This window comes from Beijerinckiaceae bacterium, from assembly GCA_004564215.1.
Taxonomy (GTDB): domain Bacteria; phylum Pseudomonadota; class Alphaproteobacteria; order Rhizobiales; family Beijerinckiaceae; genus Methylocapsa.
Window position 1 is genome coordinate 1,718,754 of record CP024846.1, and the last position, 56,223, is coordinate 1,774,976.

Here is a 56,223-nt window from a genome sequence, read left to right on the forward strand (position 1 = left end):
CAAAACCGGCGGAAAGCAATATAGCGTCACCGCCGAAGATACGATCACCGTCATGACGCTCGTCGGCGAGCCTGGCGATACCGTGACGTTCGACGACGTTCTCATGCTATCTCAGGATGGCGTGCCGGCTTTCGGCGCTCCCTTCATTGAAGGCGCAAGCGTGACAGGCCAGATCGTCGAGCACAAGCGCGGACCGAAGGCGATTGCCTTCAAGAAGCGGCGGCGGCAAAACTCCAAGCGCAAGCGCGGCCATCGCCAGGATTTGACCCTGGTGCGGATCACCGAGTTTGTAACGGGCGGCGCCAAGCCTACCGCTAAGAGCGCCAGCGCAGCCGGTGAATAACCCGTTTCACCCTGATGGCGTGAACGGGATTTGATTTTTAGAGGGCCGCAAGGCGAGTCGCGCGTCGCGCAGGAAAATTCGGAGCCAAATCGATGGCACATAAGAAGGCAGGCGGTTCATCCCGCAACGGCCGAGATTCCAAAGGTCGGCGTCTCGGGGTCAAGAAATTTGGCGGAGAATTCGTCATCGGTGGCAATATCATCGTGCGCCAGCGCGGAACCAAGTGGCATCCCGGCGCGAATGTCGGACTGGGTACGGATCACACGTTATATGCCTTGACCGAGGGTAAGATCGAGTTCCGTACCAAGGCCGATGGCCGGTCATATGTTTCCGTCGTACCTTTGCCGCAGGCAGAGGCGGCTCAATAAAGGTGGAGACCTTAGAAAAACCTCCACCTGCTCCCCTGGAACGGTGGACTTGGTTTTTCTGAACTGAAAAACGCTCCTGAAATAAGGAAGAAGAGTCCGGAAGGCCCGAGAGGGTTTGGGGGAGCCCACCACCCTTTTTGGTTCAAGACTCCGCAAGGGGTCTGCTGACCGGAGCTCACATGTTCCCGGATCTCACTTCGGACGACATTTTTCGCATCGAAACGAAGCGGCTATGGCTGCGCTGGCCGCGCGCGTCCGATGCGGCGTCGATTGCCGGTTTTGCGAGCTTGCCGCAGACCGCGCGGATGACGGCGGCCATTCCGCACCCCTATCCCCCGGGCGAAGCCGAACGCTTCATTCTCCAGGCGCGGGCGGACAACGCCAATAAATCCGCGCTTGTTCTGGCGATGACCCTCAAGAGCAATGTGCATCAGACGATCGGGCTCGTGAGCGCAACCTTTGCCGCGCTCAAGGATGTCGAATTGGGCTATGTGTTGGCGCCCGCCTTTTGGGGCAAGGGCCTGACCGGCGAAGCCGTGAAGGCGCTTGTCGCGACCGTGTTCAGCGTGACCCCGGCAGAGCGGATCGTCGCAAACTCCCGCACGAGCAACCCCGCGTCTCGCCGAGTTCTCGAGAAATCCGGTTTCGGCTTTGTCGATACCGGCCTCGATTTCCTGCCCGCGCGAGGCGGCATGCATCCGTGCGATCGGTTCGTTCTCGATCGCAAATCATGGGCTGGCCGGTTGCGGGAGGGCAACAGCAGCCAACCCATGCCGCCTATGGCACAGCAAGGCCGCGACATAAGCGACCCGGCAGCGCTTGCCGCCGCCCGCCGCGTTGAAGGCTGACGGCCGCGATTTCACTCGACCCACGGCGCTGAATTTGTTGTCGCGCGCAATTTTATTCGGGCGCATGATCGGTCCGCGTGGAATCGATCGGATCCCAAGCCAAGGCGAAGATTTGCAATGAAATTTCTTGATTCTGCCAGGGTATATATCCGGTCCGGCGACGGAGGGGCCGGATGTCTGTCGTTCCGGCGCGAGAAATTCATTGAGTTCGGCGGCCCGGACGGGGGCGATGGGGGCCGCGGCGGCGACGTCATCGCCGAATGCGTTTCCGGTCTCAACACATTGGTCGACTATCGCTACCAGCAGCATTTCAAGGCCGCCACCGGCATGCACGGCATGGGGAAGAATCGCGCCGGCGGCAAAGGCGCCGATGCGATTTTGAAAGTGCCGGCGGGAACGCAGATTTTCGACGAGGAAGGCGACGTCCTGCTTGCGGATTTGACCGAGGTCGGACAACGGGTCAGGCTTGCGCGCGGCGGCAATGGCGGCTTCGGCAACACCCATTTCAAAACCTCGACCAATCAGGCGCCGCGCCGCGCCAATCCGGGCCAAGAGGGCGAGGAGCGCGTCATTTTGCTCCGTTTGAAACTGATCGCCGACGCCGGTCTCATTGGCCTGCCCAATGCCGGCAAATCGACGTTTCTTGCGACCGTCAGCGCGGCAAGGCCGAAAATCGCCGATTATCCGTTTACGACCCTTCATCCGCAGCTCGGGGTTGCGTCCTGCGATGGCCGCGAATTTGTCATCGCCGATATTCCGGGTTTGATCGAAGGGGCGCATGAGGGGGTGGGGCTCGGCGATAGGTTTCTCGGCCATGTCGAACGTTGCGGCGTGCTGCTTCATCTCGTCGATGCCGGGACCGAACATGCGGGCAAGGCCTATAAGACCGTGCGCCGCGAACTTGAGGCCTATGAAGGCGGACTGGCGGAGAAGCCGGAAATCGTCGCGCTCTCCAAGATCGACACCGTCGATGCCGCAACCTTGCAGGCCCAAGCACTGCGCCTCAAACGCGCCGCCAAGCAAACGCCCTTGCGGCTTTCCTCCGCAACCGGCACCAATTTGCGCGAAACTCTGCGCCGGCTGTTAAGCGTCATCGACGAGGCGCGCGCTGCGCAAGAGGTTCAGCCCGGCCCAATCGCGGAGTGGCATCCGTGAGTACGGCCGGCCAAGTCGAGACGGCTCTCCCGGCGGCGCTGCCATGCCTGAAAAATTTTCGCCGCATTGTGATCAAGGTCGGCTCGTCCTTGCTGGTCAATCGGGCCGAGGGCGGCGCCAAGCGCAAATGGCTCGTGACGCTCGCGCAGGACATCGCGGATCTGCATCGGCAGGGCGCCGATGTTCTGGTGGTGTCTTCTGGCTCGATCGCACTTGGGCGAACCGTGCTGGCGCTGCCGGAACGCGATCTCAAGCTCGAAGACAGCCAGGCAGCGGCCGCCGTCGGCCAGATCGCCTTGGCGCGGCTCTGGGCCGAGGTCTTGGCCGATCAAAAATTGACCGCCGGGCAAATCCTGGTCACGCTCGGCGACACCGAGGAACGCCAGCGCTATCTCAATGCGCGGGCGACGATCGGACGCTTGCTCGATCTCCGCGCCGTGCCCGTCATCAATGAAAACGATACGGTCGCCACCAATGAGATCCGCTACGGCGACAATGACCGCCTGGCGGCGCGGGTCGCGACCATGGCGAGCGCCGATCTTTTGATCCTGCTCTCCGATGTTCAAGGGCTTTATACCGCGCCCCCGGCGGAAAATCCCGACGCCAAGCTGATCCCGGTGGTTTTCCGGGTCAGCGCCGAGATCGAGGCCATGGCCGGCGGCGCCGCTTCCTCGCTGTCGCGCGGCGGCATGCGCACCAAGATCGAGGCGGCAAAGATTGCAACGACCGGCGGCACCCATATGCTGATCACCGACGGCCGGGTCGAGCACCCGATTTCGCGCATAGATGACGGCGTGCCCTGTACCTGGTTCCTCACCGGCTCCAATCCCGTGACCGCACGAAAAAAATGGATTGCGGGGTCGCTCGAACCGCGCGGCGTTCTGCATGTCGATGCCGGAGCGGTGCGGGCGATCATGAATGGTAAAAGCCTCTTGCCTGCCGGAGTGACCCGGGTGGAGGGCAATTTTACGAGCGGAGATTGCGTCCTGATCCGCGATCCGCGGGCCGCCGAGATCGGACGGGGCCTCGTTGGCTATGATGCGATCGAGGCGGTCTTGATCGCCGGACGCAATTCGCAGGATATACTGAGCCTGCTTGGCGCACCGGGGCGCACGGTCATCATCCACCGCGACGATATGGTCGTCACCTCGGATCGCAACGGCACAACGGAGCCGATCGGCAATGGAACCTCTTAAGCGAATCGAGGGCGGCGCGGCCCACTCCGACACCGCCGGCCTGATGGCCGAAATCGGGCGGTCAGCCCGCGCCACCGCGCACCGGCTTTCGCTCGCCTCGACCGAAGCCAAGAACCGGGCGATTCGCACGGCGGCTTCCATGCTGCGCCAGCGGGCGCCCGAAATTCTTGCCGCCAATGCGCGTGATATGGCGGCGGCCAAGACGAACAATGTGGCGAGCGCATTCCTCGACCGGCTGGCGCTCGACGACGCCCGAATCGAGGCCGCGGCTCAAGGACTCGACGCAATTGCCGCCCTGCCCGATCCGGTCGGGCGCATCCTGGCGCGGCTCGATCGCCCCAATGGTCTTGTCATCGAGCGCGTCGCAACTCCGCTCGGCGTGATCGGCGTCATTTATGAAAGCCGCCCCGCCGTCACCGCCGACGCCGGAGCGCTCTGCCTGAAAGCCGGCAATGTAGCTATCTTGCGTGGCGGTTCGGAAAGCTTTTTCTCCAGCCATGCAATCCATGACTGCCTCGTCGCGGGCCTGATCGATGCCGGCCTGCCCGCGGATGCGATCATTCTGGTGCCGACAAAGGACCGTGCGGCGGTGGGCGAGATGCTTGCGGGCCTGCAGGGAAATATCGACGTGATCGTGCCGCGCGGCGGCAAGAGCCTCGTGGCCCGCGTCCAGGCGGAAGCAAGAGTTCCGGTGTTCGCGCATCTCGAAGGCATTGTGCATATTTTCATCGACCGCGACGCCGACCTTTGCAAAGCGGAAACCATCGTTCTCAATGCCAAACTGCGCCGGACCGGTATTTGCGGTGCCGCGGAAATCCTTCTCGTCGATCGTGCCTGCGCGCCAACCCATTTACGGCCGCTCGTCAAAATGCTGCTCGATGCCGGCTGCGCGGTGCGCGGCGATGAAGCGGTGCGCGCCGTGGACCCTCGGGTTACGCCCGCCAGCGAGGCCGATTGGAGCACCGAATATCTCGATGCGATCATGTCCATTCGTGTGGTCGAGGGAATCGATCAGGCGATCGGCCAGATCGAAACCTTCGGCTCGCATCATACCGATTGCATTGTCACCGAAAATCAAGCGACCGCGGAGCGCTTCCTGAAAGAGGTGGATTCCGCCATCGTCATGCATAATGCATCGACGCAATTTGCCGACGGCGGCGAGTTCGGTTTTGGCGCCGAGATCGGGATCGCAACGGGCCGGATGCATGCGCGCGGCCCGGTCGGTCTCGAACAACTGACCTCCTTTAAATATCGCGTCCGCGGCAACGGCCAGATTCGCCCTTGAGTGTCGTAAGCCCTTTCAAAATGCCGCCCCATGCGCCAGGCCTGCGCATCGGGCTTCTAGGCGGCAGTTTCAATCCGGCGCATGACGGTCATCGGGAAGTGAGCTTGATCGCGCTCCGGCGTTTGCGCCTCGATCAGGTCTGGTGGCTCGTCAGTCCCGGCAATCCGTTGAAAGACACCCGCCAATTGGCGCCGCTGGCTTTACGGATCGAAGTCGCGCGCACGGCAAGTCATCATCCGCGGATCGAAGTCACTGCGATCGAAGCCACGATCGGCACCGTCTATACCTACGAGACGCTGTCCTATTTGAAAGCGCGCTGCCGTGGCGTTCACTTCGTCTGGCTGATGGGAGCGGATAATTTTCTGCACTTCGACCGATGGAAACGCTGGCGCGATATCGCAAAACTTGTTCCCATCGCCGTCATCGATCGCCCCGGTTCGACCTTGACAGCATTGCATGGGCGGGCGGCGGAAGCCCTTGCACGCTATCGACTTGGCGAAAATGCCAGCGCTCGACTTGCCACGGCCGCGCCGCCTGCATTTGTTTTCCTGCACGGGCCGCGCTCACCGATGTCCTCGACGGCGGTGCGGCAAGAAGCGCATTCGCCCCGCGCGCTCGTGTCCAACTGAAGCGCCGGACTTACCAGACCCAGAAAAGCATCACCCAGCTTGCTGCGCCGATCGACGCTGCAAGACCGACGAAGAGCGCTGCTACGCATTGCCGGGCCAAGTGCCGTGTGCCCTGGCCCGCGATCTTCCAGCCAAGGACAATCGACCAGAGCGCCGCGCCGGCCAGCAGCACAGCCCGCAACGGTCCCGCTAAAGCAACCGACAGACCCTCATTACGGAGCGCCGTAACGGTGATCGCGCTCAAACCGAGAAACACGCCGCAGGCCGCGATGGGGATGAGGCTCTGCGCGAAATGATGAAACCTCGGGCTCGACCAGGCGCCAAGGCTGCGTGTGGCCAGCCACAAGCATGATGAGACCAAGGCGCCGATCGCGATCGCGGTCGCGAAGATATAGATCAAGAGCACGCCGCCATCGAGAACGGTCATTTGATCGTTGACGTCGGGATAATCCGTCAGGATCCACCAGGGCGGCTGCAGCCGAAGCGGCCACATGATCGCATGATCGACAAGCCAGCCGGCGAGCGCCTGCTTGAGCGCGACATACCAGGGGCTGACGCTCCAATGAAAGGCGCCGACCGCGATTCCCATCAGGCCGAAAATGATGAGCAGACTTTCCCAAGGTTTCGGTGCGGCTCCGGCGACATGCAGGATTTCATCATTGGGCGAGCGCGGCGCGAGTTCGATGGCATCGCGAAAGCCGCTGCACCGCCCGCACATGTGGCACTCGCCGCTGCCCTGCATGGTCCGGATGGCAACGAGCGGCGCGCAATTGACGGCCCGCACGCCGGCATTGCCGGTTTGGCGCGAATGAGTCCAAGCCTCCTGATCGACGCTGAAATGCACCGGGGCAAGCTTGGCCAACAATCCAAAGACGCCGTTCACCGGACAGAGATAGCGGCACCAAACCCTTTTGTTGCGGCCATAGAGATAGCCCACGAGGATTGCGCCACAGGTCGAGCCGCCAAGGATCAGCAAGGCCGGCTTTGGATATTGATAGACGCTCACCATTTGGCCGTAGATCGTGGTGAGGGCGAAAGCCACAAAGGGCCAGCCCCTCCAGGTGATCCAGCGCGGGATCGCATGGCCTCTGCTGAAATGGCTGGTCATCTCGGTGAGCGCGCCCTCCGGGCAGAACAGACCGCACCACGCCCGGCCGACCAAGATCATGCTGAGAAGGACGAAGGGCCACCAAATGCCCCAGAAAGCGAATTGCGCGAACAAGGTCAGATTGTCGAAGATATGCGCCAGCCGCCCCGGCAGTGGCAGAAATGCCGGCACCGCGACCAGCACGATATAAATGCCGACAATCACCCATTGCCCGCGCTGGATCAGGCGCTGGTGATGCCGCAGCCAATTGCCGAACGAAGATAGGCCGCGCGAAAGCAAATTCGGGCGCGGCGGTTCAAGGCGGGAAGGCGAGATGGGCCGCGCGGGCTGCGCCATAGGTTCGGCGGGCTCGGGCGAAACCAGAAATGCCGCCATAAAAACCAGTCTCCAACTCTTGCGGGCATGACCCCATCCGAAAAGTCTGCAACTTTGCGGGATCATGCTTTTATCTGTTGTGCCGCATGACCCCATCCGAAAAGTCTGCAACTTTGCGGGATCATGCTCTACTTCGCGATCAGCACTGCCTTCGGCGCGTCGGGGTGGAAATCGTCGAAGAAAACATATTCGCCCGGTTCAAGCGTCCTGAACACCAGTATCGATGTCGATTGCGGAGCAAGGACTTTTTCCTTGCGCAATTCATTGCTCTCGAACTCGGCCGGCGTATCGCCTTTGTTGCGCAATTGCAGCTGAAAGCGCCGATTGGCCGGAACTTCAAGCCGCTGCGGTTCGACCTTTCCGTTGTCGAACTCGATCGTAAAAACAGGCTCCTCTTCCACATGCGCGCTGGTCGAAACGACGACCCAGCAAAGCGCGAGCAAGGGCACCCATAAGACACGCAAGCCAACTCTCCGCCGCTGTTTCAATAGGCGCCCTTCTTTCCCGCTCCGGCGAAGATGAATTGATAATCGACCGAGAAGGGCGCGAACCAAGGGGCGACACCGGTCTCCTTATCGACATGGCGGCCGAAATGGACGTGCTTATTTTCGCTCGGCGGGGAAATTGTAAGCGTCAGTCTATATTTGCCCGGCCCCATCATTTTGACGTTGTCGCCATAATGCGGTCCGTCATTGGCGACCATCGGCATGAACTCGCCTTTTTGCGTTTGATTGTCATCGAGCTTCGTCAATTCATAAGCGACGGCGAGATAGGGAATCCAATCCCCTTGCGCAAAACCATTTTTGTTGTCCTTGGCCGCCTTAATGTCGGACTCGATATGGACGTCGGACTCTTTGGCGGGACGCATCGCATCGGGCGGATCCATCTCAATGGGCTGCAGATAAACTGCAGCAATTTCCATTCCATTCTTCTCCTGAGGTGCGCCAATGGGATATTCCTTGGCCGCGAGGGGGGATGCAATGACAAGGGCTCCCGCCATGCAAATGAAAGTAAAGCCGGTCCGTGTCATTTTGCTTCCCTGGAAAGCCCCGCGTATGATTTCGAATCCGGGAGTTTCTAAATAATTATACCGCATCAACAAGCGATTTCGATACTGAAATAGCGGGCGTGTACATTGAAAAAAGCCCTATCTATTTTAAAATCATTTTAAAATACCTAGTTTAGAATAGGTTTAAGCTAACTGGACTCAGCGATTTGCCTTGATTTGAATCTACCTGCAACTTTTCGGGTTCATGCTCTTGATCCGTTGGTTTCACCGCATGATCTTAATCCGAAAAAAGGCTTATCTCCTCACTCTGGCCCCTCTAAATCTTGTTGGTGGTGAGCGCGTTGCAGTGTTTCAGTAGGAAGTCCTAGAAGCCGGAATTTGAACCCAGGATCGTCTTTTGGATCGGAAGGCTGAATGTCGGCACGAAGTTCACGAACCAATGTATTCAAAAGGCGGTCATGAGCCTCTTCGGTTCGTTGAGGGTTTTTGCAGGAAATCTCGTCTTGAAAGTCACGGAGGGCACGCAGCACAGGCATTGGCGCGATCAACGACATCGTGTTCACGGTATCGGTGTATTGGCGCATGGCGTCTGGGTTCGCCCTACCCTCTACATTACTAGACAATGCAAACATAAAGTTCTGATATTGTTCAAGTTTTATTTTTCGCCAATCCGCTTCATGCTCCCTTCTACGTGTAAGGAAATAGGTAATTACTACTGCGATAAGCGCGGTCACCGCAGATACGCCAGCCGTTATTTTGGCAGTCAGCATCGTCATCTACCTATGTTGATACGGTGTCGGGAGTCGATACTCACACTACAAGAAGAATAGTTTTGAAAAGTATGTTGAATCAGTCAGAGAAATCTGGACTCTATATTCGCGGTCATTCTCCCTGTTATCGTGGGCGTACGATCCTTGTGAACGGGCGCGCTGCGATACCAGGACCCATCCCCACTTTCGGGATCATGCTCTAAGCGCTGCACTGAGGCGCGCCCTGTCGGCATCGTGGCGAGCTATGCCGAAGCGTAGCCAAGTCGGTCGTTCCTCGAAACGCCGAACCAAAATCCCCTTCGACGCCAGAAGTTCGAAACAACTCGGTGCATCATCGTGCCGCGCGAGCCGGAACAGAGGTGTGCCGCCAATCGAGGTAAAACCGGCGGCTGAAAGAATCACCTCAAGCGCCGCGGCATCCGCCTCCAGCTTGGCCCGGGTCGTTGCAAGCCAGGCCTTGTCCAGCAAAGCTCTTGTGCCGAACTCAATCGCAGCGCCCGAGACGGGCCAGGGACCGAGAGCGGCGCGCAATCGCTCCGCCAATGATTTTGGCGCGAGCGCGAAACCAAGCCGAAGTCCTGGCAGACCGTAAGTCTTGCCGAAAGAGCGCAATGCGATGGTGCCCTGCGCGGGCATCCGCGGAACGACGCTGGCGCCGGGTTCAAGAAAATCGATGAAGGCTTCATCAACCAGCAGCAAACCCTCATGCGCGGACATGGCCGCCGCGAGGGCGTGGAGATCGGCGGCGGTGACAAGGCGTCCATCTGGGTTATTGGGATTGACGACGATGGCGACATCCGCGTCAGCCAGACCGGCGAGATCGGCGGCGGTTGTGATTTCGGCGCCATTGACCGCCCAGCTCCGCGCGTACTCGGAGTAAGTGAACCCCAAAATCCCGACCCGCCGAACCGGCAAAAGATAGGGAAGCCAATTGATGACGGCCTGGGTGCCCGGCGCGGCAACCACCTCCATCCCCGCCGGAACCTGATAGGCGCGGGCCGCCGCTTGTTCCAATGCGCGCAACGCCTGGGGTTCCGGCAGCCGGGTCGCGCTCTCCAACGAGAGTTCCCCGCACGGATAAGAATAAGGGTTAATGCCCGTCGAAAGATCGAGCCAAGGCTCCGGCGCCTTGGGGTAGGCCGCCCGCGCGGCCGCCAGGTTGCCGCCATGACCCACAAGCGCTAAGCGCTGCAAGTCGGGGAGAGGACAATCAGCCATGGAACTTGCTGCGACCTTGCCGCTCGCGGCGCTTGCCGTCGCGATCGAAGCCTGCCTTGGCTATCCGCAAGGTGTGTTTCGCGTCATCGGTCATCCGGTCACCTGGATCGGCCGATTGATCGCGCTCACCGACCGCTCCTTGAACCATGCGGATCAATCCTTTGCGATGCGGCGCGCCCTGGGCTTCGTCGCGCTCATTCTGGTTTTAGCGGTCGCCGGAGGCAGCGCCACTCTCATCGGTCTTGGTTTGGCGCCCGTCTATCTTCCGGTCGGCTTCCTGCTGACAGCGCTTATCGCTTCGAGCCTCATCGCGCAACGCAGTCTGCATGCCCATGTCGCGGCGGTCGCCGCGGCGCTCCCCCTTGGATTGAACGCTGGCCGCGCGGCTGTCGGGAAAATCGTCGGCCGCGACGTCGAGACGCTCGACGAGGCCGGTATCGCCCGCGCGGCCATCGAGAGCCTTGCTGAGAATTTTTCCGATGGGGTCGTTGCGCCCGCCTTTTGGCTGGCGCTCGGCGGTCTCCCCGGCGGCTTTTGCTATAAGGCGATTAACACCGCCGACAGCATGATCGGACATCGCACCGCGCGCTTTGCGGCGTTCGGCTTCGCCGCGGCCAAGCTCGACGATGTCGTCAACTTCATTCCCGCTCGGCTTTCGTCCCTTTTCATCACGATCGCCGCTTGGTTCGTGCCGGGAGCTTCATCAGGAGACGCTTGGCACACGCTGCGAAAAGACTCGCGCGGACACGCCTCGCCCAATGCCGGATGGCCGGAAGCGGCCTTCGCCGGCGCCCTCGGCCTGCGGCTCGGCGGTCCGCGTCTTTACGGCGAAGCCAAAGTCGAGGACTCTTGGATTGGGGCCGGCACGAGCGAAGCATCCTCTGAGGACATTCGACGCGCACTCGCGCTTTATCGATCCGCGTGCGCCGTGCACTGGTCCGGTCTCGCGCTTACGGCGCTGCTTATCTGGCAAGTGCAAGTGTAAGAAGACGGTCGAGATCAACATGCGCTTCAAGATGCGCGGCGACGGCGTCGAGCGCCCGTTCAAGAGTCTCTTCATAAGAGATAGCTGAGCCCTTGCCGCCCAGGCGGGCCATAAGCGCAGTCCGTTGCGCCGCTTCCGCGAAAAGACCATGCACGTAGCAGCCGCTGACAAGGCCATTGGCCGAGGTCGCGCCATCGCCGCGCCCGTCGGAGAAGCGCACCAGGGGCCTTTCGCAATCCGGACCATAACTTCGGCCAAGATGCATTTCATAGCCGGCGAAAGCGGCCGCATCCCATCGCCCAACACCCCTTACCGGCGCCAGCGTCTTTTCGCTGGTGAAGATGGTTTCGATGTCGAGAAGGCCGAGGCCTTGCGCCTCGCCGGGCGGACCCTCGATGCCAGAGGGATCGCGCAGAGTTTTGCCAAGCATCTGATAGCCGCCACAAAGGCCAAGCACATGGCCCCCGCGCCGCAGATGCGCGAAAAGATCGATATCCCAGCCTTCGCACCGAAAGGCCGCAAGATCGGCAATCGTCGTTTTCGAGCCCGGCAGGATGATAAGCGCGGCCTCGACCGGCAGGGGTTCTCCGCTCCGAACCATCACCAGGCGGACGTCGCTTTCCAGCGCGAAAGGATCGAGATCATCGAAATTGGCGATCCCCGGCAAAATCGGCACGGCAATGGTAATGCGCCCGTCTCCCGGCGGCTTTCGCGCCGCCAGCCCGAGGGAATCCTCGTCGGGCAAGCGCGCGGCCGCCGCACAAAAGGGGATGAGCCCGAGCCCCGGCCAGCCGGTGCGCTCTTCGATCAAGCGCATGCCCTCCGCGAACAAGGCCGGGTCGCCGCGGAATTTGTTGACGAGAAATCCTTTGACCATGGCCGCGTCCATCGGCTCGATCACGGCCTTGGTGCCGACGATCTGGGCGATGACTCCGCCGCGATCGATATCGCCGAGCAGAATTACCGGAACATCGGCGGCGCGGGCAAAACCCATATTGGCAATATCGTGTTTGCGCAGATTGATCTCCGAGGCGCTTCCGGCCCCTTCGACGAGAACAAGATCGGCCTCTTCGCACAGCTTTGCGAAGCTTTCGAGCACAGCCGGCAGAAGTTTTGGCTTCCAGTCTTGATACTCACGGGCTTGCGCTTGGCCGATGAGGCGGCCGCGCAGGATGATCTGCGCGCCATTGCCGGTCTGCGGTTTCAACAGGACAGGATTCATGTCGACGCGTGGGGCGACGCCACAAGCTCTCGCCTGGAGCGCCTGGGCACGGCCGATCTCGCCGCCGTCTTGAGTCGCAGCGGCATTGTTCGACATGTTTTGCGGCTTGAACGGGAGAATTTTCAGCCCCCGAGTGCGATAGGCGCGGCAAAGTCCCGCGACAATCAGGGACTTGCCGACGTCGGAGCCGGTGCCTTGCAGCATCAGCGTCTTGGCCTGACGCGCTCCACTCAGAATTCGATTCCCTCTTGCGCCTTCACGCCCGCCGCGAAATGATGCTTGACGAGGCTCATCTCCGTCACGAGATCAGCCTGCTCCAGCAATTCCGGCTTCGCATTGCGCCCCGTGACGACGATATGCAGATCGGGCCGGCGGGCTTGCAGCGCCCCCACAACCTCGGCTATCGACAGATAATCGTAGCGCAAGGCGATATTCAATTCATCGAATACGAGAAGCTTGTATTTGGGGTCGGCCATCATTTCGCGCGCCTTCGCCCAAGCCGCCGCCGCCGCCGACATGTCCCGCGCACGATCCTGCGTCTCCCAGGTAAAACCTTCCCCCATCGTGTGCCATGCCAGCAGATCCGAAAAGCGGTTCAGCGCCTGGCGTTCGCCGGTTTGCCAGGCGCCTTTGATGAATTGCACGACGCCGCAGGGCCACTCATGGCCGAGCGCGCGCAGCAAAAGCCCGAAAGCCGCCGTCGACTTGCCCTTGCCTTTGCCGGTGTGAACGATGAGGAGGCCTTTTTGGATAATCTGCTTGGAAGCTACCTCGGCATCCTGAGCAGCCTTGCGCTTTTCCATCTTTTGCCGGTGGCGAAGCGCGTCCAAATCATCTGCTTGCTGGGTCATCTTTGCCTCGGCAAAGGGGCGCCGCTTGACTGTCTTGCAAGGGTCGATGTCTGCTGACACCGGTCGACGACGAGGCTACCCTGGCCGCCCCATAAACGCCGCCATGCAACAGTTACGGCCCGGGCTTCTCGGCGGTCGGCTGCGGTTTGCGCGCGATCGTTATCGTGTCAAAGGCGCCCTGGAACGGCCAACGCAGGAAATAGCTGAGAAGATAGGCCGGCCCTGAAAGAAGGAGAAGACTGTTTTTCCGCCGCAACCGCGCGGGAAGGAACCAGAGCCGCTGAATTTCCACGCTTTCCCAAGTGGATAAAAGAACCTCAAGGCCGGCATCTTCGGCCAGGGCCTTCATGCCCTCCGGGTAGATCCGCCAGCAATCGACGGGCGCCTCATGGTAATGCCAGCTCACCGGATTAATCGTGATGACAACGCCGCCGGGCTTGCAAATGCGGGCGAGTTCCGGAAACCACCGCCAAATCTTTCGGACATGCTCAATGACCTGACCTGAAATGACGACGTCATAGGCATCGCTCGGAACCGGGAAATTATATTCGTCTTTTGAAACATATGTTGGCGGAATCGCGAAATCCGACCCGATCTCCAGCGTATCCCATTTCGCCGCCTTGGCACCGAAGAGCTTTTGATAGTCCGACGGAGGACCGCTCGCGCCGATCTCCAATACGGAGCAACCTGGCGCAAAGAACTCCTTGCCGTATTTTTCAAGAATGAGGCAGCTGTTCCTGTGCATGAAAATTAGGTGCTGTATAATTCCTTTATGGTCAAGTCCCATTCGTTTTTGGCCTGCGGCCTAGCTCTCTTGTCATCGGAATTTGGCACCGCCTTCATCTTCTACCCGTGGCGAATCCGAAAATTGCCGATAAGGCGACGCCGTTCGCCCACGATTGACACATCCGCCAGTCCGTCTAGTGTCTCATCTGCAACGGTCCCTCTCTTCGAGGGGTAAAAGGGAATGTGGTGCGGCGCTTCTTTGCGTTTGCAATCCACAGCTGCCCCCGCAACTGTTAGCGGTGAGCCGTGCGCCGATATGCCACTGGGATGCCGGGCAACCGGAACCTGGGAAGGCGGCGCAGGGCGACGATCCGCGAGCCAGGAAACCTGCCGTGCGATCGACCACTGGCCGGCGGGGTGCTCCGGCCTTATCGTCGATGCTGGCGAGCTTGCCCCGGCAAAGGTGGCAGTCTCTCCCGGCGCTCCGCAAGCAGCACCCGCCCAACGACAAGGACCGGGTGCCCATATGAGCAGTGTTTCCAAAATCCCGGCGACGATCATTACCGGCTTTCTTGGCGCGGGGAAAACGACCCTCATCCGGCATCTCCTGGCAAATGCCAAGGGTCGCCGCCTCGCATTGGTGATCAATGAATTCGGCGATATCGGCGTCGACGCAGGCATATTGGACGGCTGCGGCGACGTTGCTTGCGGCGCGGAAAGCATCATTGAGCTTGCCAACGGCTGTATCTGTTGCACGGTCGCGGATGATTTTCTGCCGGCCATCGAAAAGCTCCTCGCCCTCGATCCCCTGCCCGATCATATCGTCATTGAGACCTCCGGCCTTGCGTTGCCGAAGCCTTTGGTCAAGGCATTCGATTGGCCGGAAATTCGCGCCCGCTTAACCGTCGATGGTGTCATCGCGGTGGTCGATGGCAGGGCCGTGGCGGACGGACGCTTCGCCGATGATCCGGCCAAATTGGCGCGCCAGCGGCAGGCCGATCCTTCGATCGCGCATGACAATCCGCTTGAAGAAGTATTTGGCGATCAAGTTCTCTGTGCCGATCTCATCATCCTCAACAAGGCCGATCTTATCGCCCCGGACGAGCAGCGTCGCGTTGCCGCCGACATCGCGGCTCTCCTTCCGCGCGCGGTCAAAATCCTGCCGGCCCATGAAGGGCGCATCGATGCGGCGATCCTGCTCGGTCTCGACGCTGCGGCGGAGGACGATATCGCCGCCCGCCCCTCATGCCACGACGACGAGCCGGACCATGATCACGATGATTTCGAAAGTGCCGTCTTCGAGATCGGCGTCGTCGATGACGGCAACGGGCTCATGCAAAAGCTTGCCGAAATCGCCGGGCGCCACGATGTGTTGCGGATCAAGGGTTTCGTCGAGATCCGGGGCAAGCCTATGCGGCTTCTCGTGCAAGGCGTCGGCAATCGCCTTCAGCAGACGTTCGATCGTCCTTGGCGGCCCGAGGAGAGTCGCAAAGGCCGTCTTGTGATCATCGGCGAAAGAGGCCTCGACATGGCTTCGATCGCAACCTCGCTGGCGAGCGGAGTGTCCTGATCCATGCATCTTTTGCCCGTTGAGACGCGATCGCTCGACGAAGCCGAGGCTGCCGTCGATCTTGGGCAGACACCGGGCGACCTCGTGTTTCTGTCTTTTTCGGATAGCGATCTCGCGATGGTCGCGGCCGCCGCCACAACGCGGAGCCACGGCGCGATGAGCTTGCGCCTGGCCAAACTCGGCGCGCTCAAACATCCTTATTCGGTTGATCTCTACATCGAGAAAGTTGCCAGCCAAGCTCGCTTCGTCCTGGTGCGGCTTCTCGGCGGACTCGACTATTGGCGTTACGGGATCGAGGAGCTTGCCCGCGCGGCGCGGGCAAGAAATTTCGCGCTGGCTGTCGCACCTGGCGATGGGATGGAGGATTTTCGTCTCGATGCCGCCTCGACGGTGTCGGCGTCGGTCCTGCACCGCATCCACGCCTCGTTCCAAAGCGGAGGCGTCCAGCATATCGCCGCGCTTCTCGATGAGATTGAGACTGCGATACACGCACCGTTTGCCTGGCCCGAGGCGCCAGCCGTGGCCGCGATCCCGGCGGCTGGACGTTTCGAAGCCGGCTGTCGGCAGTTCGAGGACGCGAAGGGTCACGCGCTGATGATCTTCTACCGGTCCTACAGGCTGGCCGATGATACGGGCCCCATCATCGCCTTGGCGCAAGCGCTCGCCGCGCGGGGGCTCGGCGTGACCTCATGCTTCGTCACTAGCCTGAAGGATGCCGAAGCGATTGCCACAATCGATGCGGAAATTGCACGAGCTCGTCCGGACGTCATCATCAATACGACGGGTTTTTCGGCACGCCTCGACACGGCGACAAGCGTTCTTGACCGTGCCGACGTGCCGGTCCTCCAGGCGATTTTCTCCGGGGCGAGCGAGCCGCAATGGCAAGCAAGTTCGCGGGGCCTCGCCGCCTCCGACCTTGCGATGCATGTCGTCCTCCCGGAAATGGACGGGCGGCTGATCACCCGGGCGATCGCGTGCAAGGCGGAGTCGGCCCATCATGCCGACCTCGAATTTACCCCCCTGGTCCATGCCCCATTGCCTTCGCGCATTGGCTTTGTCGCCGATCTCGCCGCCGCCTGGGTGAATTTACGCAAGACGCCGCGCGCGCAGCGCAAGATCGCCTGCATTCTTTCGGATTATCCCGGCAAGAGCGGCCGCGGGGGCTACGCCGTTGGCCTCGACACGGCCAAGAGTGTCGCCTCGATTGCCGAGTCCTTGCGCAACTCCGGATATGACATCGGGCCGCTCCCGTCCGATCTGATGCGTTGCCTCGAAGAGAAGAGTGTTACCGAACATCTGACCCTTGCCGATTATACCTTGGCCCTCGACGCCCTGCCCTCCGCTTTCGTGCAATCCGTCCGGGCCGCTTGGGGCGAGCCTGAAGCGGAGGCCGATCATGACGAATTTTGTTTTTCCGTGCTGCGAGCCGGAAATTTGCTCGTCGCGTTGCAGCCGGATCGCGGGACCGCTTCCCATCGCAAAGCGGAGTATCACGATAACGCGCTGCCTCCCTGCCATTCCTATGTCGCCTTCTATCTCTGGCTCCGGCAGCGAGAAATGATCGATGCGATGATCCACTGCGGTACGCATGGCACGCTCGAATGGCTTCCGGGCAAGGCCGTGGCGCTGAGCGAGGATTGCGCACCGGAGACGGTGCTCGGCGCGGTGCCGGTCATCTATCCTTTCATCGTCAACAATCCTGGCGAGGCCGCGCAAGCCAAACGGCGCATCAGTGCCGTCACCATCGGCCATTTGACGCCGCCTTTGACAACCGCCGGAAGCCACGGCGCGGCGCTTGAGATCGAAACCCTGTTCGATGAATATGTGATCGCCGAGGCGCTCGATCCGAAGCGCGCGCGGCTTCTCGCGCAAGCGATCCTCGAGCGCGCGCAGGAGACCGGCGTGCTGCAGGACAGCGGACTCAAGGATGGCACAGATCCGATGGCGGCCTTGCGGCATCTCGACGGCTGGCTCTGCGACCTCAAGGAGATGCGCATTCGCGATGGCCTGCATGTGTTCGGGCAATCACCGCAGGCGAGCCTGCGGGATGCGACCGCGATGACGCTCGCGCAAACGGCCGGCTGCGCGCAAGCGGAAAAAATTGGCGCGCTCATCGAGCGTTGCGGAGAGAGAGAAAGTGCGGGGCTCATCGCTGCCCTCGATGGCTGCTTTGTCGCGCCCGGCCCCGGCGGCGCACCCTCGCGGGGACGCGTCGACGTGCTGCCCACCGGACGCAATCTTTACGGGATCGATCCGCGCGCGGTGCCGACCCGTACCGCCTGGGAGATTGGTCAGCGCGCCGCCCAAGCGGTTCTCACGCGCCATGCCCAGGAGCATGGGGAATGGCCGCAGCGGATCGTCATGGATCTTTGGGCCAGCACCACGATGCGCACCGGCGGCGACGACCTCGCCCAGGCCTTTGCCCTGATGGGTGTCAAACCAAATTGGGACAATGCAACTTCGCGCGTGATCGGCTTCGAGATTATCCCGCCGGCGCGTCTTGCCCGGCCTCGGGTCGACGTGACATTACGTATTTCCGGGCTTTTCCGCGATGTCTTTCCGGCACAGATCGGCCTGTTCGACCAGGCGGTGCGGGCCCTGAGCGAAAGCGGTGAAGACGACGAGATCAATCCCTTGGCCGCCGCGCGCCGCCTGATGTCGACAAGTCCCGTACGTATCTTCGGCGCGGCGCCGGGCAACTATGGGATCGGCCTGACCCGCGCGATCAATGCCAACGCCGCCGCCTCCCGTGAAGATCTCGGGGAGCGTTATCTAGCCAGCGCGCCTTATGCCTTTAGCGGGACGCAAGGAGAAGGTGCCGCCCATCCAGGCTTCAGCGACAGAGTTGCAAGCGCCGATGCGCTTGTGCACGTCCAGGATCAGGACGAGCAAGACATCCTCGACTCCGACGCGTTCATCGATCATGAAGGCGGCTTTAGCGCCGCGGCACGAATGCTCGGCAATGCTGCAGCGGTCTATCATCTCGATACGGCACAACCGGACGCCATAAAAGTCCGCACGTTGAGCGAGGAAATCGCCTGGGTTGTACGCGCCCGCGCAAGCAATCCGCGTTGGATCGCAGGTCAAATGCGCCATGGCCATCGTGGCGCCGCCGAAATTGCCGAGACTATCGATCATCTCTTTGCCCTCGCGGTCATGACGGACATGGTAGCGAGCCACCATTTCGAGCTATTGTTCGACGCAACCCTTGGCGTGTCTGCGGTGCGTGATTTTCTTGTCGCGGCCAATCCAAAGGCGACACGGGCTATTGCCGATCGATTTGAAGCGGCCCTGGAGCGGGGCTTTTGGCAGAGCCGCCGCAATTCGACGCTGGCCTGCCTCGCCTCGCTACGGGAGACGCTCGCATGACAAGAGCCCTTCTTGTCAGCAAAGAGCAAGCCACGCTCCGCAAGGGCTGGTGTCCCGGCGTGTTGCGCCCGATGCAAGCGAAAGACGGTCTTCTTATCCGTCTAAGGATCAGCGCGGGAACCCTTTCCGCACCTGTCCTACGCGCACTTGCCCGGGCAGGGCGCGAGTATGGCAATGGGCTCTTCGAACTCTCGGCACGAGCCAATCTGCAAATGCGCGGGATCAGCGCGGAGACTTACCCTCGGCTCGTCGAAACGCTCGACAAGCTTGGCCTCGCCGATGCGGATGCAGCAGCCGAAGCGGTCCGCAATGTTTTGATCAGCCCGCTTGCGGGGCTCGACGGGCAGCTGGATGTAAGAGAAACTGGCAAGGCCCTCGAAGCCTTGCTCGTCACCCGCGCTGATTTGCACGCGCTGCCGGGAAAATTCGGAGTCGTGATCGACAATGGCAGCGTTCTCTCGCTGGCCAACATTGGCGCCGACATCAGGTTCGATTGGGCCGGAGAACGAAATGGCCAATGGTTCGACGTCGTGATCGGCGGACGGGCCTGCGATGCAACCTATTTGGGACGTTGCGAGCTACATGAAATTCCAATCCTTGCCGCACGGCTCGCATCGCTCCTCTGCGATCCGCCGCGCCGGATGCAGGAACTGATGCAAATCCGGGGGAGCCAGGCAATCGGCAGGGAGGCCGGGCTGAACCTTGTTCCGGCCCGCCAGCGCGATGCGACCGAGGATCCGTGTCCCATCGGCATGCTGCGGCCGTTCGAAAACTGTTTTGGAGTCGGCGCAACGTTTGGGCGACTCAACGCGAACATGCTCGACGCGCTGGCACTCGCAGCCGAAAAATTTGGGGGTGGCGAGATCAGGCTCACGCCGTGGCGCGCCGTCATTGTGCCGCATATTCAAGTCGCTCAAGACGCAGCCTTGCGCGCCTATTTCAAGGCGCATGATTTTATCGTAGACCGCCAGGACCCGCGCCTTGCAATCGCCTCATGCGGCGGCATGGACGCCTGCGAGCGCGGCACCACCAAGACCCACACCGATGCCCTGGAGCTGATGTTTGTCGCGCGGCGACTGCGAAGCACCGGGATCGCGCTGCATGTGTCGGGCTGCGCAAAGCTGTGTGCGCGGCACGCCGCGACACCCTATACTCTCATCGCTCACAACTCACGCTATACTCTCGCTAGCGACGCGACGGTGGGCGACAATGAGAGCAACGATGCCGGACTTAGTCTGGCCGAAGCAAAAACAATGATGGAAACCATGGCGCGCAAAGCGACACAAAAGAGAGAGCTTGAGGGCCCATGACAGCGGCACAAAAAACCAGCCGCTTCACCTATGTCCGGGACGGCGCCGAGATTTACAAGCGCTCCTTCGCGACGATCCGCGCCGAGGCCGACCTTACTCGTTTCACGCCGGAGGAAGAGCAGGTCGCGGTGCGTATGATTCACGCTTGCGGGATGATTGAAATCGCGGCGGATCTGATGTTCTCGGAAGGAGCGGTGCAGCATGCCCGCCAAGCGCTTCAGCGTGGAGCGCCTATCCTGTGCGATTCCAAAATGCTGGCGCAGGGCATTATCGCAGCGCGTTTGCCACATGCCAACAAGGTGATTTGCACCCTTGAGGATCCCGCCGTTCCATCGCTCGCGAAAGAGATCGGCAATACGCGGAGCGCCGCGGCGCTGGAACTTTGGCGTGACAGGCTCGATGGCGCGATCGTCGCGATCGGCAACGCGCCAACTGCCTTGTTTCATCTTCTCGATATGCTCGATGAGACTACCGCGCGTCCCGCCTGCATCGTCGGTATGCCGGTCGGCTTTGTCGGCGCGGCGGAATCGAAGGAGGCGCTCATTATGGACAATCGCGCGCCCTTCGTCACGATACGCGGACGCAAGGGTGGAAGCGCGATGGCTGCTGCAGCCTTGAACGCCATTGCGAGCGCAGCCGAATGAGCGCCGCATCGGCCGGCCGGTTGTTTGGCGTCGGGCTTGGTCCCGGCGACCCCGATCTTGTGACGATCAAGGCTGCGAAAATTATCGGTTCTTGCCAGGTTGTCGCCTTTTTCGCCAAGGCGGGGACGCGCGGAAAGGCCCGCATCATTCTGGATCGCTGGCTCAGCGGGCACTCTCTGGAATTGCCGCTTTTCTATCCGCTGACAACGGAAATGCATTTTTGCGATCCCGCCTATGTCGAGCAATTGCGGGCCTTCTACAAAGCGGCGGAAGAGGCCATTGCGGCACATCTTTCGGCCGGGAGCGATGTCGCCCTGGTGTGTGAAGGCGATCCGCTTTTTTATGGCTCTTTCATGCATCTTTATGTCCGGCTGAAGGATCGTTTCAGTATCGAGATTATTCCCGGCATCACCGGCATGTCGGGCTGCTGGAGCGCGGCAAAGGCGCCCATGGCATGGGGCGACGATGTCTTGAGTGTCGTGCCCGGCACGCTGGCGCACGCGGCGCTCGTTCGCCATCTCGGCACCAGCGATGCCGTCGTCATCATTAAGGTTGGTGCCAATCTTGCCAAGATTCGTGCCGCGATCGTCGAGGCCGGGCGGCTTCCCAGCGCGATCTACGTTGAGCATGGGATGAGCGAACACCAGAAGATTCTCCCACTGTCCGCAAAGACCGACGATCACGCGCCCTATTTTTCATCGATCCTCATCCCGGGCCAAGGCAGGCGCCCATGACATTTCCGCGCGGAGGGACTTTGAGGATCGTCGGTCTCGGCCCCGGCGATGACGCATGGATCACGCCCGAAGCTTCCGATCTCATCGCCACCGCGAGCGACCTTGTCGGATATGCTCCCTATCTCGAACGACTGCCGATCTGCCAAGGGCAGACACGCCACCCAAGCGGCAACAGAGTCGAGTTGGAGCGCGCGCGGCTGGCGCTGGGATTAGCCGAGGAAGGCCGGAAAGTGGTGCTCGTCTCCGGCGGCGATCCGGGGGTCTTCGCAATGGCGGCGGCCGTTTTCGAGGCTATCGAAGAGGGCGATCCGGCCCGGCGCGACATTGACGTGGCGGTCTGTCCTGGCATCTCGGCGATGCAGGCGGCGGCGGCACGGATCGGCGCGCCTTTGGGGCATGATTTCTGCGCGATCTCATTGTCGGACAATCGCAAGCCCTGGGCGCTGCTGGCAAAGCGGCTCGCGGCGGCGGCGGAAGGGGATTTTGTGATCGCGCTTTACAATCCGGCTTCCCACGCGCGGCCGCAACGCATCCATGATGCCTTCGCATTGCTGCGCGGACTGAAAGCAGGCCAAACCCCAGTCGTCTTCGCCCGTGCGGTGGGACGGCCTGACGAAGCCATTTTCGTCGCGACGCTGGCCGACGCAGACCCAAGCCTCGCCGATATGAGCACGCTTGTTATTGTGGGATCGAGCCAAACCAAAACAATCGCGCGCAAAGGCAAGGCGCCGTTCGTCTATACGCCGCGTGGGGCCGAGCCATGACGAAGAATCGAGGCCAAAACCTCGACCGGATCGTGCAAGACGAGGCCCGAAGCTTGCGGCGGCCGGGCGACCATGATGACCGGAAGCCTGAGGTTTCGCGCTGCGAGGATTTTGGCGTAAGTCGCCGTCCCGCCGCTGTTCTTGGTGACGATTACGTCGATCGCATTCGCGCGCAGCAGGTCCTCCTCCTCCGCGAGCGCAAAGGGACCGCGCCCCAGGATCACGCGATGGCGCGGCAAACCAGGCACGGCAGTCTGCGGCTCGATGGCGCGAATGAGATAGAAATGCTGCGGCGCCGCCGCGAACGCATCGATCTGCAACCGGCCGATCGTCAGAAGAACCCTCTTCGGCTCTGGCCCGAGCGCGGCGGCGGCGGCCGCCATATCGGCGACCTCGATCCAGGAATCGCCGGGTTGCGGACGCCAGGCGGGACGCGAGAGAACCACGAGCGGTATTTTCGCGCGAGCCGCGGCGATATCGGCATGACCCGACATTTGCTCGGCGAAAGGATGCGTCGCATCGACCAGCACGTCGATGCGCTCACTTTCAAGATAGGCACGGAGCCCCTCTGCCCCACCGAATCCGCCGATTCGATAGGGGATGGGCGGCGCATGCGGTGCCTTGGTGCGGCCAGCGAAAGACAATATGGACCAGACGTCGCTTCGCTCCGCCAGAAGATCGGCCAATTTGCTCGCCTCGAAGGTTCCGCCCAGCACGAGAACCCGCATCGCTCCTCCCCCGCGCCTTTGCCAGGGCTATCATGAATTCGCCGCGCGCCCCCGAAAAATGGCTTTCATTGATCGGCATCGGCGAAGACGGCATCGAAGCCCTTTCTCCTGCCGCGCGAACATTGCTTGCGCAAGCCCAATTGATCGTCGGCGGCGCCCGCCATCTGGCACTCGCCGGCCCGCTCGGCGCCGAGACCATGACTTGGCCCTCGCCTCTTGCCGGCGCAATTCCCAAGATTCTGGCTCGGCGCGGGACGCCGGTCTGCGTGCTTGCCTCCGGCGATCCGTTCTTTTTCGGCGTCGGCACGCTGATCGGTAGCCATGTTCCAGCCGTTGAAATGAACTGCCTTCCGGCCCCATCGGCATTCAGTCTCGCGGCGGCAAGGCTGCAATGGAGCCTGCAGGATTGCGGCCTCATCTCGCTGCATGGGCGCGAGTTGGAGCGGATTATTCCGGCGCTCCAACCGCGGGCACGACTCCTTTGCCTGTCATGGGATGAAACAACCCCACGACGCCTTGCAAAGCTCCTTTGCGAAAAGGGCCTTGGCCAATCGCGTATCGTCGTGATGGAAGCGATGGGCGGACCACGAGAGCGCCTGCGCAAGACGACCGCCGAGGCTTTCGCAATCGATTCGATCGATCCCTTAAACCTTGTGGCGCTTGAAATCACAGAGACTGCGCAATCTCACATTGTACCACTCGCCAAAGGCCTAGCCGATAGCTGGTTTGCAACCGATGGACAGCTCACCAAACGGGAGGTCCGCGCCATTACGCTTTCCTCGCTGGCACCGAAGCGGGGTGAGCTTTTGTGGGACGTCGGCGCGGGGTCCGGATCGATTGCGATCGAATGGCTGCTTTGCGATCCCGCCAATCGTGCCATCGCCATTGAAACGCGCGCGGATCGCGCGGACCGCATCTTGGCCAATGCCGCAGCGCTTGGCGTGCCGCAACTCGAAGTCGTCACGGGCACGGCGCCTGCTGCCTTCACGGATCTGCCGCAACCCCAGGCCATCTTCGTCGGCGGTGGGGCGAGCGACCCAAAGCTCCTCGATGCCGCATTCGCCGCGTTGGCGCCCGGAGGAAGGCTTGTCGTGAACGCCGTGACGCTCGAAACCGAGGCCGAACTCAGCCGCCGGTTCAAGGCCCTGGGAGGCGAATTGCTACGGATAGAGATTTCGCGGGCGGATCCCATCGGAGGTTTTCATGGCTGGCGGCCGGCGCGGCCGGTTACGCAATGGGCGGTGACGAAGCGATGAAGCATCACGATCCACATCAAAATGAGAGCACGCTCGCCATCGGAATTGGATGCAGAAAAAATTGTCCCAGTGAAGCGATCATCGCTCTGGTGCGCCGTGCCGTCACCTTGGCTGGATGCGAAGGCAGCCCCGCGACATTGTTCGCGCTCGACGTCAAATCCAAAGAGGCGGGACTTTCCGACGCTGCGCAGACTTTGCGCCTGGAACTTGTTTTTCTCGGCGCAGAGGTTTTGCGGCAAGCCGCGCCGCGCGCCTTGACCCATTCGCCGCGCATTGCGCAAATGTTTGGACTTCCGTCAATCGCCGAAACCGCCGCGCTGGCCGGAGGCGGGCCATCGTCCACCCTGCTCGTCCCGCGGATCAGCGCAGCAGGCGCAAGCTGCGCGATCGCCAAGAGGAAGCCATGACGGTTCATTTTATCGGCGCGGGTCCAGGTGCCCCCGATCTCATCACGATACGCGGGCGCGATCTGATTGCAAGCTCGCCAGTCTGTCTGTTTGCTGGCTCGCTCGTGCCTTCCGCTTTGCTCGCCGATTGCCCAGAGGGCGCCCGCATCCTTGATACCGCCGCGATGAATCTTGAAGAGATTTGCGCGGAATTCAAGCGAGCGCATGAACTCGGCCAGGACGTCGCGCGGCTTCATTCGGGCGATCTTTCGATATGGAGTGCGCTTGGCGAACAAATGCGGGCACTCGATCGTCTAGCAATTCCCTATACGATCACGCCGGGCGTGCCCGCATTCGCAGCCGCTGCCGCCGCCTTGGGGGTTGAACTTACCTTGCCGGAAGTCGCGCAATCGCTGGTCTTGACCCGAACTCAGGGACGCGCCTCGTCCATGCCGGACTCGGAACGGCTGGAGTTTTTCGCAAAGACACGGACAACACTCGCCATCCACCTCTCCATCCAGGCAATTGATCGGGTGGTCGCGGATTTAACTCCCTTCTATGGCGCCGATTGCCCGGTCGCGATCGTATTTCGGGCCTCATGGCCAGATCAAAAAATTCTGCGCGGAACTCTCGCCTCGATCGCCTGCGAGCTGAAAGATGCGCCGATGGAGCGCACGGCGCTGATTCTTGTGGGGCCGGTGTTGGAGCCACGCGATTTTCGCGACAGCGCCCTTTACGATCCGGATTATCAGCGCCGGTTTCGAGAAAAATCTCAATGAACCCGCCGAAAAGGCGTTCGGGCGACGAGACCGCCCTCTCGATCGAAAATTACGACTTCAAGCACGATATTGCTGTCCCGCAGGGGCTTGGCTGCCGTTTGCCAAGCCGCTTCGGCAACCGGGGACGCGATGTCAAAACCTTCCGCCTGCGCGAGATCCAGAATCTCCTTGGCGGTATTGGCGCTATTCACCTGCGCGATGAATTGATGGCCGGCGCCCGCGACCGCGCAAAGTGCCGCAAGCCAGGAAAAATCGACTTCGCCACGGCGCGAATGGAGGTCAAGAAGACCTTGTCCGAGCTTGGTCATTTTGGCAAAGCCTCCGGCGATCGTTACCTTGGCAACTTCGTGCCGGCGCAAATACTTCAGCATGCCGCCGACGAAATCTCCCATTTCGATCAGCGCAATTTCCGGCAGCCCATGCAAGGCCTTGATGGCGGCCTCCGAGGTCGAGCCGGTCGAGCCGGCGATATGGTCGAGGCCAGCGGCACGAGCAACGTCGATGCCCCGATGAATCGTGTCGATCCAGGCCGCGCAGGAAAACGGGACAACGATCCCCGTCGTTCCGAGGATCGAAAGACCGCCTATAATGCCGAGACGCGCGTTAAGCGTTCGCTCGGCAATTTTTTCACCGCCTGGGATCGAAATCTCGACCAGCACGTCGCCGGCGACTTCGTAGCTGCGGGCAACGTCTTCGATGGCCGCGACGATCATCCGGCGGGGAACCGGATTGATCGCCGGCTCGCCCGGCGGCAGGGGGAGGCCCGCGCGGGTCACCACGCCAATACCTTCTCCGGCCCGAAACTGGACGCCGGATTGAGGCGCGCCATGGCGGACGCGGGCGATGACAAGGGCACCATGGGTCACGTCGGGATCATCGCCCGCATCCTTGATGATACCCGCGGTGGCGAAATCCTCGCCAAGCTCCTCGTAAGCGAGCGCAAAAAGCGGGCGCGCCCCGCCCGGCAAAGTGATGGCGACGGGGTCGGGAAAGGCGCCGCTGACCAGTGCCTCATAGGCCGCCCCTGCGGCGGCGGCGGCGCAGGCCCCAGTCGTCCAGCCCTTGCGCAAAGGTACCGCCCGCGCAGAAATTTCGTCAGCTTCGCTCATCGGATGGAAAGCGCCCTCTCGTGACTCCCGGCGGCCATTTTTCAAACAATCTAGCACGCGGCCTCGTTATCGCCGCACCGCGTTCGGGCAGCGGCAAGACCATGCTCAGCCTGGGCCTCATGCGGGCCTTCAAAAACGCTGGCCTTCGCGTCGCGGGCGCCAAATGCGGGCCGGATTTCATCGACCCGGCGTTTCATGCCGCCGCCACAGGAAGACGGAGCTTTAATCTCGACAGTTGGGCGATGCCACCGGCTTTTCTCGACGCGCTCGCCTCTCTTAGCAGCGAAGCTTGCGATCTTATTCTGTGCGAAGGCTTGATGGGGCTTTTCGACGGTGTACCGGCGGCGCAAGGCCGCACCGGATCGACCGCGGATATCGCGGCCAGGCTCGGCTGGCCTGTCCTGCTCGTTGTCGATGTCGGCGGGCAGTCGCAAACAGCGGCCGCCATTGTCAAGGGCTGCGCCAGTTTCGATCCCCGCATCCATATTGCCGGCGTCATTTTAAACCGTGTCGCCAGTGCCCGCCATCGGACGCTCGCGTCCCAAGCCATAGAGACGCTCGGAATAAAAGTTCTCGGTGCCTTGCCGCGCGATGAAAACATACGTTTGCCGGAACGCCACCTCGGTCTCGTGCAAGCTTCCGAAACCGCCGATCTCGATGCCCTGTTGGAAAAGCTCGCCGGTTTTGTGGCTGAACATGTCGATACCGACGCCCTCTTGTCGGCGGCCCGCGCGTCGTCGGAACCACGCGAAAGCGCGCCGTTTGCGCTGGCCCCCCCGGCGCAGAAAATCGCCATCGCGCGGGACGAGGCATTTTCTTTTTTGTATCCGCATATTCTGGCGGGCTGGCGCCAGGCCGGCGCCGAAATCGCTTTCTTTTCGCCGCTCGCGAATGAACCGCCGCCTGACGATTGCGCGCTCTGCTGGCTGCCGGGCGGCTATCCGGAACTCCATGCCGGGCGGCTTTCCGCGGCCGAGGATTTTTTCAAGGGCTTGCGCAAATTCGCCCAAAGCAAAGCCGTCCATGGTGAATGCGGCGGCTACATGGTGTTGGGCCAAGAGCTGACGGACAAGGAAGGCGGGGTTCACAGGATGGGGGGACTGCTGGGTCCTTCCTTCAATTTTGCCCGGCGAAAACTCCACCTCGGCTATCGCGAAGCCCGGCTTGCCGAGGATCACTTTTTAGGGGCGGCCGGGGTCCGCTTGCGCGGCCATGAGTTTCACTATGCGACGATCGAGGAGGCGGCTACGCCCGACCCGCCGTTTGCATTTGTGTGGGATGCCTATGGCGGCAACGAACTTGCGGAAGGCAGTCGGCGCGGCACGGTGACGGGGAGTTTTTTTCATCTTATCGCAGCCGGAGATGGAGGAGAGGCAAAGTGACGAAATTGATTGAAGAAAACGCCGCCTCGCAAGAGGTGCTGGCGGTCTACGCGGACATCAAAGAGACCCGCAAGATCGATTGGATCAATAATTTCTGGAAGGCGCTTGCCACTCATCCGGCGACCTTGAAGCGCATATGGGACAACATCAAGCAGGTCATGGCGCCGGGCGCCCTGGACCCGCTGACCAAGGAGTTGATTTACATTGCCGTCAGCGTCACCAACAATTGCCCCTATTGCATCGCGTCGCACACAGCCGCCGCGCGCAGCAAGGGAATGACCGACCAGCAATTCGCAGAATTGCTGGCCGTTACCGGTCTTGCGAATGAAACAAACCGATTGGCGAACGGATATGGCATTCCGGTGGATGAGCGCTTTCTCAATCCCGGCGGCTGATTAGCAAGACCTCGACGGGTCTGGGCGGTTGCCTTGCCGGACCGAGCTCTTTTTCAGATCAAAACTTGCGAAGAGCTTGGGCGGAACAGCCTATCAATGACGAAAAACTCAAACGGGGAGTCGGGAACAATGTGGCCTGTTGTTCGTTAATTTTTTAGGAGCTGGAGCTGCTGAGCTGGAGGATAAATAGATGCGTGGTCCGCAGAGAGAAAGACGGCCAGTGGATGTCATCGCCTCTGCAATACTCCTGGTGGTGCAAGAAGAGCGCAAAATGGATCCGAGCACCCAGGAGAGACAAATTCTACGCCGGCGCCGGCAGACAAGCCTGCCTCGGAACCGCGGTGAGATCCCGCCCACAAGAGCGTTCCGCCAATTCGGGTAAGCCCGCGCTACCCTATCTTTTGCGAACCCTGTTTGGGTCTTTCCAGAATCCGTTCAGCAGACGAAGAGGAGCGTCTATTGCTCCGGTTCGTCGATTTTTGGAAAAATTTCAATGGATGACGTAGATGAATTTTTGGCCGCCGCTATTCGGACCGCGTGGCTGCAGGTAGACGGTCCAGCTTCCCGATCGCAATATCATATTGGTGTTGAGACAGCCCGGCGGGTGCGTTCGGTTCTTGAGCGCCAAGGGTTTGTCATCACGCGACGGCCGCTGAAGGAAAAGAGCTCGGATTTCGACGGCGTGGATAGATTCGACCCCGTTGCGCCTTCGCTCAACAGCCGACCGATCGCCTTCGAGGATATCGCCGCGCACCCCGGCACAAAAGCGAAAGCTGGAACAAGAATTCTTTAGCTGTCGAGGCGAGGATTTATCGCAGGCAGCCAGCCACGATTTGGGCGCACGACTCCAACGGAGCAAGGATGCCCGGATCAGCCGCCGCATAGCTGACCGCCGATACACGTCCGGCCTCGAAGACGATGCTTGTGGTGCATTGGCCGCGACCGAGGACAGCACCGCTCACCAAATGTCGAGCTGCGCCGACAACAATATAGATCGCGATTTCTTTCCCGTCCGCTTTTACGATTTGGTCGGGCGTACCGGCGCAAGCCATGATTTCCGCGCGCCGCTTTCCAATCAAGGCCGGTCCGGCATCGACAGCCTGTTGATTTTGGACCAAGGCGCAGCATTGCAGCATCGAACTCAGCGCCAACGCGGCTAAAAATTTTCGCATCGGAAATCTCAAAACCATCTGTGCGGGGAGAATATCAATTTTCATGGGAGCATGTCCGAGGAAATTTCAGCGGCGCGGGGACCCTGGAGTCCGATAGCATGCTTAAGGCTTGCGGCTAGGATCTGAAATCGCCGGCCATGCGTTCTGGAGTCCGACCCGGAGCGCGCATTAGGGACTCTCGTGAAAACCGTGCTTGTAAACGACAAGATGCAGAGCGGTTATCGTTACAGGCTGACGGACCCTGCCGGGCGTAATTTCGACCCTGAATTCCAGCCCGACCTTAAGCCCCCGCAAATGTTGCAGCTGGGGGTTTTCGGCGGCAAATATATGACCGACACGGTGGAAGAGTTTCCCAAATCCTGGTTCGTCGGCGCGAAATTGTCGCCCCAAGGCCCCGACCCCGCTCAAAATTTCTTCGGGGTTCTGGCCAGTCAGCCGCTTTCCGTTTGGCGGGACAAGGGCTGGATCCATCCGGACGATCCGCGCGGCTGGTTCCAATGGTACTGCCGCTATTATATGGGCCGCCGAATGCCCGACGAAGATCAACGGCAAATCAGGCGCTGGAAAGCGATTCGGCGTCACATTGGACAAATTCGGCGTCATTGCGAGCCCGGCGATCTCCTCTGCCGCCGGCGTCAGCGCCAGGCCCTGCTCCACTGGGCCTACGATAGCCGCAAAATCTAGGAGGGCTGCCCCAAGGTCGGTTGCCCGGCCCGCACATATCGAGCGGATTTGAGCGATTCGCCCGGAGTATTTCTTAGCAAGCGCTTCTGATATTTATCGAAAAATATCAGCTTCTCTATTGACATGGATACTTAAAATACTATAATAGTTTTTATAGTTTCCATGCGCGGTGGCACGCTACAAGATTGCGTTGGCTCGCCCTCGCCCAACGCGGCAAAGTCGAAAGGAAACCCATGACCAGCGTTGCCCAAACTTCTGTCCTGATTGCCGGCGCCGGACCAACGGGCCTGACCCTCGCGCTCACTCTGCGAAGCTATGGAGTGAATGTGCGCTTGATCGACCGTCTGGCGGCCCCCGCGACGGTGTCCAAGGCGCTGGCCGTGTGGAGCGGCAGCCTGGAGGCGCTGGCCGGCCTTGGCGTGATCGATAAGTTCGTGGCGTCCGGTGCAAGGCTGGATTCGCTGACATTCGGCGACGGCCGGCATCGGTTGGGCAGGTTGGCGGTTGGCGCCGGTATCGACAGCCCCTATCCCTACCCGCTTCTGCTTCCTCAATCGCGCACGGAAGAGATTCTGAGCGAGCGGCTGGCCGAAGTCGGCGTGAAAGTGGAACGTGGCGCCGAACTGGTCGGCTTTGCCCACGACGAGACAGGGGTCACGGCGCGCATCCGTCATGCCGGTGGCGCGGAAGAAGAGGTGCGCACGCTATATCTCGTGGGTGCCGACGGCGCCCGTAGCATCGTGCGCCAGAGCCTCGGTGTGACCTTCGAGGGCGATACGGAGCCGCACATCTATCTGCTGGGCGATGTGAAGATCACCGGCGGCGGCCTCGACCACCGCACAATTTACATTTGGTGGCACCAGGGCGGCACTGTCGCTTTATTCCCGTTCGAGGAGGCGACCTGGCGCATCTTCGCCATGCGGGCGGACAGCGCGGATGCACCGCCGACGCTCGCTGAACTCCAAGCGCACATGGACCGTCACGGGCCACCCGGTGCGCAGCTTCACGATCCGACCTGGCTTTCCGCATTCCGCATCAATGAACGCTTGGCCGGCCGTTACCGCATGGGCCGAATCTTCCTTGCCGGCGATGCCGCCCATATCCACAGTCCGGCCGGGGGCCAGGGCATGAACACCGGGATCCAGGATGCCACCAATCTCGGCTGGAAATTGGCGCATGCGCTTCGCGGCCTGGGCAACGCTGAATTGCTCCTCGACAGCTATGAGGCCGAACGGCGGCCGGTGGCCCGCGAGGTCGTCGACGGAGCGGCGCAGAAGCTCCGTGCGGCCTTCGCCACGGGGATGGTGGTGCGCCTGATCCGGGATCTTGCGATGGTGGTCGCCGGCAAGCTGCCCTGGGTGCAGAAGAAACTGCAGGAGGAACTCTCCGAGACTCAGATCGTCTATCGCGGCGGCCCTCTCGTGGAACTCGGGGTGCCACCGCGCCATGCTCAACGCACCGATGTTGGCACGCGGGCCCGCGACGCCGACTTCATCGATCCTCAAAATGGCCAAAAAAACAGGCTCTGGCCACGCCTTAGCGGCCCCCATCATACTCTGCTCGTGTTCGAGGACGCCGCGGCGCCGATACCGCTCGACAGCATTGCCGCCTATCGAGGGAAGGATCTCGCGCTGATCCGGCTCGACGCAAAGAGCGATCCGGGCGGGCAGGTTCGGGACCGCTATCATATCGGTGTCCCGGGTTGGGTGTTGGTGCGCCCTGACCAGGTGGTGGCGGCGCGCGGCGGGGCCCGCGATCTCGCGCGGCTCGCCAACTACCTCGATCATGTGCTAGGGGCGAGCGCTACGTCATAAACGGAAGCTGCCAAGCACAGCGCTCCGTGGAACCATCGAGGAGAGCCACCGGATCGTAAACGACCCGTTACCGCTTCCTCCCATCGATTTGGACGATGGGGCGGCGGGGCGCATTCTTGCTGCCGCGCGAGAGATCCTTTTTCGGGAACGTTACAGCGGTCTCACCATGGATGGGCTCGCTTTCGCGCTCGGAATGAGCAAGAAGACGCTTTACATCCATTTCCCATCCAAGGATGCGATCGTCGCTGCCATCATCGCGACGACGGGCGCGACCATCCGCCGGCAAGTCGAGGCCGTGCTCGCCGGGCCGGATCGATTTCCCGGCAAGCTCGAAGGCGTGTTTGCCATTGTTGCCGCGCAATTCGGCACGATGAGCCCGGAATTTCTGAGCGACCTTCAGCGATTCGCGCCGCACCTCAATCGCGCAATCGACGCGCTCAAAGAGCACAATATTCCCCTTCTGTTTAGCCGTGTCCTGGCTATGGGCGCCGAACAAGGGATGGTGCGCCCCGACATCGATGTGACGTTCCTGATCGAATATTGGCTCCAGGTGATCAAGGGCATGCATGATCCGGCTGTGCTGGCCCGAACCGGCCTTGCGCCCCGCGCGGCCTTCGAAAAGGCCCTCGATCTTTTGTTCTGCGGCGTGCTGACCCCCGCCGGACGGGCGCAGAGCCGGTGGGCCGACCCGAATGGCGATGACGCATGAGCCCTGCCGTGAGCGCGTCGAGCTCGACAAGCGAAACCGCTGCCAAGCTGATTGAATTACGCTCAAAGCTGCGCGGATAGGTCGAGTGTCCGATGTCAGCCCCAAGGAGCCAGGATAGGGTTTGGCGGGTTCCTCCCGAGGAATCGAAGTCGAGGAGACATTGATATGAGGCAAGCTCACAAATTTTATATCGCCGCCATCTCGACCATTATGCTGGCTTCGATCGGCGGAAATGCCCTGGCCGTGCAACCAACGCACTTTACGTTTACGCCTAGATTTCAGGACCCAGATCCCGGCAAAAGAATTTGGGCGATGCAAGGCAGCCAGTATGTCGAGACCCTGCCATCCGGGCGGCGCAACACATTCCGCGTCAAGAAGCCCGGGACCGTCCATGGCCAGTCGGGAACCATTATCCAAAAAATTGAAGAGCCTAATTTCTATGTTTTCATCGCGGATACCGATGCGCCACGTAAGGAGCTCTGGTGGTGGCGTGACAAGGGTCCCTGGAATTTCATGGGCAACATGCAGGACGTCATGCCGGTTCGGATCGATTGACGGGCGGCCAATCGAGGCGGTGTCACCCTAAGTTTTCAACCGGAGTTCGATTTTACCGGAGCTGATTTCACGATAAGCCTTTACGGCGGCCGTCCCTCAACGGCCGCCGGCTCAGCTATCCTGCAGAATGGAGGTCCACCGTGACACGCCGCTCCGACATCCTCAAGATTTTCGCGATCGCCGCTCTCATAGGGATAGGGTTTTATTACCTCGCGCATTACGGCCTGACCCTACCTGAACAGCTTCCATAAAGGCCGCATCTCCCGTACGGCCAAGGCCACGTTAACGGGAGCCGTGGTCGAGAATAACGCGGCCAGGGGCTTGCCGAGACCATTGATTGGACCAAGTTTCTTAGCGCGGGCGTTGTCCCGCGGGTTGGAGGCTGAAAATGAAGACGGGCTTTCGGCTGAATGAGGAAAACTGGGTGGCGCTGGCAGCGTTCGTGACGCTCGGGTACACCGTTCTGAGGCTCTTGGTCACCTAGGCAAGCTGGCCCTGCACCGGCCTGGCGCCCTTTGCATGCCGAGGTTGCTGCGATCGGCACGGCTCTCCCTGCGCGATTACTTCGACGGTCTCGTGCGCGCCTCGATGCACTCTGCGAAGATTCGTCGGATCAAGCCGCAGTCACCCTATAACCCAATAGAAAATGCGGAGATGGTCTCATTCGCTTCGCAAGACCTATTTATTGTGATCCACCCTTGAAGTTGACAAACCCAACTCAGCCCAGGCGTTGCGACTTGTTCCGCAACGCCATTTTTATGAGATTTATATACGGCAGGCCCTCGAGCGCACTCGAATCTATACGCCGCTCACGATAGCTTTCTGATCGTACTTAGTTTTGGGCGCAGCCGTGGCCGACGCCGCTTCGCGGCCTAGCTAGTTCACCTGGGTATGAGACCCTGCCGGTTCCGATGCAACAGGAGCGATGCATGACAAGGATTATATATGAGGTTGTCGAACATGACGGGGGTTGGGCCTATCGGGTCGACGGAGTATTTTCCGAAACCTTCCCATCCCATGACCTCGCTCGGCAAGCGGCGGATCGCGCCGCGAGCGAACAAAGTGTTCCTGGCGATTCGACGGACATTTCGTATGAAGACAAGGAAGGCCGTTGGCACGATGAAGCATCGCCGGGCAGCGATCGGCCCGAGACCGACGTCGAGGGCTAAATCACGCCTTGCCACGTACCGGCGTTAGTTGAATGAGCAAACTATTGTGATTTGTGAATTGTCGATTGTTTATTAATTAGAGAACGACACCAAAATCACAGCTTAGGCGCTCGTACGAAATCACACATGGCGCAGCGGCGGCTCCTAGAAAGCGGCTCGCAAAGCTTCTATGTTTGACCTCTTAGTCGTTTCTTCCACAGTGGAATGCCGACGTTGGATATAATTTCAAAGCCTCCCCATTTTAGCGCCGAGGAAGAGCTTATTTTAGCTTCCTTCACCCGTCGTCTCATCGAAATAGCGGCCATTGCCAGCGCCCATCGAGCGGGGGTATCCGCCCTCGATACACTCAATACGATGCTGTTGCCTGCGATCTCAATCGATCGAAATGGGCTCGTTGTCGGCATGAATGCTGAGGCTGACGCGATTTTTGATGATGAGGTCATGGTCAGCAATCAGCGTCTTTTTATTCGGGACGTTGAAGCTCGCGCGGCTTTAAAGGCATCGCTCAATAGATTAACCGATCAAATAGAGGTCACCATCGCCGAGCCGATCGTCGTTCGACGCTCCGATAAATTGCCAATCATTTTGCGCATCTGGCCCTTTAAGGGGCCAGCACACCTGCCTGAACAGGACGTGCATGCCCTGATAACGCTGAATGCATTAGGGCCGAAACCTGGGCCGCCCGCAGCGATGCTTGCCAAAGCCTTTCATCTAACTCCTGCGGAAGCCAAGCTCGCGAGCATCATCGCCCGCGGCGTACCGCCCGAAGTTGCCGCAAGAGAACTGAAAATCTCCAAGGAAACGGCACGCAATCGGCTCAAATCCATCTTCGCCAAGACGGATACCCATCGCCAGAGTGAACTTGTCGCCCTCCTCCGACAGGTCCAATGATGGATTCGCTTTAGCTCGAGCCAAAGGGTCTCGGGCGATTTTGACACGCCACGCTAAGCGCTTGCTGTCCAGTTGGTCGCAGCACGGCACCCACCCCGCGAGGTGGTTCTGGGACTTAGCCCTGAAATCCATTACGGAATAGGCCGAGGAACGTTTCGCCGTAGAAGCCGGAGACGATGACCATGTCGAATGCTGAGCACGATGTCATCGTAATCGGGGCTGGGGCAGCCGGAATCGCTGCGACGCGCCGTCTCGTCGAGGCCAAAATCGATGTGCTGCTTCTCGAAGCGCGCGATCGCGTCGGCGGCCGGGCCTACAGCCTGCGCAAAGGCGACGGTCCTGCGATTGATCTTGGATGTGGCTGGCTGCATTCAGCAAACGTCAACCCCTGGACCGAGATTGCCACGGCTCTTGGTTTCGAGATCGATCGAACTCCTCCGCCTTGGCAAGATGAGAAGCGCCAGATGGGAATGGCGCCGGCGCAACATAATGCGTTTGGCAAAGCCTCGATGCGCTTCTGGAGCCATTTTGATACCGGTTTGGAGATTATCGATCGGCCTGCCGGTGCTTACCTTGAGGCGGGGAACCCATGGAACGCGCTGATCGATGCGACGTCGACCTACATCAATGGAGCGGAACTCGACCGGGTCTCGGCGGTGGATCTGTCTCGATACGCAGACACGCAAATCAATTGGCGCCTACTGGCCGGCTTCGGAACATTGATCGCACGCTGCAGTCTTGGTCTTCCGATAGCGTTAGGCTGCAAAGTGACTGAGATTGACCACTCGGGTTCTGACCTTTGCGTTGAAACTGCGCATGGCGCTCTACGAGCTCGAGCGGTCATTGTTACGGTTTCGACCAATCTGTTGGCTGCTGGCGCACTATGTTTCAAGCCCGAACTCTCAGCACCATGCGCCGCTGCCGCCGATCTCCCCCTCGGCTACGCGGAAAAGGTCTTTCTCACAATTGATGATGCCGCCAAATTTCCAGAAGACGCCCGCTTTTTCGGGGCGACAGATCGGACAGCGACAGGCACCTATCATTTTCGACCCTTGGGCCGGCCTGTGATCGAAGCCTATTTCGGCGGCCGCTTGGCTCGCGAACTGCAAACCGCTGGCAAGGCCGCGATGATCGCCTTTGCGATCGAGGAGATCGCCTCGGTTCTGGGCACCGCGATCGTCTCTCATTTGGAGCCGCTAAAGGTCAGCAGCTGGGCGAACGACCCGCTCGTCTTGGGATCCTATTCACACGCAAGGCCAGGTCGAGCGGAGGCCCGCTCCGTGCTCGGCACGCCAATCCAAAACCGCATCTTCTTTGCGGGCGAGGCATGTTCGATCCATGATTTTTCAACGGCGCATGGCGCGTATAAGAGTGGCGTTGCCGCTGCGGAAGCGTGCTTGGCCCATGCGCCAATTGGGTTGCGGGCTGGGCGTTATTTAAGCCCCTAGCAATTATTCGGCGCGCCTCTTCTTCCCTCTCCAGCAAGACAAGCGATCGGCGGAGTAAAACCTTCAACCTGACGCTGTGCGGAGGCCAAGCTTTGGGGTAGGCAACACCCAAGCAGATGCACCCGCTGATATTCATCGGTTGGGCCGGGCCGCACTATCTTGAATTTTCTTCGGGTCGCACCACGTCAGTGCTCCTCGTGTGGCATGGGCGATGAAGATGCGCCGCAGATATTCAACTTTCGAACGCGCCACCTTCATAAGAAGGCGAGCTCGAAGCCTCGCCGTCACCGGACAATTTTCCGATTGGCGGGCGATTGAGGCTCATTTGCAAATTCGAGATAATTTAATTGAAGCCAGCGAAGAGCTCGATGATTCACTCTTGCGGGAAGAACTGGACGCGAGCTGCCACCAGGCGCAGCAGGTTCGTTCCAAGCTTTGACGGTGGCGCCTTTCCGTCCCGCTGACGGGCGTTTTAGCACGCGACAGCGCCGTGCAGATGAACCTCTTTGGTCCTATTCGGTCAGGGCTTCAAGCGCGTGCTCGATCTCTGCCGGAAAAAATGGCTTTGAAATAAAAGGCGAGCTGCGCAGGGCCGCTGGCAGCTCTGCTTGCGCGGAAGCCGAAACAAAAACAAAGGGCACGTTCTTGCGTTCAAGAATTTGCGCAATCTCAAATGTCTTGCCGTTGGTTACATCGACATCCAGAAAAGCAAAATCGAGATCTTTAAGTAAAGTCTTCTTGGTGCCCGCAATGGTCGCTTCGATCACGACGTCGGCTTCAACGATTTCCCTAATCATACTCTCGAGATCCAGCGCAACCAGGGCTTCGTCTTCGACAATCAAAATATGCAATATTTTCATGAGACTTAGCCTAAGGTTGCGGGATTTCTGACCGTTCAACCCGCTGACGCTGCAAAAGTTTCTTCTGTAATGTCGGAGCAGACGCTGCCTTAGTTGGTCCCTACATCGGCATTAGCTATATCCGTGGAGGCGCTGATCGACGCGCCAATTTTTCATCCCTGCGGTCATGGCCTCTCCGGTCGGGCAGGGAACACGGCTATGGCCACGGACCACTCCAATCAAAGCAAACAAAACCGTTTGCTCGCCGTACTTCCGCCTCCGGATTACGCACTCTTAGCGCCTCACTTAAAAGAAGTGTCGCTCGAGTTGGGCGCGCTTTTGCAGGAAGCGGGCGAACCGGTCGAGCATATTTAGTTTCGGCATCAGGGAATGATTTCCCTCCTGGCGATCATGTCGGACGGGCAAGGAATTGAGACGGCCACGGTGGGGATCGGAGGCGTGGTAGGAGCCATGTCCGCTTTCGGCATCCGCCTCGCCTTCGCCAGGGCCGTGGCTCAAGCTCCCCTGGTGGCTGCGCGCATTTCGAGCGCGCAATTTCAGGGCGCGATCGAGAAGAGCGCGGCGATCAGAAATCTGATCCTGCACTACAATGAAGCGCTCCTGGCACAGGTTCAGCAGACCGCGGCCTGCAACGCCCTCCATGAAGCGGACCGCCGTCTCGCCCGTTGGTTGCTCCAGACTCGCGACCGCATCGATAGCGACGTGCTTTCGCTGACTCAGGAATTCCTGTCCCAAATGCTCGGAGTGCGGCGCACGACCGTGACTTTGGTCGCGCGCAAGCTTGAGAAGGCTGGCGTCATCCAGAATCGCCGGGGCCGGATCGTGGTGACCGACCGCAAGGGTCTCGAAGATTTGGCCTGCGAATGTTACGCGATGGTTCGAGAACGGCTGCGGGCCGTGCTGCCTGAGGATGCTCTTTAATTTACAACAGAGTCGGATACCGAACAGGCCCAGCTCAGGCATGGAGTAAGATTGCCTCGGTAATTTATGCCTAAGGCGCGTGCAATGGCGGCAATGAGCAGGGACCAAGCACCATCCTCCCTGGACTTTCATGCCGGGCCAAAAGAATTGCCGTCGTCACCGCAGCAACTGCCGCTATCTGGAAAATCGGTTCTCGTCATCGAAGATGAAATGCTGATAGCCATGTGCGTCGAGGCTTGTCTTGGCGACGCCGGGGTCGCCATGGTGAGGATCGCCAATTCCTTGGTCTTGGCACGGCGAATCCTCGACGAAGGCATTCGATTCGATGCAGCGATTGTCGATCTCTACATGCCGGATGGAAATGCAAGCCCGCTGGTTCAGCTGTTGTCAGCACGGGGCGTACCCGTCGTCATCACCACTGGCGATCCGGCGGGTCATGCGGAACCTGCGTTAACCACGGCTGCCGCGATTCTGCAAAAGCCGCGCTCCAATGGCGATCTGATCAAGGCGGTCATTGGATGCATGGTTGGCGCCTCGCACTAATATCCGCGCTTCGACGTACCGGGCCTCGGATATTCCTCAGCAGGCGCGTAAACTTTACCTCACCAATTGGCTGCGTCGCTCGTCAGACATCAGATGGAAGCTTGTGCAAAGCCCCTCTCAGCCGCGATCATGCCGCCCAAGGCGTAGTTTGTTCGTTGGAAATATCGCGTTAAGCGCGAAATGCTGGTGCTCAGAGTTGTAGCGCGTGCGCTCGATTGTCACATCGACTTGAACCTTGGTCGCCCGACCTGGCTTGCCATTGAACAACCCAAATTGCTCACCACATGGAAGGGATCGTGGCGGGCCTGAGTTCATGCCACCAAGCCGGTTTTACCTCCCTGGCCGTTGCAGCTCACTTCGCCACCATGCTAAGCAGGCGCGCGCTGGACTTTGCGTTCGCGTCCGACATTTTCGGAGACATATTCATGACACTCGTTTTGGTCGTCGGCTGGGGCCTTTTTACGGCTCTAACCGCTTACATTGCCTTTGCCTCGACCCGTCCCGAGCGTCCTTGAGCGGCGGCGGTCTTCTGCGATTTTCGCACCTGTTCCTAACGTCCGCTGCGTCCCTCCAGGCCGATTGCCATCGAGACGCCTAAAATGAACCGACGCCCGTGCAGGCGTCGTGGACCGGGATCGTAAAAGGGCCACGCGAGCCAAAGGTCTATAAGATTGCGGGCAGTTCAATGCACATATGGCGAGCTGCCTGCTCCTGCAGGTCGATGAGGGATTTTGGGCGGCCGAGGGGCGCCTGAAAGGTCTGATCACGGCACCGCGCCAGATGATCGAAGCCAAGAGCGTTGATCCGATCCATCTTGCTAATTTTGTGCGCGTGATCTTTACCTCGAACGAGGACTGGGTTGTTCCGGCAGCCCTCGATGAACGGCGATTTTGCTTTCTCGACGTGGCTCCGCATGTCGCGCAAAATCACGCCTATTCCGCGGAGAGGAACGCTGAGATGAATACGGGCGGCCGCCAGGCGCTGCTCGCCGATCTCCTTGCCTCCGACCTCGACGCCGGGCGCGCCGAACCTTCATCATTCTGAAGACCGCAGCGCTCCTTGAGCAAAAGCTCAGATCGATGGACGCCATCACGGCGTGGGGGTTCGAGCGGCTCTCAGATGGGAAGCACGACACGGCGGGGCGGCAGCTGGCAGCAGTGCCTGTCGGTGGTGGGCGGCGGAAAGCTGAAAAGACTTCGTTTGCGGTACGTCCCGCGGGTCAACGGCGTTTCGATCCACGCCCCTGCGCGAGGGGCGACGAACCGCGCCAGCCGGACCGCGCGTCATTAAGATGTTTCGATCCACGCCCCTGCGCGAGGGGCGACCAACAGCGGCGGAACGCGATGGTCTCGCAAAATTGTTTCGATCCACGCCCCTGCGCGAGGGGCGACCCGGACGCAATCCACAACAGAGCCCCATTGGACAGTTTCGATCCACGCCCCTGCGCGAGGGGCGACCGTCGAGCCCATCGTGGTTGTAGTTGCGAAATAGGGTTTCGATCCACGCCCCTGCGCGAGGGGCGACAAGGGACGGGGCGAACACAGTTAGATATTGAGAGTTTCGATCCACGCCCCTGCGCGAGGGGCGACATAAAGCTTCGTCGCGTTCCACGGGTCGAAACCGTTTCGATCCACGCCCCTGCGCGAGGGGCGACGCGATCGAGCGTCATGGTGGCGCCCTCATGATGGTTTCGATCCACGCCCCTGCGCGAGGGGCGACGAGGCGGCAGCTTCCCGATGGCCCAGCCGAAGTGGTTTCGATCCACGCCCCTGCGCGAGGGGCGACGATCTGGAACTGCATCAGTTTCGGGCGAACGATGTTTCGATCCACGCCCCTGCGCGAGGGGCGACAAAGCTCCAGATTTAGCGTCCCGGCGCTTCAATGTTTCGATCCACGCCCCTGCGCGAGGGGCGACATAGGTCGGCTGAAACACCGTGTAGCGATCGCCGGTTTCGATCCACGCCCCTGCGCGAGGGGCGACCATGGTCGGCAACCAAGAGGGCGGCGGCGACATGGTTTCGATCCACGCCCCTGCGCGAGGGGCGACGGAATTCGATCGCTATCTCGGTGGGCTCTGGAAGTTTCGATCCACGCCCCTGCGCGAGGGGCGACCCCCGCCGAACCCGCATCGCTGAGCAAGGGGAAAGTTTCGATCCACGCCCCTGCGCGAGGGGCGACTTGATCGCGCGAACATAATCGAGTGCGAGCGCAAGGTTTCGATCCACGCCCCTGCGCGAGGGGCGACGCACCCGCTCAACCATTGCCTCAAGCTCTTCGTTGTTTCGATCCACGCCCCTGCGCGAGGGGCGACCGCTCCTTTCAATGGTTGAAATTAACCACAAAGGTTTCGATCCACGCCCCTGCGCGAGGGGCGACGTCATCGGCCATGAGCCGCTCCTTTCAATGGTTGTTTCGATCCACGCCCCTGCGCGAGGGGCGACCTGTCCCCATTGTGTGTACTTCCCAAGGTTGTAGGGTTTCGATCCACGCCCCTGCGCGAGGGGCGACATGGCCGAAGGGACGCCCGCGCAAGCCTAAGGAGGTTTCGATCCACGCCCCTGCGCGAGGGGCGACAACTTCTCGCGCCCCATTTCGAATGACTTGAATTGTTTCGATCCACGCCCCTGCGCGAGGGGCGACGCGATCACCAACGCGCAGTTTCTGCCGCTGGTGAGTTTCGATCCACGCCCCTGCGCGAGGGGCGACTTCATTATTACGTCGTCGGCGCCTCGATCACGACGTTTCGATCCACGCCCCTGCGCGAGGGGCGACCAGAGATATTGACGCCTCGACCCGCAACATCGAAGTTTCGATCCACGCCCCTGCGCGAGGGGCGACTGAGCAAGCCGGCCTATGAACACAGCTATCCGGGTTTCGATCCACGCCCCTGCGCGAGGGGCGACCTCCGGCGGGATCGCGGAATGGCGCCTGGATCGGTTTCGATCCACGCCCCTGCGCGAGGGGCGACAATGGGGACAGGGCTCCCCTGGTGATCCAACGAGTTTCGATCCACGCCCCTGCGCGAGGGGCGACTCCGTGGCTCATTCTCGTGAGACCGGGAATGTATGTTTCGATCCACGCCCCTGCGCGAGGGGCGACTGGGCCGCCCGCCAGTAGACGTGGCCGCGCTGAGTTTCGATCCACGCCCCTGCGCGAGGGGCGACCTTGGAATTCCTCTCTCACAAGGCGAGCCGAATGTTTCGATCCACGCCCCTGCGCGAGGGGCGACATGGCCGAAGGGACGCCCGCGCAAGCCTAAGGAGGTTTCGATCCACGCCCCTGCGCGAGGGGCGACACGCAATCTGAATGGCGCCGCATGATCCGCGCTGGGAGGTTTCGATCCACGCCCCTGCGCGAGGGGCGACCCGCGTCCGCGCATAGCGCCGATCCCGCTCAGTGTTTCGATCCACGCCCCTGCGCGAGGGGCGACAAGGCACGGCAGCTAACCAGCCGGATTATCAGGCGTTTCGATCCACGCCCCTGCGCGAGGGGCGACGACCTGTTTCTAACTCTTTCATTTCCTTTGCGAAACTGGCTTTTACGCGCGAACCTGGCAACGACCGCAATGGAGGCCGAGAACGACGCTCTGCGCAAAGCGCAGACATCCATTCTTATCAACAACATACGCGCGGCGCGAAATGGATGGGATTTCGAGGCGCGCTTACGGTTCGCGCATTCAATGTTTAATGGCATTGGCGATCTGTGATTGCGCTTTCAAACAATGAGCGGCCCATTGAGATCGGCCGCCGGTTTGGCCCCGACATGTTCGATGCGTCTCTGCCAATTGGCACCGAGATAATAGTAGCGCAGGCTATCGTGCTTCTCGTCGATGATTCCCTCAAGCCGCGACTTGAGCAATGTCCACTGCGCGGGATCCACCTCGATCTCGAAGACGGAATATTGCACGCGCTGGCCGAAATCCCGGCAGGCCTTGGCAACCCGCCTCAGGCGTCTCGTGCCATTGCCCTCGGTCGTGTTCACATCGTAGGTCACCAGCACCAGCATGGCCTTCGTCTCATTTCCAAAACCATGGAGGATAGGCGTCGAGGTCGCCGCGAAGATGCCGCGCGAGCAACAGCGCTTGCAGGTAAGGCACAAGCCCGAGCGGCGCAATTTCATCGAGAAACGGATGCTTCCGTTCGGTCCGCTTGCGTTCCTGCCAAGCGGAAAGAACCGTCTTTCGGCCTTCATCGGTCAAGAGAACGGCGCCATTGTCCTGCGTCACGAAATCCTTCATGCGCAATTGTCGTCGATTGAGCAGCGCCAAGGCGAGCCGGTCGGCCAAAGCCGGGCGCAATTCCTCCATGAGATCGAGCGCGAGGCTCGGACGGCCCGGCCTATCCCGGTGAAGAAAGCCAACTGCGGGATCGAGGCCGACGCTCTCCGCCGCGCTCCGGCAATCATGCGTGAGAAGTGTGTAGAGGAAGGATAGCAGGGCGTTCACGGGATCGAGCGGCGGTCGGCGCGATCGTCCGCGAAAGCGGATGTCTGGATCGCTCGCGCGAATCAAATCATCGAAGACGCCAAAATAGACTTGGGCTGCCTCGCCCTCGGCGCCACGCAGCAGGTCGATGCCGTCCTTGGAAGCGCCCGCGCGCCGCAGGATTGCTCCCAAGCGCGTCACGGCGGCCTCTATCGCCACTTTCCGATCTTGCGTGATGTCCTCGCCATGATCGCGCAATGCCCGCTGCAAGACCGTTCGCTGATTGGAGATCTTGCCGCAGACAATGCTCCTTACGATCTCGTCGGGTCGATCGGATATGCGATATTGTTCCCGCCGCAGCAGGACATTGCCGCTCACGGGCCCCTCGATGCGGGCTTGAAAACGTCCAACCCGATCGAGAAGCGCGATTGTAACGCCGGCGGCCGCGCAGGCCTGCATGAGCGGCGGCGAAAGATAAATGGCGCCGAAGGTCACGACCGAGGCCAGCATATGCAAGGGGACGCGCGCGCGTTCCTCGTCCTCGATCGTGACGACAAGGTTTTCACCGTCCTTGCGCAGACTTGCGCCCTCGGTCGTGACATAGACCGTGTTCAAGAGCTTTTTCACAGCGACGCCACGTCGGAAGTGGTGTCGAGAGCCGAACGAATCTCGCGCTCGCGCCAAGCCTTGGCGGAGCGCGCGCCGGCGCGCGGCCGACAGAGGTCGAGCAGCGAGCAAGCCCGGCATTTGTCGGCGCGATATTCAGCCGGAGGCGTGCGACCCGAGGCGAAGACTTCGCGTAAGGAAGCGGCCGTCGCTTCAGTCAGGCGCCGCAATTCGTCGTCGAAAGGCACGACGACGCGCCGGCGGGTTTCCGCATAGAACAAGGCGCCTTGCGGAACTGCCTTGCCGGTCATCTCCTCCAGGCACAGGCCCTGCGCGCAAAGCTGGACTTCATCGGCGCGATGGCGCTTCGCCTTGCCGCGCTTGAATTCGACCGGAAAGGGCGTTTCGCCATCCCCCTCGCGATGGAATTCAACGAGATCGGCAACGCCGGCGATACCAAGGCGGCGCGAGGCCAGCGGCATTGACGCAACGCGCCGTATGCCACGCGAATAGCGCTGGCCCGGTTCGTCCGTGGCAAGGTGAACGATGCGACCCTCGGCGGTGAAGCGGTTTTCCTCCCATAGTCGTTCGATGTGAATCAGCGCGGCCTGGCGCAAGCAATAGACCGCGTGCTGAAGCGCGGAGAGCGGAATGGGATCATCGAGGCCATCACCGTCCATGGTTTGTCTCCCATTCCGTTGTGCCTCAGAGCAATTCGTGAATCGTCACGCCCTCCGGCGCATTTTTGCGATCGATCGTCACGCGGTAATCGGAAAAACGCCGTGCCGGTGGAAGATTATCGAGCCGTTTGTCGCCGAGCGGATAGACCTCGCCATCGTGCGCGCGTTCAACCACGAGCCGCTCGAACAGTTCATGCGCCGGCGCCTTACCGAGCGCGCAGGAATGCTCGAAGGCGACGAGCTTGCGTGCCGCCATTTCCCCGCGCGCGGCGGAGCGATCATGCTCGAACATGTTTTTCAGGGAATCCCACAAGAACGTCAGATCATCGGCCGAGAACCCCGTGCGCTCGGCGAGTTTGGCCGACACGAAACCATGGGCGCGATAGAGGCCGTAAGGCACGATATGCTTCCGGCCCATGGTGCGGTTTTCGGTGCGTCCATCTTCGCCGCTTCCGCCCTCTTCGATCTTTTTCTTTTCGGCTTCATTGGTTGCGGCCATGCGGGTGATCGAGATTTCGAGCGGCACGATTGATTCCAACGATCGCGCAAAGGAGAGTTGCACAGGGCCGCGCACCTGTCCGCAATTTATGCCCGTGCTCATGACAGCGCCGAAAGTCCGTACATCGAAGAAATTGTCGCACATGAATTTACGCAAGGCGTCGGCTTCGGCGTCATTCTGCGGATTGAGTTTCTTGTCCGTGGCAGCCTTCTTGTCATCTGGCCGTTCCGCGAGATAGGCCTTGCGATGCTGTTCGTTGAGAATCGCGCCTTCCTTCACATAGATGGCGTAACGCTGATCGCCGCCCTTGGCGATTTCCGTGTAATTGCGAATTTTGCGCTTCAGGCACACGTCTGTGACGAGCCCCTCGTTTGTCTCTGGATCAAGACGCGGCAGATTGCCGGCGTCGGGATCGCCGTTGGGATTGCCATTGGAAACATCGAACAAAAAGGCAAAATCATAGCGATTGGAAAGCGCGGTCATAATAATTTACTCCGTGGTGGAGACGGTGGTTGTGGATTCGTTGGTGTCCGCGTTTTTTCGCCGATTCATCTGGTGGAAATAACCAAGAGCAAACGTGCCCTGGCGTCTAAGGTTGAGCGTCGGCGGAAATTCTGTAGGTAGCTTATCCATGATTTCGGAAAGCTGTTGGGCGAAGTAACCGGCGAGCCCTCTGGACTTGTCTTCTGCCTTGCCTTGGTGATGCGCGTTCAGGCGTAGCAGGAGAGGGAACACCGTTCGGGGAGTAGCCGACGCAGCCCCGTAATATCGATCTTTGATGCTCGCATTCACATTGCCTTGGGCTACAGTCTGCGTTTTCTCAAGTACTGCAAACAATCGACCCAGCAGATACCCTGGATCATCGTTCTTGGGATCGAGCGCCACGGGAACCTCCATTTTAAAATTTCGGATGAGCACGGATTTCAAAATCGCGACGCGCAAGGCGTTGACGTCGTGGTCGGCGCGCAGCCGCATGAGCAGGGCCGAGAGCAGCGTCAGCGGATAGGGAGTTCCGGTGAGGATGGAGCGCAGCCATTCGCCAGCGAGATTGGGCGGAATGTTTTCCGACTTGCGTTGCGAGGCGGTCTCGATGAGCAGCCGCCAAATCGATGGCGTGTCCTCTCTTGGCGGTGGATCGAGGCGCATGCGTTCGAGATGAGCGAGATAGCGGGTCGCGATCTCGCCGAAATCATCCTCGATGTAAAACCGCGCGGAGAGCCGCGCCGCGTTGGGCGAGAGGCCGAGCACATGGAAGCGCACATCTTTCGGCAGATCGGGTTCCAGATCGGCGATCGGCTTGCCTTGGCGGATAGCGTCGAGGATGACGCCGACTTTTTTCGCCTCGACTTTCTCATCGACTTCGCCGATGCCGAGCAAGGATGTAAAAATGTCTTCCGCTTCCTCCGCCGTCGCGGCGTCCGAGGCATCGGCCCAGAACACCGTCGAGGCATCACCGATCTGGACGCGATGGCCACTATCTCTTTCCAAGAAGTGGTTGAGTGCCGTGGTGTAGGCGAAGGCTGCGGCTTCCGAGACGGGCGCGTTGTCGCCCTGCTCATGGCCGTAGGAGGTGAAGGCGTCGATGTTGAACGAAACCAGCGACGCTCCCGACGACTGCGCGCCCCATACACCCTTGATCGCCGGATGAAGACGCGCGACCGGCCCATACTCTCCCGTGACGAGACAGGTGGCTTGCGATTTCTCGCCCGCCGAGCACAGCCGCGCCCAAAGCGCACGAACGGCAGGGCGATCGTGGAGGCAGATGTTGTTTCGCCGTTCGCTTTCCAGCGAGAAGACGACATTTTGATCTTTGATTTCCTCCGGCCATCCGAATTTCGTAAAATTTTCTGGGTACCAGGAGGTCAGAAAGAGGAGGAGGGCTCGAAGGCCTTCATCATCCGAATCCTTTAACAGTTCCTTGTGGCGCGCGACGAAAGCCGCCTGTTCCTCGCTCGTCCGCTTGCCCTCTCCGGCGGTGACGCCGAGCACGTATGACGTCTTGTCCCATAGGAAGTTGGGCGCGACGCCGGATGTTCGCTTCGTCGGCTGCGGCACCCGCATCAATCTCGGCGTCTTTTTCTTTCCTTCTCCTTCACGCAAGTCGATTGGTGGCCCGGCCACCGTCCCGTCTTCGTTGAGAGAAATGAGAAAGCCGATCTTCTCAACGGAGTAGCCGAAGGCCGGCGCTTCGCCGCGTTCCGCCAAGCGGTCGTAGGCGTGAACCAGCGATGCGAGCGCGCTCATCGGCGTATCTCCGGGGAATTGGGCGCCGGCACGCGCATCACGCCGTTTTCGAGCCAGGCGCGGAAAAACAGCGAGGAGCGATCGCCCGCGTGATCGATGTCGTAGAGCATGAAGCCGAGATCGCGAGGAGGGTCATTAATCGTCGGCGGGATGGGCTCTCCGGTCTCGATTAACCGGAACCGCGCGGGAAACTCACGCGTGCCGAGACAAGGCTGATGGAAGCATTGCCCCTTACGAGCGCGGCGATTGAAAGTGTCGAGATGCTTGCCTTCGTTATCCTCGGCGGCGGCCTTGGCACTGAGTTCGAAATGCGCCTCGATCACATATTCGACATTGGCGAGCACGGTTGCGGCGCGCTGCTGGCGATTCTTTAATTTTCCGGTGCTTGCATCGACCTCGTCGACAAGAAGCGCCAGATCGCCGATATCGCCGGAATTCATCGCTTTTTTGATCGAGGTGGCCGGCGCCTTGTGGCCCACCTCGTTGCGCCGGATCGACTGGAAGCGGATCGGCTTCAACACATGAATCGAGTCAATAATCCAGCGGATCGCCGGTTTCCAATGGATCGCCTCTAGAATTCCCCGTGCGGCGGAAGGCGTCATCACGTCGTAAGAGACGCGTTCGACCTTCATTTCGAGCCGCGTGAAGCACGCAAAATCACCTGAGACCAACAATTTGACGCCGTAAGACATGGCGGTTCGCTCCCGAATTTTTCTTTTGGAAAGGCTTTGGTAAGTAAGAACTATTGTTTCGATCCGCGCCTCACGCCGAACGCGAAGCGACCGGGAAGCGACCGGGAAGCGACCGGGAAGCGAACCGCCCTATCCATTAAAGATGCGCCAAAATTGACGAGTCGGCCTAATTGGCGACCGAGCAGAAATGTAACTTATTAATAAATAATATTCAATAGCTATTAATTACCATTAAATATCACACTCTTCCGATTCCTAAAAAATAAATGATTCCAACCCCAGATAGTCAGCATCCTCCCACAGCAATCCAGTCTCCTCGTTGTAGAGGCTTCCAGTCATCAGCTCCGCGAACTGGTCACCAAAACCCTCCACGAAGCGGACATGCCCATTCGCCAACAGCAAGGCGCGCGCCTTGGGGGGAACCTGGACAATGTAAGACTGTAATTGGCGGCTTGCGGCGCCTGGCGGCATTTTCCCGGCGCGAAGGGCGGCGATCGCCTGGCGCGGGGCCTCGTCACGCACGATGATGACAGGCGCCAGCCCGCTCTCGATCATGCGGAAATTTTCCGCGACCTTGCGATAGTCGAAACTCGGCATTCCGCTGCTGATCTTATAGGCTCCCAAAATCTTCTCGCGGTCGAGAGCGTCGCCTTTCCTCCAATAGACCTCGCCGAAATAATCCCGCATCGCGTCCGGTGACAGCAGGTCGCCGTGCTTTCTCATCATCCGCGCCATGTCCGTTACGAACAACGCAATTTCACGCGGCGGTCTGTGTTCGACGGAGCGAAACACGCCAACGATGCTGTCGTCGATCGGCCGCTCGCCTTCCCGATTGCAGCGTCCCGCCGCTTGGGCGATCTGGTCTAGTCCGGCCTCGGCCCGCCAGACGCGCGGAAAATCGAGATCGACGCCGGCCTCCACGAGTGAAGTCGCGATCAAGCGGCAGGGCTTGGGGTTCTCTTTGTCGAGTCTGACGCGCACATCGGCGAGAATTTTACGCCGGTGTGCGGCATATTGGCGTGTCGTCAGATGGACCACGCCGTCGAGTCCCGCCGCCGTCGCGGCTTTGAACAACGCCAGCGCATGAGCGCGGCTGTTGACGATTGTGAGCCCTTGGGCCGTCTTGGCGAATTCCGAAAGCAACTCCTCGTCGGTTCGATCGCCGAGATGTACGAGACAAACACGGCGCAATTGCTCGTGCAGCCGCGCTGGATCAGGCGCGAGTTCGCGATCCGCCCCAAGCGTTAGTCCACCCTCGAAATCAGGGGCAGCGACAGCGGGTTGGGTCGCGGTGCACAGCACGATGGACGTCCCATAATTTCGCGCCAACTCGTCGAGCGTTGCGAGACAAGGACGCAAAAGAGGCAAAGGGATCGTTTGCGCCTCGTCGAGTACGATCACGGCACGGGCGAGATTGTGCAGCCGCCGGCAACGCGATGGACGGTTCGAATGAAGACTTTCGAAAAGCTGGATATTTGTCGTCACCACGATGGGCGCCGCCCAATCCTCCATGGCGAGCCGTAGCTTGTCGCGCGCCTCGCGCTTGCCGAGTTTCTCCTCGTCGATCGACGAATGATGCTCAAGGACAACGTCGTCGCCGAGGACGTCGCGAAAAATCGACGCCGTCTGGTCGATGATCGAGGTGAAGGGAATGGCGTAGACGATCCGATCGAGACCATGCCGCTTGGCGTGTTCAAGAGCGAAGGCAAGGGAAGAAAGTGTTTTGCCGCCCCCTGTCGGCACGGTGAGGGTGAAAAGGCCACGATCGGATGCTGCGCGGTCGCGCACATGCGCGAGGATTTCGCCGCGCAGGTGATTGACCGGCGTGTCGTCCGCAGTTGCCCGCTTGGCGGTCATGTAATGATCGAAACGCGTGATTAGATCATCTACGACGCGCGGCAACTCGGGCCAGTCTCGATCGGCGACGCGTCCCTCAGCCTTGCAATAAAACTTCTCGGTGTCGCGAAAGTCAGCGTCCACGAGACAGGAGAACAGCATTCTTCCAAGGAAGGCGAGGCGAAACGGGCATGTGTCCTTATCACCCAAATTGAAACCCGTTGGAAAGAGGCCTGTCGCATTGGGCTTGATCTCGGAGCGCCAAACCGAATCGAGCGCTTCAACCGTTTTCTTCAGTCTTTGGTCCAGCTCGCCAATGCTATCAGGCAAGCCCGCATGATGGCCTGCAATCGCGTGGGCGATAATTTGCGCCACGACGCGATCCTGGTTCGTTTGCGTAAGCTTCACAATTTCCTGGGCGCCCGCCGTCGCGTGGTCGACCTTGTCGCCGCCTTCGAGGCGCTTTTGAAAAGCGGATGAGTATTTGCCGAGATCATGCAAGAGGCCCGCAAGGGACGCAGCATTTGAGGCGCCAAATTTGTGGCCTTTGGTGCCCGCCAGTTCTCCAACAGCGCGCAAATGCTCATCAAGCGGCTGCCAGTAAGTTTTGTTCGGATCGCCGAGCGAATGCGCAAAAAACATGCCCCCTCCTCACGATCTTTGCAATTTACGACGCCGGGAAGACGTCACGTTTAGGTTGTCCGGTCGCTGGATCTTCGGGCGGCTTGGCTTCCTTATCAAACAAATATGCGAGGACCTTTGCATCGAAGACAACGATCAAGACCGTTTTCTTTCTTCGCCGTGGCGGTCAGTTTCCTCGCCCACCGGCTGCCAGTCACGTTTCGAAGAGCGCCCACGGCCTCCCCAAGCGGCTTGCCATCGAGGTCCTCGAAATGAGCGATCCTGACGCGCTTCAGTTCCCACCTTCCGTCCGCGCGCCGGCGCCCGTCCCTTCCCCGTGAAAGCGCTATACCTTCGGAGTAAATGGCGCCAGCTGGCGCGCCAGACATCTTATTTTTCAAATTGGTGCTAAAAAATTGGCGGAGGGAGCGGGATTCGAACCCGCGATACGGTTTCCCGCATACACACTTTCCAGGCGTGCGCCTTCAACCACTCGGCCACCCCTCCGCACGTTCGCCTGCCATGCGGATTCTAAGTTTCCCGCAAGTCCGCGCGGTTCCCAAGCATGCGAAGTGTCGCAACAAGGTGAACCGTGGACAACCAACCGCTCGCCGACAGCACAATGCGGCCCTGCGTCGATTCCGGCAAATACAGCCCGCGTCAGATAGTCCGCCGATCGGTCACCGTCAACTTGACATCTTCCGGGGCCGCCAATGGCTCAACTAACTGGCCGGCTTGCTTTGGCAGGCAGCCATGCAGAAACTGGTTGACCGCGACCTCGACGATCGCTTCGATCTCAACCTGGGTCGGCGGCTGACGCAGGCCGATCAAGCATTGCAGGCGCGCGGTCCCGGACACCATGTCCAGAAAATGATCCGCCGCAGCCTTGGTGTCGGACAGGCGCAAGACCCCGCGTTCGACCTGCCGATCGAAGAAATCGACCAGGAAGGCGCGGCTGCGGCCCGGACCGAGCGTCCAGAAGCGCTGCGCAAACTCGGGGATCCGCGGCGCCTCGGCGATTACCAGCCGGTTGAGGCTGAGGCATTCCGGAGACACGACAATGCGCAGATAACGCACGCCCACCTCCCGCAAAACAACGTCCGGCGCCCGAGAGGCCAATTGCTTCGGCGTCAGGCCGCGAAAAATCGTCTCGCAATTGTCGCTGACGATCGCTTCAAATAGGCCCTGCTTGCCGCCGAAAAGAGCATAAAGCGTCTGACGTGAGCCCCCCGACCGGGTGATCACATCATCCAAAGTGGCGTCGGCATAGCCTTTCTCATGAAAAACCTCCCGGGCCGCCGTGATAAAGGCTTCCCGCCGGGCGGTCAGTCGCTTGCCGGATGGCGGCGCGGCGCAATTTAGGTCTTCGGGGCTTGTTCTCATTCACAACCTGGTGAGTTGGGGACCCTTGCCTTGATATGTACTGTACGATACAGTACGTCAAGGATCTCCTTTTGGAGAGGTCTCATGGGCATTGTCGCGTTTGCGCTTCGTTATCGCCACACATTTTATGTGCTGGCCCTGATGATGATGTTTCTCGGCGGCAGTGCGATCCTCGCCACGCCGAAGGATATTTTCCCCAACATCAATATTCCGGTCGTCACGGTGATTTGGCAATACACCGGACTGACACCCGAAGAGATGGAACAACGGGTTACCACCTACAGCGAATATTCGATCAGCTCCAACGTGAGCGACATCCGCAATATCGAAAGCCAGACGCTCTCCGGCGTCGCGGTGGAAAAGATCTTTTTCCAGCCCAATGTGAATATCGACCTCGCGATCAGCCAGATCGTCTCGGCGTCCAATGCGATTCGCGCCCTGATGCCGACCGGCATTCAGCCGCCGGTGATTGTTCAATATAATGCGTCATCCGTGCCGGTTCTCCAACTCAGCCTGAGTTCGGACCAGCTCAACGAGCAGCAGCTTTACGATTACGGCATCTATCAGATGCGCCAGGCGCTGGCGCCGATCGCTGGCATTACCCTGCCCACGCCTTATGGCGGCAAATATCGGCAGATCATGGTGGACCTCGATCCCACGGCGCTCGCGGCGCGGGGCATCACGCCAAGCGATATTGTCGCGGCGGTGAATGCGCAGAGCCTGACCCTGCCTTCGGGCGACGCGAAGATGGGAGACACCCAATTCATCGTGCGCGTCAACAATGTCTCGCCCTCAATCGCCGCCTTGAACCGGGTTCCGATCAAACAAGTCGGCGGTACGACGGTTTACCTGTCGGACGTCGCTCATGTCAGGGACGGCTGGGCGGTCCAGCAGAACATCGTGCGCGCCAACTCCAAACATTCCGTGCTTTTGACCATCATCAAAAACGGCAATGCTTCAACCCTTGATGTGGTCAACAAGGTGAAGGCGGCGTTGCCGGAAATTCAAAAAGCCGCGCCGCCCGGCATGAAGATAGATATGCTGTTCGATCAGTCGGTGTTCGTGCAGAATGCCATCGAAGGGGTTTTGCACGAGGGCGCCATCGCGGCTGGATTGACGGCGCTCATGATGTTGATCTTTCTTGGCTCATGGCGGTCCATGCTGGTCGTGATGGTGGCCATTCCGCTATCGATCCTGACATCCATCGCGGTACTTTCCCCGCTTGGGCAGACGATCAACACCATGACGCTTGGCGGCTTGGCGCTGGCCGTCGGCATTTTGGTCGACGACAGCACCGTCACGATCGAGAACACCCACCGCCTGCTAGAGGAAGGAACGCCCTTCGACGAAGCGGTCTTGCAAGGCGCCGCGGGGATCGCGATCCCGACATTGATTTCGACGCTGGCGATTTGCTGCGTGTTCGTCTCCGTCTTCTTCTTGCAGGGAGCCGCGCGCTATCTGTTCACGCCGCTGGCGGAAGCCGTGGTTTTCGCCATGCTGGCATCTTATGTCATTTCGCGAACGCTGACCCCGATCATGATCGGGCTGCTGTTGCGCAAGGAACATGAGCAACAGGGCACCGATCCAGGTTGGCTCGGCCGCTTCCACGCCGGATTCAATGCGCGGTTCGATCGCTTCCGCAACTTTTATGGCTGGCTGCTGGCCGGTATTTTGCGGCGGCGCTTTCTGACCCCGGCCATCGCGACGCTGATCATCATCGGCGGCGGTTTTCTATTCAGTTTTGCCGGGACCGACTTTTTTCCAAGCGTTGACGCTGGCCTCATTCAGCTTCATGTGCGGGTCCCTGCCCGCACCCGGATCGAGCGCACGGAGCAAATCTTCCAGGCCGTCGAGGACAAGATCCGCACCGAGATCCCGCAGAAGAGTCTCCGCATGATCCTCGATAACATTGGGTTGCCCGCACGGACCTATAATCTCGCCTTTACCGATGGAAGCGCAATCGGTGTGAACGACGGCGTGATCCAAATCGAGCTCTCCGACGACCATGATCCAACGGCCGCGATCGTTGCCAATCTTCGCGCGAAACTCGCGACGGCCTTTCCCGATGTGCTCTTCTATTTCCAGCCGGCCGATCTCGTCACGCAGGTTTTGAACTTCGGCGTTCCGACGCAGGTCGATGTGCAAGTGCAAGGGGGCGACCGAGAAAAAAACAAGGAGATTGCCGCGCAGCTCCAAAGGAGAATGGCGAATATTGCCGGCCTGGTGGACGTGCATATTCAGCAAGAGCTGAACGCACCGGAATTATATTACACCATCGACCGCACCCGAGCCCAGGAACTCGGGCTGAACATGCAAAACGTCGCCAACAATCTCAACATCAGCCTGTCTTCCTCGGAGCAGGTCGCGCCGAATTTTTGGACCGACCCCAAAAACGGCATCCCCTATTTCATGGCCGTTCAAACCCCCGAATATAAGATCACCAACAAGAACCAGCTCGACAACACTCTGCTGGCGAGCGGCACCGACGTCAACGGAACTCCTATTCCGGGCCTCCTCGGCAATATCGCCACGGCGAAGCGCGTCTCCGTCCAATCCGTTTACAACCAGTCCAACATTCAGGCGGTCTATGACGTCTATGCAAGCGTCCAGAACAAGGATTTGGGGACCGCGGCCGTGGCGATTCAAAAGATCGTCGATGAGCTCCAGCCGCAGCTCAAGCCCGGCAATCATATCGTGATCAGAGGTCAGATCGGCAGCATGCAGGCGGCATTCAGCGATCTTAGCCTCGGGCTGATGTTTGCCGCTGTCTTTGTCTATATGCTGATGGTGGTGAATTATCAGAGCTTCCTCGACCCGCTTGCCGTCATCCTCGCTTTACCGGGCGCGGGCGTCGGAATTTTGCTGTTGCTGTTCGTGACCGGAACGACGCTCAGCGTCCCTTCGGTCATGGGCGCGATCATGGCCATCGGCGTTGCCTCGGCGAACTCGATTCTGCTTGTCACCTTCGCCCGCGAACAGCGTCAAGAGGGACTGAGTGAGTTCCAGGCGGCATTGTCCGCCGGCATCACAAGGCTTCGCCCGGTGTTGATGACCGCCGCCGCGATGATCGTGGGCATGATTCCCATGGCGATTGGAAGTCCTGGGGGCGAGCAAAATGCGGTTCTCGCCCGCGCCGTCATCGGCGGCGTCGCCGTCGGCACTATAACCACACTGTTGTTTGTGCCCTTCCTTTATTCGGTGATCGGCCGGTTTACGGGCCCGGTGACCGAGGTCCGCGGGAGGCTTTCCCCTCAAGGATCATTGCCATGAATTACCAGCCCGACGACCGTCTATTGCGCGATTATCAAAAGCCGAAGCCGGACGAAAAGCAGCGGCGCCGCCTGGCCCGCGTGATTGCGGTTTTTGCGCTTCTTATCCTTGCCGCGCTGGTTGGGTATGGAATCTGGAACGAATTCAAGCGCGGCGCGGACGCCAACGCGATTCTGGAAGCCCAAAAGACTGTCATCCCGTCCGTGCGGACCATGATAGTGCAGACGGAATCGCAACCCCGCATCCTGGAGCTGCCAGGCAGCATGGCGGCTTTTGATAGCGCGACGCTTCAGGCCCGCGCGACGGGCTATGTCGGTATCCGCAACGTCGATATTGGCAGCAAGGTCCGCAAGGGCGATGTGCTCGCCGTGATCGCGGCACCTGACCTCGATCAGCAGTTCGCCGAGGCGAAAGCACAAATCGTGCAGCTTGAGGCCGCGGTCCAATTGGCGCAGGCGAATTCGGATCTGGCCCGCGTCACAAATCAGCGCACCGCGCGCCTCCTGGCCCAAGGCTGGTCAAGTGCGCAGCAAGGCGACCAGGACCGGCTGACCGCCACCGCCCGCGATGCGGCGGTTTCAGTAGCCAAAGCCAATGTGGTCGCCCAGCAGGCCGTCGTGAACCGGCTGGCGCAACTGACCGCCTTCGAACAGATCACAGCTCCCTTCAATGGCGTGATCACCGGCCGG

The 56,223-nt window shown here is 60.3% G+C and carries 54 protein-coding genes, 1 tRNA gene, 1 pseudogene, 1 CRISPR repeat array and 1 riboswitch (2 of these 58 running past the window's edge); of the genes and pseudogenes, 34 read left to right on the top strand and 22 right to left on the bottom strand.

Going from position 1 to position 56,223, the window contains the following annotated elements; genetic code table 11:
- From rplU to CU048_08170, 7 genes are all read left to right on the top strand, one after another.
- Nucleotides 1–343, top strand: partial view of a 50S ribosomal protein L21 gene (gene rplU / locus CU048_08140; GenBank protein ID QBR71257.1) — the 3' portion only. It extends 14 nt beyond the left edge of the window; only the last 343 of its 357 coding nucleotides appear in the window; the start codon falls outside the window, past its left edge; its stop codon occupies nucleotides 341–343.
- A gap of 92 nt (nucleotides 344–435) precedes the next feature.
- Nucleotides 436–711 carry a 50S ribosomal protein L27 gene (locus tag CU048_08145; protein ID QBR71258.1) on the top strand — a complete coding sequence of 92 codons (276 nt, stop codon included), beginning with the start codon at nucleotides 436–438 and terminating at the stop codon, nucleotides 709–711.
- 179 nt (nucleotides 712–890) lie between these two features.
- Entirely contained in the window at nucleotides 891–1,559 is a 669-nt protein-coding gene (locus tag CU048_08150; GenBank protein ID QBR71259.1) for a GNAT family N-acetyltransferase, read from the top strand.
- A gap of 117 nt (nucleotides 1,560–1,676) precedes the next feature.
- Nucleotides 1,677–2,714 (top strand): GTPase ObgE, encoded by a 1,038-nt coding sequence (gene obgE, locus CU048_08155; GenBank protein QBR71260.1) that lies wholly within the window; start codon nucleotides 1,677–1,679, stop codon nucleotides 2,712–2,714.
- A complete protein-coding gene (locus tag CU048_08160) occupies nucleotides 2,702–3,910 on the top strand; it encodes a glutamate 5-kinase (protein ID QBR71261.1) in 1,209 nt (402 codons plus the stop codon). The genes obgE and CU048_08160 overlap by 13 nt, the downstream gene beginning before the upstream one ends.
- Nucleotides 3,897–5,195 (top strand): glutamate-5-semialdehyde dehydrogenase, encoded by a 1,299-nt coding sequence (locus tag CU048_08165; GenBank protein ID QBR71262.1) that lies wholly within the window; start codon nucleotides 3,897–3,899, stop codon nucleotides 5,193–5,195. The genes CU048_08160 and CU048_08165 overlap by 14 nt, the downstream gene beginning before the upstream one ends.
- A gap of 20 nt (nucleotides 5,196–5,215) precedes the next feature.
- Nucleotides 5,216–5,824: a nicotinic acid mononucleotide adenylyltransferase gene (locus CU048_08170; protein QBR71263.1), complete on the top strand. Its 609-nt coding sequence runs from the start codon at nucleotides 5,216–5,218 to the stop codon at nucleotides 5,822–5,824.
- A 10-nt stretch (nucleotides 5,825–5,834) separates the two neighbouring features.
- Here the strand turns inward: CU048_08170 and CU048_08175 are convergent, their stop codons facing one another.
- The 5 genes from CU048_08175 to CU048_08195 all read right to left on the bottom strand — a co-directional run bounded on the left by CU048_08175 (nucleotide 5,835) and on the right by CU048_08195 (nucleotide 10,304).
- Nucleotides 5,835–7,268 (bottom strand): hypothetical protein, encoded by a 1,434-nt coding sequence (locus tag CU048_08175; GenBank protein QBR72766.1) that lies wholly within the window; start codon nucleotides 7,266–7,268, stop codon nucleotides 5,835–5,837.
- A gap of 167 nt (nucleotides 7,269–7,435) precedes the next feature.
- On the bottom strand, nucleotides 7,436–7,795 hold the full coding sequence (locus CU048_08180) for a cupredoxin domain-containing protein (GenBank protein QBR71264.1): 360 nt from the start codon (nucleotides 7,793–7,795) through the stop codon (nucleotides 7,436–7,438).
- Nucleotides 7,792–8,337, bottom strand: coding sequence for a hypothetical protein (locus tag CU048_08185; GenBank protein ID QBR72767.1), 546 nt, complete (start codon nucleotides 8,335–8,337; stop codon nucleotides 7,792–7,794). Before CU048_08185 ends, CU048_08180 begins: the two co-directional genes overlap by 4 nt.
- Nucleotides 8,338–8,618: 281 nt before the next feature.
- Entirely contained in the window at nucleotides 8,619–9,092 is a 474-nt protein-coding gene (locus tag CU048_08190; GenBank protein ID QBR71265.1) for a hypothetical protein, read from the bottom strand.
- A gap of 186 nt (nucleotides 9,093–9,278) precedes the next feature.
- Nucleotides 9,279–10,304: a threonine-phosphate decarboxylase gene (locus CU048_08195; protein QBR71266.1), complete on the bottom strand. Its 1,026-nt coding sequence runs from the start codon at nucleotides 10,302–10,304 to the stop codon at nucleotides 9,279–9,281.
- Between CU048_08195 and cobD the strand changes: the two genes are divergently transcribed.
- Nucleotides 10,303–11,289 carry a cobalamin biosynthesis protein CobD gene (cobD, locus tag CU048_08200; GenBank protein ID QBR71267.1) on the top strand — a complete coding sequence of 329 codons (987 nt, stop codon included), beginning with the start codon at nucleotides 10,303–10,305 and terminating at the stop codon, nucleotides 11,287–11,289. The genes CU048_08195 and cobD overlap by 2 nt on opposite strands.
- On the opposite strand, the gene CU048_08205 is transcribed toward cobD, so the two are convergent.
- The 3 genes from CU048_08205 to CU048_08215 all read right to left on the bottom strand — a co-directional run bounded on the left by CU048_08205 (nucleotide 11,267) and on the right by CU048_08215 (nucleotide 14,149).
- A complete protein-coding gene (locus CU048_08205) occupies nucleotides 11,267–12,715 on the bottom strand; it encodes a cobyric acid synthase CobQ (GenBank protein ID QBR71268.1) in 1,449 nt (482 codons plus the stop codon). The two genes, cobD and CU048_08205, sit on opposite strands and share 23 nt — an antisense overlap.
- Nucleotides 12,716–12,741: 26 nt before the next feature.
- A complete protein-coding gene (gene cobO, locus CU048_08210; GenBank protein ID QBR71269.1) occupies nucleotides 12,742–13,362 on the bottom strand; it encodes a cob(I)yrinic acid a,c-diamide adenosyltransferase in 621 nt (206 codons plus the stop codon).
- Nucleotides 13,363–13,474: 112 nt separating this feature from the next.
- Nucleotides 13,475–14,149, bottom strand: coding sequence for a hypothetical protein (locus tag CU048_08215; protein ID QBR71270.1), 675 nt, complete (start codon nucleotides 14,147–14,149; stop codon nucleotides 13,475–13,477).
- Nucleotides 14,150–14,283: 134 nt separating this feature from the next.
- Nucleotides 14,284–14,498: riboswitch (cobalamin riboswitch) on the top strand.
- Nucleotides 14,499–14,614: 116 nt separating this feature from the next.
- On the opposite strand from CU048_08215, the gene cobW reads away from it, so the two are divergent.
- The 6 genes from cobW to cobJ are packed head-to-tail and all read left to right on the top strand — an operon-like array spanning nucleotide 14,615 to nucleotide 22,479.
- The gene (cobW, locus tag CU048_08220; GenBank protein QBR72768.1) at nucleotides 14,615–15,658 is read left to right on the top strand and encodes a cobalamin biosynthesis protein CobW; all 1,044 of its coding nucleotides are present in this window, start codon (nucleotides 14,615–14,617) and stop codon (nucleotides 15,656–15,658) included.
- 3 nt (nucleotides 15,659–15,661) lie between these two features.
- Nucleotides 15,662–19,027: a cobaltochelatase subunit CobN gene (locus CU048_08225; GenBank protein ID QBR71271.1), complete on the top strand. Its 3,366-nt coding sequence runs from the start codon at nucleotides 15,662–15,664 to the stop codon at nucleotides 19,025–19,027.
- Complete coding sequence (gene cobG, locus CU048_08230) at nucleotides 19,024–20,337, top strand: precorrin-3B synthase (GenBank protein ID QBR71272.1); 1,314 nt, start codon at nucleotides 19,024–19,026, stop codon at nucleotides 20,335–20,337. Before CU048_08225 ends, cobG begins: the two co-directional genes overlap by 4 nt.
- Nucleotides 20,334–20,981, top strand: a complete 648-nt coding sequence (locus tag CU048_08235) for a precorrin-8X methylmutase (GenBank protein QBR71273.1) — start codon at nucleotides 20,334–20,336, stop codon at nucleotides 20,979–20,981. Before cobG ends, CU048_08235 begins: the two co-directional genes overlap by 4 nt.
- Nucleotides 20,978–21,715, top strand: a complete 738-nt coding sequence (locus CU048_08240) for a precorrin-2 C(20)-methyltransferase (protein QBR71274.1) — start codon at nucleotides 20,978–20,980, stop codon at nucleotides 21,713–21,715. The genes CU048_08235 and CU048_08240 overlap by 4 nt, the downstream gene beginning before the upstream one ends.
- Nucleotides 21,712–22,479 carry a precorrin-3B C(17)-methyltransferase gene (gene cobJ, locus CU048_08245; GenBank protein ID QBR71275.1) on the top strand — a complete coding sequence of 256 codons (768 nt, stop codon included), beginning with the start codon at nucleotides 21,712–21,714 and terminating at the stop codon, nucleotides 22,477–22,479. Before CU048_08240 ends, cobJ begins: the two co-directional genes overlap by 4 nt.
- Here the strand turns inward: cobJ and CU048_08250 are convergent.
- On the bottom strand, nucleotides 22,452–23,207 hold the full coding sequence (locus CU048_08250) for a cobalt-precorrin-6A reductase (protein QBR71276.1): 756 nt from the start codon (nucleotides 23,205–23,207) through the stop codon (nucleotides 22,452–22,454). The two genes, cobJ and CU048_08250, sit on opposite strands and share 28 nt — an antisense overlap.
- 32 nt (nucleotides 23,208–23,239) lie before the next feature.
- On the opposite strand from CU048_08250, the gene CU048_08255 reads away from it, so the two are divergent.
- Genes CU048_08255 through cobM form a run of 3 tightly spaced genes read left to right on the top strand, consistent with a single transcriptional unit; the run spans nucleotide 23,240 to nucleotide 25,628 of the window.
- Nucleotides 23,240–24,463 carry a cobalamin biosynthesis bifunctional protein CbiET gene (locus tag CU048_08255; protein QBR71277.1) on the top strand — a complete coding sequence of 408 codons (1,224 nt, stop codon included), beginning with the start codon at nucleotides 23,240–23,242 and terminating at the stop codon, nucleotides 24,461–24,463.
- Entirely contained in the window at nucleotides 24,460–24,870 is a 411-nt protein-coding gene (locus CU048_08260) for a cobalamin biosynthesis protein CobE (GenBank protein ID QBR72769.1), read from the top strand. The genes CU048_08255 and CU048_08260 overlap by 4 nt, the downstream gene beginning before the upstream one ends.
- Nucleotides 24,867–25,628, top strand: coding sequence for a precorrin-4 C(11)-methyltransferase (gene cobM / locus CU048_08265; GenBank protein ID QBR71278.1), 762 nt, complete (start codon nucleotides 24,867–24,869; stop codon nucleotides 25,626–25,628). Before CU048_08260 ends, cobM begins: the two co-directional genes overlap by 4 nt.
- Here the strand turns inward: cobM and CU048_08270 are convergent.
- Nucleotides 25,622–26,737: a cobalt-precorrin-5B (C(1))-methyltransferase gene (locus tag CU048_08270; protein QBR71279.1), complete on the bottom strand. Its 1,116-nt coding sequence runs from the start codon at nucleotides 26,735–26,737 to the stop codon at nucleotides 25,622–25,624. The two genes, cobM and CU048_08270, sit on opposite strands and share 7 nt — an antisense overlap.
- A gap of 101 nt (nucleotides 26,738–26,838) precedes the next feature.
- Between CU048_08270 and CU048_08275 the strand changes: the two genes are divergently transcribed.
- The 3 genes from CU048_08275 to CU048_08285 all read left to right on the top strand — a co-directional run bounded on the left by CU048_08275 (nucleotide 26,839) and on the right by CU048_08285 (nucleotide 29,307).
- Nucleotides 26,839–28,119, top strand: coding sequence for a cobyrinic acid a,c-diamide synthase (locus tag CU048_08275; protein ID QBR72770.1), 1,281 nt, complete (start codon nucleotides 26,839–26,841; stop codon nucleotides 28,117–28,119).
- Nucleotides 28,116–28,514: an alkylhydroperoxidase gene (locus CU048_08280; protein QBR71280.1), complete on the top strand. Its 399-nt coding sequence runs from the start codon at nucleotides 28,116–28,118 to the stop codon at nucleotides 28,512–28,514. The genes CU048_08275 and CU048_08280 overlap by 4 nt, the downstream gene beginning before the upstream one ends.
- A gap of 493 nt (nucleotides 28,515–29,007) precedes the next feature.
- On the top strand, nucleotides 29,008–29,307 hold the full coding sequence (locus CU048_08285; GenBank protein QBR71281.1) for a hypothetical protein: 300 nt from the start codon (nucleotides 29,008–29,010) through the stop codon (nucleotides 29,305–29,307).
- A 16-nt stretch (nucleotides 29,308–29,323) separates the two neighbouring features.
- On the opposite strand, the gene CU048_08290 is transcribed toward CU048_08285, so the two are convergent.
- Nucleotides 29,324–29,731 (bottom strand): hypothetical protein, encoded by a 408-nt coding sequence (locus tag CU048_08290; GenBank protein QBR71282.1) that lies wholly within the window; start codon nucleotides 29,729–29,731, stop codon nucleotides 29,324–29,326.
- A gap of 162 nt (nucleotides 29,732–29,893) precedes the next feature.
- Between CU048_08290 and CU048_08295 the strand changes: the two genes are divergently transcribed.
- The 8 genes from CU048_08295 (at nucleotide 29,894) to CU048_08330 (ending at nucleotide 37,395) form a co-directional block, all read left to right on the top strand.
- Nucleotides 29,894–30,370, top strand: coding sequence for a hypothetical protein (locus tag CU048_08295; protein QBR72771.1), 477 nt, complete (start codon nucleotides 29,894–29,896; stop codon nucleotides 30,368–30,370).
- 233 nt (nucleotides 30,371–30,603) lie between these two features.
- Nucleotides 30,604–32,184 (top strand): FAD-binding monooxygenase, encoded by a 1,581-nt coding sequence (locus CU048_08300; protein ID QBR72772.1) that lies wholly within the window; start codon nucleotides 30,604–30,606, stop codon nucleotides 32,182–32,184.
- Between the two features lie 7 nt (nucleotides 32,185–32,191).
- Nucleotides 32,192–32,893: a hypothetical protein gene (locus tag CU048_08305; protein ID QBR71283.1), complete on the top strand. Its 702-nt coding sequence runs from the start codon at nucleotides 32,192–32,194 to the stop codon at nucleotides 32,891–32,893.
- 165 nt (nucleotides 32,894–33,058) lie between these two features.
- Nucleotides 33,059–33,448 (top strand): hypothetical protein, encoded by a 390-nt coding sequence (locus tag CU048_08310; protein QBR71284.1) that lies wholly within the window; start codon nucleotides 33,059–33,061, stop codon nucleotides 33,446–33,448.
- A gap of 929 nt (nucleotides 33,449–34,377) precedes the next feature.
- Nucleotides 34,378–34,617, top strand: coding sequence for a hypothetical protein (locus CU048_08315; protein QBR71285.1), 240 nt, complete (start codon nucleotides 34,378–34,380; stop codon nucleotides 34,615–34,617).
- 204 nt (nucleotides 34,618–34,821) lie between these two features.
- Entirely contained in the window at nucleotides 34,822–35,508 is a 687-nt protein-coding gene (locus CU048_08320) for a hypothetical protein (protein QBR71286.1), read from the top strand.
- Nucleotides 35,509–35,684: 176 nt separating this feature from the next.
- Entirely contained in the window at nucleotides 35,685–36,956 is a 1,272-nt protein-coding gene (locus CU048_08325; protein QBR71287.1) for an FAD-dependent oxidoreductase, read from the top strand.
- A 199-nt stretch (nucleotides 36,957–37,155) separates the two neighbouring features.
- On the top strand, nucleotides 37,156–37,395 hold the full coding sequence (locus CU048_08330; protein QBR71288.1) for a hypothetical protein: 240 nt from the start codon (nucleotides 37,156–37,158) through the stop codon (nucleotides 37,393–37,395).
- A gap of 73 nt (nucleotides 37,396–37,468) precedes the next feature.
- Here CU048_08330 and CU048_08335 read toward each other — a convergent pair whose 3' ends face one another.
- Nucleotides 37,469–37,816, bottom strand: coding sequence for a response regulator (locus CU048_08335; GenBank protein ID QBR71289.1), 348 nt, complete (start codon nucleotides 37,814–37,816; stop codon nucleotides 37,469–37,471).
- 198 nt (nucleotides 37,817–38,014) lie between these two features.
- On the opposite strand from CU048_08335, the pseudogene CU048_08340 reads away from it, so the two are divergent.
- The 4 genes and pseudogenes from CU048_08340 to CU048_08355 all read left to right on the top strand — a co-directional run bounded on the left by CU048_08340 (nucleotide 38,015) and on the right by CU048_08355 (nucleotide 40,324).
- Nucleotides 38,015–38,737: pseudogene (locus CU048_08340) on the top strand (Crp/Fnr family transcriptional regulator).
- A gap of 66 nt (nucleotides 38,738–38,803) precedes the next feature.
- Nucleotides 38,804–39,280 (top strand): hypothetical protein, encoded by a 477-nt coding sequence (locus CU048_08345; GenBank protein ID QBR71290.1) that lies wholly within the window; start codon nucleotides 38,804–38,806, stop codon nucleotides 39,278–39,280.
- A 284-nt stretch (nucleotides 39,281–39,564) separates the two neighbouring features.
- The gene (locus CU048_08350) at nucleotides 39,565–39,795 is read left to right on the top strand and encodes a hypothetical protein (GenBank protein ID QBR71291.1); all 231 of its coding nucleotides are present in this window, start codon (nucleotides 39,565–39,567) and stop codon (nucleotides 39,793–39,795) included.
- Nucleotides 39,796–39,973: 178 nt separating this feature from the next.
- Complete coding sequence (locus tag CU048_08355) at nucleotides 39,974–40,324, top strand: hypothetical protein (GenBank protein QBR71292.1); 351 nt, start codon at nucleotides 39,974–39,976, stop codon at nucleotides 40,322–40,324.
- Nucleotides 40,325–40,507: 183 nt separating this feature from the next.
- A CRISPR array of direct repeats spans nucleotides 40,508–42,776; the repeat unit is 32 nt; unit sequence GTTTCGATCCACGCCCCTGCGCGAGGGGCGAC.
- Nucleotides 42,777–42,994: 218 nt separating this feature from the next.
- Here CU048_08355 and cas2 read toward each other — a convergent pair.
- From cas2 to CU048_08405, 10 genes are all read right to left on the bottom strand, one after another.
- Nucleotides 42,995–43,285, bottom strand: coding sequence for a CRISPR-associated endonuclease Cas2 (gene cas2, locus CU048_08360; protein ID QBR71293.1), 291 nt, complete (start codon nucleotides 43,283–43,285; stop codon nucleotides 42,995–42,997).
- Nucleotides 43,286–43,295: 10 nt separating this feature from the next.
- A complete protein-coding gene (locus CU048_08365; protein QBR71294.1) occupies nucleotides 43,296–44,330 on the bottom strand; it encodes a subtype I-C CRISPR-associated endonuclease Cas1 in 1,035 nt (344 codons plus the stop codon).
- Nucleotides 44,327–44,989 (bottom strand): CRISPR-associated protein Cas4, encoded by a 663-nt coding sequence (cas4, locus tag CU048_08370; GenBank protein ID QBR71295.1) that lies wholly within the window; start codon nucleotides 44,987–44,989, stop codon nucleotides 44,327–44,329. Before cas4 ends, CU048_08365 begins: the two co-directional genes overlap by 4 nt.
- Nucleotides 44,990–45,014: 25 nt before the next feature.
- Nucleotides 45,015–45,971, bottom strand: coding sequence for a type I-C CRISPR-associated protein Cas7/Csd2 (gene cas7c / locus CU048_08375; GenBank protein QBR71296.1), 957 nt, complete (start codon nucleotides 45,969–45,971; stop codon nucleotides 45,015–45,017).
- 6 nt (nucleotides 45,972–45,977) lie between these two features.
- Nucleotides 45,978–47,732 carry a type I-C CRISPR-associated protein Cas8c/Csd1 gene (gene cas8c / locus CU048_08380; GenBank protein ID QBR71297.1) on the bottom strand — a complete coding sequence of 585 codons (1,755 nt, stop codon included), beginning with the start codon at nucleotides 47,730–47,732 and terminating at the stop codon, nucleotides 45,978–45,980.
- A complete protein-coding gene (gene cas5c / locus CU048_08385) occupies nucleotides 47,729–48,424 on the bottom strand; it encodes a type I-C CRISPR-associated protein Cas5 (GenBank protein ID QBR71298.1) in 696 nt (231 codons plus the stop codon). Before cas5c ends, cas8c begins: the two co-directional genes overlap by 4 nt.
- Before the next feature lie 255 nt (nucleotides 48,425–48,679).
- Entirely contained in the window at nucleotides 48,680–50,902 is a 2,223-nt protein-coding gene (locus CU048_08390; GenBank protein QBR71299.1) for a CRISPR-associated endonuclease Cas3'', read from the bottom strand.
- A 95-nt stretch (nucleotides 50,903–50,997) separates the two neighbouring features.
- Nucleotides 50,998–51,270 (bottom strand): hypothetical protein, encoded by a 273-nt coding sequence (locus tag CU048_08395; protein ID QBR71300.1) that lies wholly within the window; start codon nucleotides 51,268–51,270, stop codon nucleotides 50,998–51,000.
- A gap of 28 nt (nucleotides 51,271–51,298) precedes the next feature.
- Nucleotides 51,299–51,388, bottom strand: a tRNA-Ser gene (locus CU048_08400).
- Between the two features lie 153 nt (nucleotides 51,389–51,541).
- The gene (locus CU048_08405) at nucleotides 51,542–52,264 is read right to left on the bottom strand and encodes a TetR/AcrR family transcriptional regulator (GenBank protein ID QBR71301.1); all 723 of its coding nucleotides are present in this window, start codon (nucleotides 52,262–52,264) and stop codon (nucleotides 51,542–51,544) included.
- An 84-nt stretch (nucleotides 52,265–52,348) separates the two neighbouring features.
- Between CU048_08405 and CU048_08410 the strand changes: the two genes are divergently transcribed.
- On the top strand, nucleotides 52,349–55,534 hold the full coding sequence (locus tag CU048_08410) for an RND transporter (protein ID QBR71302.1): 3,186 nt from the start codon (nucleotides 52,349–52,351) through the stop codon (nucleotides 55,532–55,534).
- Nucleotides 55,531–56,223 carry the 5' portion of an efflux RND transporter periplasmic adaptor subunit gene (locus tag CU048_08415; GenBank protein ID QBR71303.1) on the top strand. The gene runs 534 nt beyond the window's last position, so 693 of the gene's 1,227 nt are visible here — the first part of the coding sequence; the start codon lies at nucleotides 55,531–55,533; the stop codon falls past the right edge of the window. The genes CU048_08410 and CU048_08415 overlap by 4 nt, the downstream gene beginning before the upstream one ends.

What these genes read in the sequence shown, in the direction of transcription:
- CU048_08145 (QBR71258.1), top strand. Translation starts at nt 436, where the DNA reads ATGGCACATAAGAAGGCAGGCGGTTCATCCCGCAACGGCCGAGATTCC.
- CU048_08150 (QBR71259.1), top strand. Translation starts at nt 891, where the DNA reads ATGTTCCCGGATCTCACTTCGGACGACATTTTTCGCATCGAAACGAAG.
- obgE (QBR71260.1), top strand. Translation starts at nt 1,677, where the DNA reads ATGAAATTTCTTGATTCTGCCAGGGTATATATCCGGTCCGGCGACGGA.
- CU048_08165 (QBR71262.1), top strand. Translation starts at nt 3,897, where the DNA reads ATGGAACCTCTTAAGCGAATCGAGGGCGGCGCGGCCCACTCCGACACC.
- CU048_08170 (QBR71263.1), top strand. Translation starts at nt 5,216, where the DNA reads ATGCCGCCCCATGCGCCAGGCCTGCGCATCGGGCTTCTAGGCGGCAGT.
- CU048_08175 (QBR72766.1), bottom strand. Translation starts at nt 7,268, where the DNA reads ATGGCGCAGCCCGCGCGGCCCATCTCGCCTTCCCGCCTTGAACCGCCG.
- CU048_08185 (QBR72767.1), bottom strand. Translation starts at nt 8,337, where the DNA reads ATGACACGGACCGGCTTTACTTTCATTTGCATGGCGGGAGCCCTTGTC.
- CU048_08190 (QBR71265.1), bottom strand. Translation starts at nt 9,092, where the DNA reads ATGACGATGCTGACTGCCAAAATAACGGCTGGCGTATCTGCGGTGACC.
- cobD (QBR71267.1), top strand. Translation starts at nt 10,303, where the DNA reads ATGGAACTTGCTGCGACCTTGCCGCTCGCGGCGCTTGCCGTCGCGATC.
- CU048_08195 (QBR71266.1), bottom strand. Translation starts at nt 10,304, where the DNA reads ATGGCTGATTGTCCTCTCCCCGACTTGCAGCGCTTAGCGCTTGTGGGT.
- CU048_08205 (QBR71268.1), bottom strand. Translation starts at nt 12,715, where the DNA reads ATGCTGCAAGGCACCGGCTCCGACGTCGGCAAGTCCCTGATTGTCGCG.
- cobO (QBR71269.1), bottom strand. Translation starts at nt 13,362, where the DNA reads ATGACCCAGCAAGCAGATGATTTGGACGCGCTTCGCCACCGGCAAAAG.
- CU048_08215 (QBR71270.1), bottom strand. Translation starts at nt 14,149, where the DNA reads ATGGGACTTGACCATAAAGGAATTATACAGCACCTAATTTTCATGCAC.
- cobW (QBR72768.1), top strand. Translation starts at nt 14,615, where the DNA reads ATGAGCAGTGTTTCCAAAATCCCGGCGACGATCATTACCGGCTTTCTT.
- CU048_08225 (QBR71271.1), top strand. Translation starts at nt 15,662, where the DNA reads ATGCATCTTTTGCCCGTTGAGACGCGATCGCTCGACGAAGCCGAGGCT.
- cobG (QBR71272.1), top strand. Translation starts at nt 19,024, where the DNA reads ATGACAAGAGCCCTTCTTGTCAGCAAAGAGCAAGCCACGCTCCGCAAG.
- CU048_08235 (QBR71273.1), top strand. Translation starts at nt 20,334, where the DNA reads ATGACAGCGGCACAAAAAACCAGCCGCTTCACCTATGTCCGGGACGGC.
- CU048_08240 (QBR71274.1), top strand. Translation starts at nt 20,978, where the DNA reads ATGAGCGCCGCATCGGCCGGCCGGTTGTTTGGCGTCGGGCTTGGTCCC.
- cobJ (QBR71275.1), top strand. Translation starts at nt 21,712, where the DNA reads ATGACATTTCCGCGCGGAGGGACTTTGAGGATCGTCGGTCTCGGCCCC.
- CU048_08250 (QBR71276.1), bottom strand. Translation starts at nt 23,207, where the DNA reads ATGCGGGTTCTCGTGCTGGGCGGAACCTTCGAGGCGAGCAAATTGGCC.
- CU048_08255 (QBR71277.1), top strand. Translation starts at nt 23,240, where the DNA reads ATGAATTCGCCGCGCGCCCCCGAAAAATGGCTTTCATTGATCGGCATC.
- CU048_08260 (QBR72769.1), top strand. Translation starts at nt 24,460, where the DNA reads ATGAAGCATCACGATCCACATCAAAATGAGAGCACGCTCGCCATCGGA.
- cobM (QBR71278.1), top strand. Translation starts at nt 24,867, where the DNA reads ATGACGGTTCATTTTATCGGCGCGGGTCCAGGTGCCCCCGATCTCATC.
- CU048_08270 (QBR71279.1), bottom strand. Translation starts at nt 26,737, where the DNA reads ATGAGCGAAGCTGACGAAATTTCTGCGCGGGCGGTACCTTTGCGCAAG.
- CU048_08275 (QBR72770.1), top strand. Translation starts at nt 26,839, where the DNA reads ATGCTCAGCCTGGGCCTCATGCGGGCCTTCAAAAACGCTGGCCTTCGC.
- CU048_08285 (QBR71281.1), top strand. Translation starts at nt 29,008, where the DNA reads ATGGATGACGTAGATGAATTTTTGGCCGCCGCTATTCGGACCGCGTGG.
- CU048_08290 (QBR71282.1), bottom strand. Translation starts at nt 29,731, where the DNA reads ATGAAAATTGATATTCTCCCCGCACAGATGGTTTTGAGATTTCCGATG.
- CU048_08295 (QBR72771.1), top strand. Translation starts at nt 29,894, where the DNA reads ATGCAGAGCGGTTATCGTTACAGGCTGACGGACCCTGCCGGGCGTAAT.
- CU048_08300 (QBR72772.1), top strand. Translation starts at nt 30,604, where the DNA reads ATGACCAGCGTTGCCCAAACTTCTGTCCTGATTGCCGGCGCCGGACCA.
- CU048_08310 (QBR71284.1), top strand. Translation starts at nt 33,059, where the DNA reads ATGAGGCAAGCTCACAAATTTTATATCGCCGCCATCTCGACCATTATG.
- CU048_08315 (QBR71285.1), top strand. Translation starts at nt 34,378, where the DNA reads ATGACAAGGATTATATATGAGGTTGTCGAACATGACGGGGGTTGGGCC.
- CU048_08320 (QBR71286.1), top strand. Translation starts at nt 34,822, where the DNA reads ATGCCGACGTTGGATATAATTTCAAAGCCTCCCCATTTTAGCGCCGAG.
- CU048_08325 (QBR71287.1), top strand. Translation starts at nt 35,685, where the DNA reads ATGACCATGTCGAATGCTGAGCACGATGTCATCGTAATCGGGGCTGGG.
- CU048_08335 (QBR71289.1), bottom strand. Translation starts at nt 37,816, where the DNA reads ATGAAAATATTGCATATTTTGATTGTCGAAGACGAAGCCCTGGTTGCG.
- CU048_08345 (QBR71290.1), top strand. Translation starts at nt 38,804, where the DNA reads ATGCCTAAGGCGCGTGCAATGGCGGCAATGAGCAGGGACCAAGCACCA.
- CU048_08350 (QBR71291.1), top strand. Translation starts at nt 39,565, where the DNA reads ATGGAAGGGATCGTGGCGGGCCTGAGTTCATGCCACCAAGCCGGTTTT.
- CU048_08355 (QBR71292.1), top strand. Translation starts at nt 39,974, where the DNA reads ATGGCGAGCTGCCTGCTCCTGCAGGTCGATGAGGGATTTTGGGCGGCC.
- cas2 (QBR71293.1), bottom strand. Translation starts at nt 43,285, where the DNA reads ATGCTGGTGCTGGTGACCTACGATGTGAACACGACCGAGGGCAATGGC.
- cas4 (QBR71295.1), bottom strand. Translation starts at nt 44,989, where the DNA reads ATGGACGGTGATGGCCTCGATGATCCCATTCCGCTCTCCGCGCTTCAG.
- cas7c (QBR71296.1), bottom strand. Translation starts at nt 45,971, where the DNA reads ATGACCGCGCTTTCCAATCGCTATGATTTTGCCTTTTTGTTCGATGTT.
- cas8c (QBR71297.1), bottom strand. Translation starts at nt 47,732, where the DNA reads ATGAGCGCGCTCGCATCGCTGGTTCACGCCTACGACCGCTTGGCGGAA.
- cas5c (QBR71298.1), bottom strand. Translation starts at nt 48,424, where the DNA reads ATGTCTTACGGCGTCAAATTGTTGGTCTCAGGTGATTTTGCGTGCTTC.
- CU048_08390 (QBR71299.1), bottom strand. Translation starts at nt 50,902, where the DNA reads ATGTTTTTTGCGCATTCGCTCGGCGATCCGAACAAAACTTACTGGCAG.
- CU048_08395 (QBR71300.1), bottom strand. Translation starts at nt 51,270, where the DNA reads ATGTCTGGCGCGCCAGCTGGCGCCATTTACTCCGAAGGTATAGCGCTT.
- CU048_08405 (QBR71301.1), bottom strand. Translation starts at nt 52,264, where the DNA reads ATGAGAACAAGCCCCGAAGACCTAAATTGCGCCGCGCCGCCATCCGGC.
- CU048_08410 (QBR71302.1), top strand. Translation starts at nt 52,349, where the DNA reads ATGGGCATTGTCGCGTTTGCGCTTCGTTATCGCCACACATTTTATGTG.